The organism is Rhodococcus sp. 14-2470-1b (assembly GCF_002259415.1).
Taxonomy (GTDB): domain Bacteria; phylum Actinomycetota; class Actinomycetes; order Mycobacteriales; family Mycobacteriaceae; genus Rhodococcoides.
In genome coordinates this window covers 112,980-170,650 of record NZ_NPFY01000011.1, presented here as the reverse complement: position 1 = coordinate 170,650, position 57,671 = coordinate 112,980, and the positions used below count along the sequence as shown (strand labels likewise).

General features: G+C 64.2%; 56 protein-coding genes (2 of these 56 cut by a window edge). 30 read left to right on the top strand and 26 right to left on the bottom strand.

Annotated elements, in window-relative coordinates; all coding sequences use genetic code 11:
• From CH293_RS07860 to CH293_RS07830, 8 genes are all read left to right on the top strand, one after another.
• Window positions 1-966, top strand: the 3' portion of a protein-coding gene (locus tag CH293_RS07860) for a CYTH and CHAD domain-containing protein (protein ID WP_037111942.1). 483 nt of this gene lie to the left of the window's left edge; 966 of the gene's 1,449 nt are visible here — the last part of the coding sequence; its start codon lies beyond the left edge, outside the window; its stop codon occupies window positions 964-966.
• Between the two features lie 110 nt (window positions 967-1,076).
• The gene (locus tag CH293_RS07855; RefSeq protein WP_094719891.1) at window positions 1,077-2,042 is read left to right on the top strand and encodes a hypothetical protein; all 966 of its coding nucleotides are present in this window, start codon (window positions 1,077-1,079) and stop codon (window positions 2,040-2,042) included.
• Between the two features lie 308 nt (window positions 2,043-2,350).
• Window positions 2,351-2,593, top strand: coding sequence for an ANTAR domain-containing protein (locus tag CH293_RS07850; protein WP_037111938.1), 243 nt, complete (start codon window positions 2,351-2,353; stop codon window positions 2,591-2,593).
• Between the two features lie 141 nt (window positions 2,594-2,734).
• A complete protein-coding gene (locus tag CH293_RS07845) occupies window positions 2,735-3,691 on the top strand; it encodes an Hsp70 family protein (RefSeq protein ID WP_094719890.1) in 957 nt (318 codons plus the stop codon).
• 104 nt (window positions 3,692-3,795) lie between these two features.
• Window positions 3,796-4,872 (top strand): fused (3R)-hydroxyacyl-ACP dehydratase subunits HadA/HadB, encoded by a 1,077-nt coding sequence (locus CH293_RS07840; protein ID WP_094719889.1) that lies wholly within the window; start codon window positions 3,796-3,798, stop codon window positions 4,870-4,872.
• A gap of 107 nt (window positions 4,873-4,979) precedes the next feature.
• Window positions 4,980-5,198, top strand: coding sequence for an MFS transporter (locus CH293_RS28150; protein ID WP_052059432.1), 219 nt, complete (start codon window positions 4,980-4,982; stop codon window positions 5,196-5,198).
• The gene (locus CH293_RS28145; RefSeq protein ID WP_176459942.1) at window positions 5,195-5,494 is read left to right on the top strand and encodes a hypothetical protein; all 300 of its coding nucleotides are present in this window, start codon (window positions 5,195-5,197) and stop codon (window positions 5,492-5,494) included. Before CH293_RS28150 ends, CH293_RS28145 begins: the two co-directional genes overlap by 4 nt.
• Before the next feature lie 19 nt (window positions 5,495-5,513).
• Window positions 5,514-6,266 (top strand): hypothetical protein, encoded by a 753-nt coding sequence (locus tag CH293_RS07830; protein WP_094719888.1) that lies wholly within the window; start codon window positions 5,514-5,516, stop codon window positions 6,264-6,266.
• Here CH293_RS07830 and CH293_RS07825 read toward each other — a convergent pair.
• The 10 genes from CH293_RS07825 to CH293_RS07780 form a co-directional block, all read right to left on the bottom strand.
• Window positions 6,226-7,254 carry a beta-galactosidase gene (locus tag CH293_RS07825; RefSeq protein ID WP_094719887.1) on the bottom strand — a complete coding sequence of 343 codons (1,029 nt, stop codon included), beginning with the start codon at window positions 7,252-7,254 and terminating at the stop codon, window positions 6,226-6,228. The two genes, CH293_RS07830 and CH293_RS07825, sit on opposite strands and share 41 nt — an antisense overlap.
• Window positions 7,251-8,381, bottom strand: coding sequence for a glycosyltransferase (locus CH293_RS07820; protein ID WP_094719886.1), 1,131 nt, complete (start codon window positions 8,379-8,381; stop codon window positions 7,251-7,253). Before CH293_RS07820 ends, CH293_RS07825 begins: the two co-directional genes overlap by 4 nt.
• On the bottom strand, window positions 8,378-9,523 hold the full coding sequence (locus CH293_RS07815) for a lipopolysaccharide biosynthesis protein (RefSeq protein WP_094719885.1): 1,146 nt from the start codon (window positions 9,521-9,523) through the stop codon (window positions 8,378-8,380). The genes CH293_RS07820 and CH293_RS07815 overlap by 4 nt, the downstream gene beginning before the upstream one ends.
• Entirely contained in the window at window positions 9,520-10,617 is a 1,098-nt protein-coding gene (locus CH293_RS07810; protein WP_094719884.1) for a glycosyltransferase, read from the bottom strand. Before CH293_RS07810 ends, CH293_RS07815 begins: the two co-directional genes overlap by 4 nt.
• A 74-nt stretch (window positions 10,618-10,691) precedes the next feature.
• Window positions 10,692-11,315, bottom strand: a complete 624-nt coding sequence (locus tag CH293_RS07805; RefSeq protein ID WP_037111919.1) for an acyltransferase — start codon at window positions 11,313-11,315, stop codon at window positions 10,692-10,694.
• Window positions 11,312-12,313, bottom strand: coding sequence for a GDP-mannose 4,6-dehydratase (locus CH293_RS07800; RefSeq protein WP_094719883.1), 1,002 nt, complete (start codon window positions 12,311-12,313; stop codon window positions 11,312-11,314). The genes CH293_RS07805 and CH293_RS07800 overlap by 4 nt, the downstream gene beginning before the upstream one ends.
• On the bottom strand, window positions 12,310-13,305 hold the full coding sequence (locus CH293_RS07795; RefSeq protein WP_019665629.1) for a GDP-mannose 4,6-dehydratase: 996 nt from the start codon (window positions 13,303-13,305) through the stop codon (window positions 12,310-12,312). Before CH293_RS07795 ends, CH293_RS07800 begins: the two co-directional genes overlap by 4 nt.
• Entirely contained in the window at window positions 13,302-14,444 is a 1,143-nt protein-coding gene (locus CH293_RS07790) for a glycosyltransferase (RefSeq protein WP_094719882.1), read from the bottom strand. The genes CH293_RS07795 and CH293_RS07790 overlap by 4 nt, the downstream gene beginning before the upstream one ends.
• 595 nt (window positions 14,445-15,039) lie before the next feature.
• A complete protein-coding gene (locus CH293_RS07785; RefSeq protein WP_094719881.1) occupies window positions 15,040-16,557 on the bottom strand; it encodes a cellulase family glycosylhydrolase in 1,518 nt (505 codons plus the stop codon).
• Window positions 16,558-16,684: 127 nt separating this feature from the next.
• The gene (locus tag CH293_RS07780) at window positions 16,685-18,088 is read right to left on the bottom strand and encodes an O-antigen ligase (protein WP_094719880.1); all 1,404 of its coding nucleotides are present in this window, start codon (window positions 18,086-18,088) and stop codon (window positions 16,685-16,687) included.
• A 110-nt stretch (window positions 18,089-18,198) separates the two neighbouring features.
• Here CH293_RS07780 and CH293_RS07775 point away from each other — a divergent pair, with 110 nt between their 5' ends.
• From CH293_RS07775 to CH293_RS07735, 9 genes are all read left to right on the top strand, one after another.
• A complete protein-coding gene (locus CH293_RS07775) occupies window positions 18,199-19,593 on the top strand; it encodes a polysaccharide biosynthesis tyrosine autokinase (protein ID WP_094719879.1) in 1,395 nt (464 codons plus the stop codon).
• A 92-nt stretch (window positions 19,594-19,685) separates the two neighbouring features.
• Window positions 19,686-20,906: a lipase family protein gene (locus tag CH293_RS07770; protein WP_094719878.1), complete on the top strand. Its 1,221-nt coding sequence runs from the start codon at window positions 19,686-19,688 to the stop codon at window positions 20,904-20,906.
• Window positions 20,903-21,601 (top strand): YveK family protein, encoded by a 699-nt coding sequence (locus CH293_RS07765; RefSeq protein WP_094719877.1) that lies wholly within the window; start codon window positions 20,903-20,905, stop codon window positions 21,599-21,601. The genes CH293_RS07770 and CH293_RS07765 overlap by 4 nt, the downstream gene beginning before the upstream one ends.
• A complete protein-coding gene (locus CH293_RS07760; protein ID WP_241483866.1) occupies window positions 21,598-22,809 on the top strand; it encodes a lipase family protein in 1,212 nt (403 codons plus the stop codon). The genes CH293_RS07765 and CH293_RS07760 overlap by 4 nt, the downstream gene beginning before the upstream one ends.
• A 15-nt stretch (window positions 22,810-22,824) precedes the next feature.
• Window positions 22,825-24,120 carry an acyltransferase gene (locus tag CH293_RS07755; RefSeq protein WP_094719876.1) on the top strand — a complete coding sequence of 432 codons (1,296 nt, stop codon included), beginning with the start codon at window positions 22,825-22,827 and terminating at the stop codon, window positions 24,118-24,120.
• Window positions 24,120-25,679, top strand: a complete 1,560-nt coding sequence (locus CH293_RS07750) for a cellulase family glycosylhydrolase (RefSeq protein WP_094719875.1) — start codon at window positions 24,120-24,122, stop codon at window positions 25,677-25,679. Before CH293_RS07755 ends, CH293_RS07750 begins: the two co-directional genes overlap by 1 nt.
• Window positions 25,676-26,899 carry a lipase family protein gene (locus tag CH293_RS07745; protein WP_255122758.1) on the top strand — a complete coding sequence of 408 codons (1,224 nt, stop codon included), beginning with the start codon at window positions 25,676-25,678 and terminating at the stop codon, window positions 26,897-26,899. Before CH293_RS07750 ends, CH293_RS07745 begins: the two co-directional genes overlap by 4 nt.
• Before the next feature lie 10 nt (window positions 26,900-26,909).
• Window positions 26,910-27,728 carry a sialate O-acetylesterase gene (locus tag CH293_RS07740; protein ID WP_094720085.1) on the top strand — a complete coding sequence of 273 codons (819 nt, stop codon included), beginning with the start codon at window positions 26,910-26,912 and terminating at the stop codon, window positions 27,726-27,728.
• A gap of 113 nt (window positions 27,729-27,841) precedes the next feature.
• On the top strand, window positions 27,842-28,561 hold the full coding sequence (locus CH293_RS07735) for a hypothetical protein (protein ID WP_141217157.1): 720 nt from the start codon (window positions 27,842-27,844) through the stop codon (window positions 28,559-28,561).
• A gap of 53 nt (window positions 28,562-28,614) precedes the next feature.
• Here CH293_RS07735 and CH293_RS07730 read toward each other — a convergent pair whose 3' ends face one another.
• The 7 genes from CH293_RS07730 to CH293_RS07705 form a co-directional block, all read right to left on the bottom strand.
• Entirely contained in the window at window positions 28,615-29,313 is a 699-nt protein-coding gene (locus CH293_RS07730; protein ID WP_176459941.1) for a phosphotransferase, read from the bottom strand.
• Window positions 29,310-30,359, bottom strand: coding sequence for an ABC transporter permease (locus CH293_RS28140; protein WP_176459940.1), 1,050 nt, complete (start codon window positions 30,357-30,359; stop codon window positions 29,310-29,312). Before CH293_RS28140 ends, CH293_RS07730 begins: the two co-directional genes overlap by 4 nt.
• Window positions 30,359-31,189, bottom strand: coding sequence for an ABC transporter ATP-binding protein (locus tag CH293_RS07725; protein WP_094719871.1), 831 nt, complete (start codon window positions 31,187-31,189; stop codon window positions 30,359-30,361). The genes CH293_RS28140 and CH293_RS07725 overlap by 1 nt, the downstream gene beginning before the upstream one ends.
• Window positions 31,186-31,587, bottom strand: coding sequence for a GntR family transcriptional regulator (locus CH293_RS07720; RefSeq protein ID WP_094720084.1), 402 nt, complete (start codon window positions 31,585-31,587; stop codon window positions 31,186-31,188). Before CH293_RS07720 ends, CH293_RS07725 begins: the two co-directional genes overlap by 4 nt.
• A 75-nt stretch (window positions 31,588-31,662) precedes the next feature.
• Window positions 31,663-33,201, bottom strand: a complete 1,539-nt coding sequence (locus tag CH293_RS07715) for an ABC transporter substrate-binding protein (protein WP_094719870.1) — start codon at window positions 33,199-33,201, stop codon at window positions 31,663-31,665.
• A gap of 31 nt (window positions 33,202-33,232) precedes the next feature.
• Window positions 33,233-35,512 carry an arylsulfatase gene (locus CH293_RS07710; RefSeq protein WP_094719869.1) on the bottom strand — a complete coding sequence of 760 codons (2,280 nt, stop codon included), beginning with the start codon at window positions 35,510-35,512 and terminating at the stop codon, window positions 33,233-33,235.
• Complete coding sequence (locus CH293_RS07705; RefSeq protein ID WP_176459939.1) at window positions 35,512-36,447, bottom strand: TauD/TfdA family dioxygenase; 936 nt, start codon at window positions 36,445-36,447, stop codon at window positions 35,512-35,514. Before CH293_RS07705 ends, CH293_RS07710 begins: the two co-directional genes overlap by 1 nt.
• Window positions 36,448-36,657: 210 nt before the next feature.
• Between CH293_RS07705 and CH293_RS07700 the strand changes: the two genes are divergently transcribed.
• Genes CH293_RS07700 through CH293_RS07685 form a run of 4 tightly spaced genes read left to right on the top strand, consistent with a single transcriptional unit; the run spans window position 36,658 to window position 41,598 of the window.
• Complete coding sequence (locus CH293_RS07700; RefSeq protein ID WP_094719868.1) at window positions 36,658-38,223, top strand: ABC transporter substrate-binding protein; 1,566 nt, start codon at window positions 36,658-36,660, stop codon at window positions 38,221-38,223.
• Entirely contained in the window at window positions 38,220-39,179 is a 960-nt protein-coding gene (locus CH293_RS07695; protein ID WP_019665654.1) for an ABC transporter permease, read from the top strand. Before CH293_RS07700 ends, CH293_RS07695 begins: the two co-directional genes overlap by 4 nt.
• Window positions 39,176-40,015: an ABC transporter permease gene (locus tag CH293_RS07690; RefSeq protein WP_094719867.1), complete on the top strand. Its 840-nt coding sequence runs from the start codon at window positions 39,176-39,178 to the stop codon at window positions 40,013-40,015. Before CH293_RS07695 ends, CH293_RS07690 begins: the two co-directional genes overlap by 4 nt.
• Entirely contained in the window at window positions 40,012-41,598 is a 1,587-nt protein-coding gene (locus tag CH293_RS07685) for an ABC transporter ATP-binding protein (RefSeq protein WP_094719866.1), read from the top strand. Before CH293_RS07690 ends, CH293_RS07685 begins: the two co-directional genes overlap by 4 nt.
• Before the next feature lie 30 nt (window positions 41,599-41,628).
• On the opposite strand, the gene CH293_RS07680 is transcribed toward CH293_RS07685, so the two are convergent.
• Complete coding sequence (locus CH293_RS07680; protein WP_094719865.1) at window positions 41,629-42,681, bottom strand: ABC transporter substrate-binding protein; 1,053 nt, start codon at window positions 42,679-42,681, stop codon at window positions 41,629-41,631.
• A gap of 209 nt (window positions 42,682-42,890) precedes the next feature.
• Between CH293_RS07680 and CH293_RS07675 the strand changes: the two genes are divergently transcribed.
• Complete coding sequence (locus tag CH293_RS07675; RefSeq protein WP_037199516.1) at window positions 42,891-43,079, top strand: three-helix bundle dimerization domain-containing protein; 189 nt, start codon at window positions 42,891-42,893, stop codon at window positions 43,077-43,079.
• A gap of 4 nt (window positions 43,080-43,083) precedes the next feature.
• On the opposite strand, the gene CH293_RS07670 is transcribed toward CH293_RS07675, so the two are convergent.
• Both CH293_RS07670 and CH293_RS07665 read right to left on the bottom strand, forming a co-directional pair.
• Window positions 43,084-43,887, bottom strand: coding sequence for a DNA-formamidopyrimidine glycosylase family protein (locus CH293_RS07670; protein WP_094719863.1), 804 nt, complete (start codon window positions 43,885-43,887; stop codon window positions 43,084-43,086).
• A 9-nt stretch (window positions 43,888-43,896) separates the two neighbouring features.
• Window positions 43,897-46,089: an EAL domain-containing protein gene (locus CH293_RS07665; protein ID WP_094719862.1), complete on the bottom strand. Its 2,193-nt coding sequence runs from the start codon at window positions 46,087-46,089 to the stop codon at window positions 43,897-43,899.
• Between the two features lie 174 nt (window positions 46,090-46,263).
• Here CH293_RS07665 and CH293_RS28505 point away from each other — a divergent pair, with 174 nt between their 5' ends.
• The 7 genes from CH293_RS28505 (at window position 46,264) to CH293_RS07635 (ending at window position 54,409) form a co-directional block, all read left to right on the top strand.
• Window positions 46,264-46,386, top strand: coding sequence for a hypothetical protein (locus CH293_RS28505; RefSeq protein WP_255032813.1), 123 nt, complete (start codon window positions 46,264-46,266; stop codon window positions 46,384-46,386).
• Between the two features lie 159 nt (window positions 46,387-46,545).
• On the top strand, window positions 46,546-47,253 hold the full coding sequence (locus CH293_RS07660) for a GAF and ANTAR domain-containing protein (RefSeq protein ID WP_037111892.1): 708 nt from the start codon (window positions 46,546-46,548) through the stop codon (window positions 47,251-47,253).
• Window positions 47,254-47,289: 36 nt separating this feature from the next.
• Entirely contained in the window at window positions 47,290-48,741 is a 1,452-nt protein-coding gene (locus CH293_RS07655) for a YdiU family protein (RefSeq protein ID WP_094719861.1), read from the top strand.
• An 84-nt stretch (window positions 48,742-48,825) separates the two neighbouring features.
• Complete coding sequence (locus CH293_RS07650) at window positions 48,826-50,112, top strand: lipase family protein (RefSeq protein WP_094719860.1); 1,287 nt, start codon at window positions 48,826-48,828, stop codon at window positions 50,110-50,112.
• 416 nt (window positions 50,113-50,528) lie between these two features.
• The gene (locus CH293_RS07645; protein ID WP_094719859.1) at window positions 50,529-50,954 is read left to right on the top strand and encodes a Fur family transcriptional regulator; all 426 of its coding nucleotides are present in this window, start codon (window positions 50,529-50,531) and stop codon (window positions 50,952-50,954) included.
• 56 nt (window positions 50,955-51,010) lie between these two features.
• The gene (gene katG / locus CH293_RS07640; protein ID WP_094719858.1) at window positions 51,011-53,230 is read left to right on the top strand and encodes a catalase/peroxidase HPI; all 2,220 of its coding nucleotides are present in this window, start codon (window positions 51,011-51,013) and stop codon (window positions 53,228-53,230) included.
• Window positions 53,231-53,347: 117 nt separating this feature from the next.
• Complete coding sequence (locus CH293_RS07635) at window positions 53,348-54,409, top strand: NAD-dependent epimerase/dehydratase family protein (RefSeq protein WP_037111881.1); 1,062 nt, start codon at window positions 53,348-53,350, stop codon at window positions 54,407-54,409.
• A gap of 10 nt (window positions 54,410-54,419) precedes the next feature.
• Here the strand turns inward: CH293_RS07635 and CH293_RS07630 are convergent, their stop codons facing one another.
• Window positions 54,420-54,854, bottom strand: a complete 435-nt coding sequence (locus CH293_RS07630) for an SRPBCC family protein (protein WP_037111880.1) — start codon at window positions 54,852-54,854, stop codon at window positions 54,420-54,422.
• Between the two features lie 55 nt (window positions 54,855-54,909).
• Window positions 54,910-55,140, bottom strand: a complete 231-nt coding sequence (locus CH293_RS07625) for a hypothetical protein (protein ID WP_037112226.1) — start codon at window positions 55,138-55,140, stop codon at window positions 54,910-54,912.
• A 196-nt stretch (window positions 55,141-55,336) separates the two neighbouring features.
• Between CH293_RS07625 and CH293_RS07620 the strand changes: the two genes are divergently transcribed.
• Complete coding sequence (locus CH293_RS07620) at window positions 55,337-55,711, top strand: Lsr2 family protein (RefSeq protein ID WP_037111878.1); 375 nt, start codon at window positions 55,337-55,339, stop codon at window positions 55,709-55,711.
• Between the two features lie 9 nt (window positions 55,712-55,720).
• Here CH293_RS07620 and CH293_RS07615 read toward each other — a convergent pair whose 3' ends face one another.
• The 4 genes from CH293_RS07615 to CH293_RS07600 form a co-directional block, all read right to left on the bottom strand.
• Entirely contained in the window at window positions 55,721-56,293 is a 573-nt protein-coding gene (locus CH293_RS07615; protein WP_037111876.1) for a hypothetical protein, read from the bottom strand.
• Window positions 56,294-56,326: 33 nt separating this feature from the next.
• Window positions 56,327-56,941: a LysE family translocator gene (locus tag CH293_RS07610; RefSeq protein ID WP_094719857.1), complete on the bottom strand. Its 615-nt coding sequence runs from the start codon at window positions 56,939-56,941 to the stop codon at window positions 56,327-56,329.
• A complete protein-coding gene (locus CH293_RS07605; RefSeq protein ID WP_094719856.1) occupies window positions 56,938-57,507 on the bottom strand; it encodes a class I SAM-dependent methyltransferase in 570 nt (189 codons plus the stop codon). The genes CH293_RS07610 and CH293_RS07605 overlap by 4 nt, the downstream gene beginning before the upstream one ends.
• 65 nt (window positions 57,508-57,572) lie before the next feature.
• Window positions 57,573-57,671, bottom strand: the end of a protein-coding gene (locus CH293_RS07600; protein ID WP_094719855.1) for a helix-turn-helix domain-containing protein. 768 nt of this gene lie beyond the right edge of the window; only the last 99 of its 867 coding nucleotides appear in the window; its start codon lies beyond the right edge, outside the window; it ends in the stop codon at window positions 57,573-57,575.

The window sequence follows — 57,671 nt, the reverse complement described above, 5'->3', positions numbered from 1 at the left end:
CTCGGACCCGACGGCTCGGAGTCGGATCTGAAGCAGGTGGGCAAGAAGCTGAAGGCGGCAGGTGCGCGTCCTGGCGCGCATCCGTCCAAATTCCATCGCGCGGTGCGTTCTTCGGCCGAGCCGGTCCACACGGGAACCGTCGGCGTCGTCGCGGACTACCTCGATCAGCAGGCCCAGGCGATCTTCGCGGGCGACGTGTACTTGCGCCGCGGTATGGATCCGATTCATTCGACGAGGGTGGCGATTCGCCGCTACCGCAGCACGCTCCGCGTCTTCGCCGACGTGTTCGACGACGACAGGGCAGCGTTCTTGGAAGCGGAATTGTCTTGGTACGCCGGGCTTCTGGGTGAGGTGCGGGATCGTCAGGTGCAGCGCGCCCGCTTTGCGGAATCCCTGGGCGAGCTCCCGGATCACCTGGTGCTCGGGCCCGTTGCCGCACGAATCGAGAACGATCTGCTTGCCGAGCAGCTTCGCTTCCGTGCCGTGGTGACCGCCGAACTGGATGGCGAGCGGTACCTCGCCCTGCTGACCGAACTGGCGCAGTGGACGCGCGGCTTACCGCTGGCGAAGAGCGCGCACAAGATCGACGACGACGATCTCGACGTCCTCGCGCGTAAGGCGGGCAAGAAAGCATCCAAGCGTGTGGCTGCTGCGGCCGAGGCCGGCGACGACGAGGCGCTGCATCGAGCACGAAAGGCAGGAAAGCGGGCGCGTTACGCCGCCGAGTTGGTCAAGCCGATCGTCGGGAAGAAGGAGTCGAAGGCGAGGATCGCCCGCTACAAGAACGTCCAGGAGATCCTCGGGGAGCACCAGGACGCCGTGGTTGCCGCGGCTACTCTGCTCGAGTTGGGCCGGAAGGCGGGTGTGACGCCGGGTGAGAACGGGTTCACGTTCGGGTTGCTGTACGCGCAGGAACTCGCCGCGGCGGCGGCGTCCCGAGCGGAGATAACAGAGCCCGGAATCTGAATGCGACGATTGTCCGGTACCCGGGTAGTCTGATTGCCGATCAAACCAACCGATCGCCCGGATTGACGTCGGGTAATCGGTCACGGCACTACACGGGGGGTACGAGCGGCATGCACATCGCGCTTGGCGTGCACGTCAGCACGTACGAGGTCACGGCGTCGCTGGTGGACACAACCCTCCCTGAGCTCGGCCCAGTCGCGACCCGCACGGTCACCGTCGCCGCAACTCCCGGCGGAATCGCCGGGGCCGTGTCCACCGCGCTCGGCTTCATGCGCGTCCAGGCCATGCAACACGACCTGAACGTCGCCGGTGCAGCGGTGGTGTGCGAGAACGCGCTTCAACGGGAAATCGTTGCCGATGCCCTGGCGGCCACCGAATCCGAGCCGACTCCCGTCGTCGACATCTTCGACGATCGCTTGTCCGACGCCTACACCCCGGACGTCGGCGCCGCACTTCTCGTCGGCTCGCTCGCGCCGGCGACCGCAGCTCCCGACTCGGCGCGGGAGCCACACCGCGGAGTCTGGCCGATTGCCGCCGTCGGCGCCTGCGTTCTCGCCGCTCTGGGAGGCGTCACCGCGTGGGCTATGACGGCCGGGCCGTCGCAGGCCGGCGGTTCGGTCCCGTCGGAGATGGTCTATCCGTCGGATGTCCCAGCCTCGGATGCGTCGCCGACGCGGCCTGCATCCATCCCGGTCGGTGCGACGACGACCGCTGTTCCGGAGGCGCCGATCGACGGCGTGCCAGGCGCCGACGCGCTTCCGGTCGATCCCGGTGCTGTCGTCGTCGTCGTACCCCTCGCGCCCGTCGGTGAGGATGCGCCGCAGCCGGAAGACCGGCAACCCGAGTCCGCCGGTCCGGGCGCAGCAGCCCCGCCGGTCCGACCGGTCCCGACAGAACCAGGCCCGCCGCGGCCGGGTTCGACCAAGCCGAGCAACGGTGGGGCGACGACGACGGACGTGCAGAGCCCCGAGCCTGAGACTACGACGTCGTCTGCCTCCGAGCCCACGTCTTCTGAGACCACCCCGGAGCCGACCGACACTTCCGATGACCAGACCGGCGGGAGTGGAGACTCGTAGCTCCATCGTCGTCTGCGTTCGGTACCGCTCCCGAAGCCTCATGAGTACATGACGATTCGGTCGTGTGAACCGCGTGTGAATTATCCGCGGAGTAGTGAATTGTCATCGAACATCGGTGGCAGTCGGCGGGAATTCCGGGCTACCATCGGTCCATGATTTTCAGCGGCCTCTCGCCTCGGCTACGAGCCGGCTCGACGCCGCGTGTGTGTTGTATGCGCTGTCCGTAACTCGTGCATCGTTGTCTGGCGCATTCTCGAAGTTGTTGTTACCGACGCATATTCACATCTCACGGATTGTAGGTTGGCTCGATGGACGATTCTCGGACCAGTATCGATTGGGCTGTCGGAGTTCTCATTGCGTTGCGGGGATATTCCCCGGAGCAGGCATTCGAAGAATTGGTGACACACAGTTTCACGTTCGATGTCAGCTTGTTGCAATCGGCTCGTTCGCTCGTCGCGGCTGCACGCGAGACAGCGACGAATGCAGCGCCTGTCGGTGCTGCCACGCAGGAGTGGGGAGATCTGTTGGCGCAGCGTCGGCGGGTCGCATGAGCGGCGTTGTGCGTGGTCACTGCTCGGGAGTGAAAACAAACTGAAAGATTGAAAAGAGCGCCCTAGGCCTACCCAGCGAAGGATTTCCTGGCTACCATCCGTGCAGGAGTCGGACGTGACGGGGCAGAAGTCGAGGGAACCATGAGAACGGTGCTCGGAGTGTCGGTGGGCTCTGCCACTGCTCGCGCGACGGCGCTGGATTCCGCCGACGACTCGGTGCGGTCCGCCAACGTTGTCCGGTCGTTCGAGGCGAAGGGGCACGTTGCCGCAGCGCTGGAGCTGCTCGAGTCCATGGCTGAGGCGCAGCAGGTCGACCGCGAGGACGCCGTTCTCGCTGTTCCGGACGACCCGGCGTCGCGCACCCGCAATTCCGCGTACTCGGTGCACCGGTCGGACAGGTACAACCTCGTGTCGGAACTCGGCGCGCAGCTGCGGTTTCTCCGCGGATCCGGCCAGCTGGACGGGCTGCGCACCGTCGCGGTGTGCGACGTCGGTGCATCCGGCACGACGGTGTCCGTCGTCGATCCGGCGAGTGGCCGCGTGTACTGCGCGGAGCGAACCAGTGCGTTCGGTGGAACCGTGTGCGACGAGGCAGTGCGGGATTACCTGCTCGCCACCTACGGTGCGGACGAGCTGATCACCAGTTCTGGAATCGACAGTCTGATGGTGGCCATTGCGTACGCGCGTGAGCAGCTGTCCAGCCTCCGCGTCGCGGAGGTGCCAGGTCCGTTCGTCGCTGGCCCGATCCGGCTGTGGCGCAGCTCTTTCGACGAGATCGTCGAGCGGGCCGTGTATTCCATCGAGGACTGGACCGCCAGTGTGATCGTCGAGTCCCCGCGGGCAGTGAACGCACTCGTCATGGTCGGAGGTTGCGCGCACCTACCGCTGCTCCGTCGGGTCTTCAGGCGGGATCTCCGCCTGCCGGTGTTCGTGCCGTCGGCGCCGGAATCGTTGACCGCTCATGGTGCCGCTCTTCTCGCTGCCGACGAGGTTCGGCAGCGCACCAGTCGTCCGCTGGCGGCGGTCACGACCATCAGGGCACATGAGGCATTCGGTGCCACGGCGTACCAGGCGATGCCGAGGCATCGGTCGGCGTGAGGATGTTCGTGTGGTGAACGGCGTAAGCCCGATGGGCCTATGACGTGCCACAAGCTGCGCGCCGCGCGTGTACTGGCGGCGCTCTTGCCGGTATGTTGCGTCCAATGAGTGAGAATGCGACAGTCGCCGAGACCTTCGACCCTGCCGAGACCTTCGACCCTGCCGAACATGTGCGAGCGATGGTAGGGCGGCATTACCGCACTGCCGACTACTACGACGTCGGACGCGAGAAGGTTCGCGAATACTCACGTGCAGTCCAGGACTTCAACCCCGTCCACTGGGAGGGTGACGCGGCCGAGGCTCTCGGTTATTCGAGTGTCGTCGCGCCGTTGACGTTCATGTCGCTGGTCGGCACGCTGGCCCAGAAGCGCCTGCTGCAGAAGATCGCCGTCGGGTTCGACTTGAGTCAGATGCTTCAGACCGATCAGGTCCTCCAGTTCCATCAGCCGATCGTTGCCGGCGATCACCTGTACTGCGACGTCTCGCTCGACTCCTACAAGGAGGTCATGGGCAAGGACATGATGGTCACCAAGAACATCGTCTCCAATCAGCGGGGTGAGCTGGTGCAGACCACGTACACGACGCTGCTCATCGGGCGCGACGGTGACGTGGACAAGGGGATCGTCGAGGCTGCGGAGAATCTCGTCATGCAGGGCGCGACGACTCTCGCGGCGCGCGCGGGTGCAGCTGATCACGACGAGGACGAGGATCAGGTGGAGCACCCGCCGCTGACCGCCGTCGACGTGCCGTCGTCGGCGTCGGTGAACTTCGACGACGTCTCTGTCGGAGACGAGTTGCCCGGCAAGTCGTTTCGTCTCACTCGGGGCGATCTGGTCAACTATGCCGGAGTTGCGGGCGACGCCAACCCGATTCACTGGAGCGAGGGTTTCGCCAAGCTCATCGACCTCGAGAACGTGCTGGCCCACGGCATGCTCACCATGGGCCTCGGCGGTGGCTACCTCACCGAGTGGATCGGTGACCCGGGTGCGGTGAAGGACTACACCGTTCGTTTCACCGCGCCGATTCCCGTGGACAGTCACCGCGCCGCCGAGATTCAGTTCGGTGGAAAGATCAAGTCCCTCGACCCGGAGACGCGTACCGCGGTCGTGGCACTCAACGCCACCTTCGAGGGCAAGCGAATCTTCGGCCACCGCGCTACGGCGACGGTCCGGCTCGCCTGACACGTAAGTGGAAATGTAGGCCCTGCGGAGCGACCCGATGGTCCTACATTTCCACTCACAATAGGGGGAGTCGTTTTGTATGGACAGATCGATACGCTATTGCTAGCGTGCCCGTCGTTGTGAAGTTCGTGCCTACCGTGGATGCGGTTGCGCCACCGAAGATCCGGGCGCAGTTGTCCGAGTTGAGGAACGGGGGATTGTGGCTGGCCTACGCGACCAGTGGGCTGCTCATCGGCGCGGTGTTCGCGATCTTCAGCTACTTCTCACCGATTCTGACCGACCGTGCGGGCTTCGATCAGAGCTTGCCCTGGGACTCGCCGGGGTGAGCCTCAACCCTGCCTTCGCTGTGCGGGTGATGCGCGTCGGCGGGGTGTCGTTCGTGGTCAACACCGTGCATACATCGATCATCTGCTTCGGCATCTTTCTCGGCGGATCACTGGGTGGTGTAATCATCGATGCCTCCGGTTCGGTGCACTCGGTCTACTACCTGACGCTGGCCTTTGCCGCCGCGGGATTTGTGGTGCTCCTGCCCATGACGAGGCGTGCGAGAAACGAGTTTTCCGGGCGCTTGCTCGTTCGAGGGTCGGGAGAACCACACCCCACCCGTTTGTCGACGTCCTGAACGGGGCATTCTCCGGCCCATGAAAGTCGGGATACTCGTCAGTGCGATCGTGGCCGTGGTGGGCTCGTTCATCGGTTCGGGGGCGTGGGTGGGCACGCCCATCGCGGAGGCTGCGGGCGGTGCGCTCAGTGCGACGTCGACGCTGGTGGCGCCGTCGGGACCAGCGTTTTCGATCTGGTCGGTCATCTACGTGGGGTTCGCGGCGTATGCGATCTGGCAATTCTTCGCGGGACCGAGGCAGGAGACGCTTCGCGGGCCGATCGCCCTGTCGATGATTCTGAACGCGGTGTGGATTCTGTCGATCCAGCTCGATCAGCTGTGGCTGAGTGTGCCGATCATCGTGCTACTGCTCGTGGTGCTCGTTCGTGTGTTCGTCTCGACGCAGGCGATCAGGCCGGAGAGCAGGCTCGACGCGGTCGTCACCGACGGCACGATGGGTTTGTATCTCGGGTGGGTGTGCGTCGCGACGATCGCGAATGTGACCGCCTTTCTCGTCGACCTCGGCATCGAGGGCTGGGCGACGATGTGGGCCGTGGTGGTTCTCGTCGTCGCCGCCGTCGTGGGCGTCGGGCTGGCGACCTACTCCCGGGGCGCGATCGGCCCGGCGCTCGGCATCGTGTGGGGCCTTATGTGGATCGCGCAGGGCAGGCTGGCGGGCGACCTGGACAACGCGACGGTGGGGTGGACGGCTGTCGCCGCTGCGTTGGTGGTCGGGGTGTACACCGCAGTCGTCAGGACCCCTGCACGACGGCGAACGACGGTTTCCGGCTGAAGTCGGCTCGCAGCAGTCCGTAGTTCTGCTCGGAGTCGAAGGCGTCGGTTCCGGCGTCGCGCAACGCATGTACGAACACCGGTCCGACGTAGGGGAGCCGTGACGCCTGCGCCAGGCTGCTGCCGATGATCGCGGCTTGGGCTTCCTCGGTGACGGCCATCGGGCCGTTGCCGGTGGGAGCGCCCAGTTCGGTGATCCAGATCTTCTTGCCACCGTCACCGTTGGCTGCCATCGTTCCGTACGCCTGGTCGACCTGTGCCCACTGTCCGTTGGGGTCGTTCTCCACGGTGAAGGGGAACGTGTAGGGGTGCAGCGCAACGGCATCCATGAAGCCGCCGGCTCCGGCAGCGTACATCTGCTGAAGGAACGTCACGGGCGCGACGGTCCACGCTCCGATGTCGATCGTCGTCGCGAGGCCCGCACTCAGCACCGTCGCACCGGGGTCCGCGGTGTGAATGGCGGGGTAGGCGGCACGCAACAGCCCGACGTAGCGTGCGGCGTCGACGGGTGCGAAGAACGACGGGATGTTGGGTTCGTTCCAGACCTCGTAGGAGTCGACGCGGTTGCCCAGGTGCGCCGCCGCGGCACCGGCGAAGGCGCCGTAGGTGTTGGGGTCGACCGGAACTGCTCCGGGAAGAAGGCTGGGAATGGGTCCCTGTGCCCATGCGGGAGTTCCGGCCAGAACCGCGAGCACCGAGTACCCCTGCGCGCGTGCAGCATCGACGACGCGATCGGTGTTGCCCCAGTCGAACACGCCTGGCGCCGTCTCGATCTGAGCCCAGTTGACCACGACGCGCACCCAGGATGCGCCGACTTCCCGTCCGGCCACGAGCTCGTTGTTCAGGGTCGCGTTGTCGAGGCGCAGGAACGGTGCACCGCTGGAGAATCCGAGTCCCGACGGCGGGGCGGCCTGCGCGGCCGGTGCCGTCACACCCAGTGCGAGCGCCACGGCGGCGGCGACGGTGATCAGGCGGGCTCTGAGCGTCATGACGATGATCCTAAGGTGCCGGGGAGGGACGCGCCCACCAGTGATGCGACCGAGGTGTGCGGAGCGCGTTGTTCCCACCGTTCGGCGTTGAGGTCGTACAGTCGCTCCCCGGCTTTGACGGCCGTGTTGCGGTCCAGCAGGTACCGCCTGCATTCCGCGATGAACTGTTCCGGGTCGTCGAAGGTGGGCAGTTCGAAGATCGAGCCGAGAGATCCGACGGCGGCCGATGTTCCGACGACGGGCAGGCCCTTGCTGGCTGCGTCGAGAATTTTCACGCGCACGCCGCCACCGGTGGCGACCGGCGCGATGAGTGCGCGGCAGGTGCCCAGAAACTCCTGGAGGTCGTCGACGAACCCCAGGTCGCGGACACCGTCGGGATAGTCGGGGTCGGTGGCGCCGTCTGCTTTGGCGCCGATGATGCACAGTTCGGCGCCGTCGATACCGTCGGAGATCTGCGGCCAGTACTGCAGCGCGATCTTGAAGGCCTCCTGGTTGGGCGGCCATCCGCGAGTGCCCATGAACACCAGTCGCTTTGCGGTCTCGCTCAGATCGAGCCTCGGTGCGGGTTCGAGGGTCAGATCGATCCAGCGAGCGTCACCGACGCCGTTGGCGCGGTACATCTCGGCTTCCTCGGCGTCGTAGGTGCCGACGGCGTCGGCCTTCCTGGCCACCCTGATCTCGTCGCGCAGGATGCGTGGCGCTTCGATTCGTCCGGTGAGTCCGCGCGTCACCTTCCACACCTGCGACTCGGTGTTGACGGTGTTGATGACGAACGGTGATCCGAACTTCGCCGACCGAATGAACGGTTCGGCCATGTAACTGTGTTCTGCTACATAGACGTCGGATTCGGACGCGTCGATTGCGTCGACGAACGCGTCGACGTCGTAGCGCCCGTGCACCACACTTCGATCGAGCCGCAGCGATTTCAGCAGGAGCCTGGCATCGACGGTGGGCTTCGCGACACGCGTGACATCCGGGTCCGGTGACGGCTCGGTCTCCTGGGACAGGCACAGCGACCTGACCTCGAAGGCTTCGCGAGCCAGTTGCATCATCAAGCGCGACAATGCGATATCGCCACCGTGTTCGGTCAGGGGGTCCTTGGACAGCAGGAATGTCGCTCGTCTCACGACAGCACCTCTTCTTCGACGGGGACGCGGTAGAGCGCTCGGGTGAACCACAGAAGCAGCACTGCGTCGGTGATCACCGACGCGATCGCCGCACCGACAGCGCCGAGCGGGAACAGACACAGGATCAGCACCATCTTCAGCGGTGCGAGCGTGGCGGCGGCGAGGACGCGAGTCCGATCGCGGTGTTGCAGATAGAGAACCGTCGTGAACACGTAGTTCACGACGCGCATGACGACGAAGACGCTCATGACGGCCAGGGCGCCGGCGACCTCGGACGGCGCGGGGGTGAAGAACAATACGACGCCCGCGACGAGGAGCAGCGAACCTGCCGCCGACGCGAGCAGGACCGTGTGTTTCAGGGCGGGTCCCGCGGAGACGAGTCCACCTGCTTCACGGAGTTTTTCGTGGAACGTGTGGCCGAACGACTGGCCGACGAAGGCCACGGCCCACGCCGTCACCGACGCGACCGAGTAGTACCCGGCGATGGTGCTGTCGGTGAGGTATCCGAGCAGCAGTACATCGCCTTGGATGTAGACGGCGTTGGCCAGATTCTCCGAGAACAGCAGCGACATCTCACGCCGTGACCCGGGAGCTCGTGGCCGCGAGGTCCTGGACTGTGCGAGTGCAAGAACGGCGATGAGAAGGTACGGGCTGACATAGAGCAGGCTGGCGACGAACAGGGTCGGCTCGGCGACGAGGAACAGGTACGCGGTCGCGAGTGCGATACTCGCAGCTTGACGCGCGGTGTCCATCCGCTGGGTGATGTTCGGGTGCCCGTCACGCAGCGCCCGGCTCTTGAACGCATTGAACGTCATCTCGCCGCCGGCGACAACCAGCGCGAACCACGCGATGTAGTTGACCTCGATCATGCACAGACCGACGACGATCAGCCCGACGCCGATCAAGGATCGAGTGGTGCGCTCACCCAGATAATCGTCCTCGGTGACTCGGATGGAGCGGACACCGAACGGGTGATCGAGGGGTGCGGCGACGATCGCGGCGAGTGCGAACGCCATGGCGTAGTGGCCGTAGTCGGCGATTCCGAGCTGGGCGATGAGCGCCACCGTCCACAGCAGACCGATCCCGCGCCCGCCGTACGTCCACAGTGCCGCGACACCTGCTTTGATCAGATTGCTGTTCACTGCGCACCCGACCTGCTGGCGCCGGCGCCGACGGCCTTGTTCCACTCGGACAGGAAGTCCTGGACGACGAACTCCGGGGTGTTCGTCCGGCGCAGTGCCTCGACCTCGCGTCGGAGCTTGCCGAGCGCGATCTTGTCGGTGACGACTGCCGCGGTGGCGTCGGCGACGTCGGTGATGTCACCGTCGACGACCACTGCGCCGCCGTCGGATTCGGCCAGTGCCCCGTACTTCATGCACACGATCGGTGTCTGGTAGGCGATCGCCCTGGTCACGACGGACGAGGCGGGGAAGGCGTCGCCGTAGATGGTCCGTCGGCCGTATGGAACCACGAGCGCGCGGATGGAGGCGAAGAAGGCATCCTCGTCGGGACCGTTCACTTCGCCGACGATCTCGACACCGTCGACAGGGGGAAGCTGCTCGGTGCCTCGACCGGCGACGCGGATGGCGATCTCGCGAGGAAGTCGATCGCGCAGATGTTGGATCTGATCGAAGCCTTTGCCGCGGTACACGAGACCGAACAACCCCACGGCGAGGGGACGGTCTTCGGCGGGGGTGAGATCGGCGCGTTCGGGGACGAACAGCGTGCTCGCTGCGGCAGTGGCCCTGGGATATTCGCGTGCCAGTGAATCCGCGCCTGCCGCGGTGAGAGCGAAGAACGTACGCTCGCCCGCCACCGCTGTCTCGAGCCTTCGCCACAACGCACGCAGCGGGTAGTGCAACCCGTGGTTGAGCACCTTCTGTCCGGCGAGGAACTTGGTGCGTGCAGGCCACCAGACCAAACCGGGAGGATCGTGCACAGTCGCCGTCGCGACCGGATCACCGTCGAGCTTCCACGTCGCCCAGAAGGGCACCACGGATCCACCGCTCAGTTCGCAGTGCACGATGGTGCGTTCCGGGTCGTCGACTAGTCCTTCGATTGCCCTGCGGTGACGGAGGATATCGCGTACCGAGTCGTGTCCTGGGCCGTCGTGGCGATGCTCCACGACATCCCGGAAGTGAGGACGCACGGCGTCGACGAAGTCGTCGGCGTAGTCGCCCACGCCGCCCACCCCGGATCGGGGGGCGACGTAGACGAGGCGGTAGTCGCTCAGCATCAACGGCGGGTGCTCCTTCGGAGCCTTGTGCGTGGAAATGTGGTCTGTGGCCTACGTTTCCACTCACAAGGGGGTCAGTAGAACAGTGGACGATATTTCGGGCGGTACTGCAGAGCGTCGGGATCGCGGGTGCCGCGGACCTGCGCGGGAACCCCGGCCACGACTTCGAGCTCGCCGACGTCCTTGCGCACCATCGAGCAGCCACCGACGACGGCGCCACGTCCGATGGTCACCCCGCTGAGCACCGTGCTGCGGCTGGCGATCCACACGTAATCGCCGATCACACACGGTTCGAGAATCGGCTTGAACGTGGGATCGTTGTGATCGTGGTAGCCGCCGATGATGTGGGTGTCGCTGGCGATGACGACGTTGTCGCCGATGGTGATTCCGCCGCGAGCGTCGAACATGCACCGGAAGCCGATGGAGCACGCCTCACCGATGACGAGGTTCTCGATGTCGAGGATCGTCGTTCCACGGAAGATCGAGGTGTCCTTGCCGATCGTCGCGCCGAAGGCCCGAAGGAAGTTCTGGCGAACGAAGTGCGACGGAATGTAGGTCACGATCATGTTGAAACCCAACGTGCCGATCCGATTTCGGATCTTGCGCGTCAGCGAGATGTCCTGCATCTTGTAGTCCGAGACATGGTGAACCTCACCCTGCACCTCACCCTGGACCTGGGGCTTTTCTACCGCTGTCATGCTGCCAACTCCTCGCTCATGTCGAATTGGACCATGGCTTCGACGATTTGCTCGAAGTTCATGGTCGGCCCCCACCCCAGAATCTCGCGTGCCTTGGACGCGTCGCCGACCATTCTCGCCGAATCGGCCGGCCTCAGCATGTCGGGATCTCCGCGTACGTAGCTCTGCCAGTCCGTGATTCCGACGGTCGACAGTGCAGCGGCGACGAAGTCCGCGACGGAGTGAGCTCGTCCCGTCGCCACGACGAAGTCGTCTCCCTTGGCGTATTCCGCCATCTTGACCAGGGCTGCCACGTAATCCGGCGCCCAACCCCAGTCGCGCTGTGCGGACGTGCTGCCGAGTTCGATGACGCTCTGCGTTCCTCGTGCGATCGCTGCCGCTGCTTTGGTGATCTTGCGGGTGACGAACGTCTCCGGCCGACGCGGCGACTCGTGGTTGTACAGAATTGCGTTGGTGGCTTCCAGCCCGCGCGCGCGATAGACCTGGACCATGTTGTGACTGAGTGCTTTCGATGCGCCGTACGGTGAGGTGGGAGCGATCGGTGTTTCCTCGTTCTGCATCGCGATTCCCGAGCCTGCGAAGATCTCTGCGCTGGACGCGTTGATCACCATCACACGCTTGCCCGACGCCTCCTGATGCGAGAAGCAGGCATCCAGGAGCGACGCTGCCGAGACACCGTTGACACGGGTGGTCAGCACAGGATCGTTCCACGACCTCCAGACCGAGGAGATGCCCGCCAGGTGGAAGACGTAGTCCGGGTCCACCGCGCGTACGAGCGTCGAGGCCGCCCCCGGCTCACCGAGGTCGGTCGCGTGCATCGTGACATCGTCGACGACCTCCGTCGACCCTGGCTTGGCCACACCGTGTACGGCCCAGCCCATCTCGACGAGAGCCTCCGACAGGTAACTACCGTCCTGTCCCGCGACCCCAGTAACCAGAGCCGTCGGTGCCCCTGCCCTGGATCCTCCCTGCAGGCTTCTCTCCTGCCCTTCGGTCACGCGATCTTGATGGCGTGAGGCGACTGCTCCGCCAGGTCGTTCTGCACCATCATCTTCACGAGCTCTTCGAACGTGACCTTGGGCTTCCAGCCGAGCTGTGCGTGCGCCTTGGTGGAATCGCCGACGAGGAGGTCGACCTCGGCGGGGCGGAAGAACCGCGGGTCGATGCGCACGTACTGTGACCAGTCCTTGATGTCCACGGCCGCGAACGCGTGATCGAGCAGTTCGCGGATCGAGTGGGTCTCGCCGGTGGAGATGACGTAGTCGTCGGCTTCGTCCTGCTGGAGCATCGCGTACATCGCTTCGACGTAGTCGCCGGCGAATCCCCAGTCTCGCTTGGCGTCGAGGTTGCCGAGTGCGATCTCGCTCTGCAAGCCCAGGGCGATCCTGGCGACGGACTGGGTGACCTTGCGGGTGACGAATTCGATGCCGCGACGCGGGGATTCGTGGTTGAACAGGATGCCGGAGCTCGCGTGCATACCGTAGGACTCACGGTAGTTGATGGTCATGTAGTGGCCGTAGACCTTGGCGACACCGTACGGCGACCGGGGCCACAGCAGGGTCTCCTCGCGCTGCGGAACCTCCTGGACCTTGCCGAACATCTCCGAGCTCGAGGCCTGGTAGAAGCGGACCTGCTTGCCTGCGACATCCTGGTAGAGGCGGGTGGATTCGAGCATGTTCAGCACTCCGCCGCCGGTGACATCGGTGGTCAGGCGTGCGTTCTCCCACGAGTACGCGACGAAGGAGACTGCGCCGAGGTTGTAGACCTCGTCCGGGTCGGCGACTGCGAAGGCACGCATCAGGCTGGAGAGGTCGAGCAGGTCACCGGTGAGGACCTCTACCTGAGGGAGGACTCGGTCCAGCATTGCTGCCTTCGGATTGTTCTGTCCGCGAAGCAATCCGAAAACTTTGTATCCCTTGCTCAGTAGCAGTTCGGCAAGGTAGAGGCCGTCTTGTCCGGTGATTCCTGTGATCAATGCCCGCTTCGTCATCGCGACAAAGTCCTCTCGATTGTGTGTTCGTGTATGTCGGTGACTGCCGAAATCAGTTCTGCCGCGAAGCGTTCCTCGCTGAACTGCTCCACGTGAGCCTGGATCTTGGGTGGCACCCAGGTCGTTGCTTCGAGTGCGTCTACTGCGGCTCGAATCGATTCGGGATCGGGCTGGTCGAAATAGACTCCGGTGACACCTTCCTCGACGGTGTCGAGGAATCCGCCCCAGCGAAGAACGACGGACGGTTTGCCGTGGTAGCCGGCTTCGATGGGGGTGAGTCCGTAATCTTCATAGCTCGCGGCGACGACGGCGTTACAGCGGCGGTACAACCAGGTCATCTGGCCGGCGGACAGGTCGCTGAGCATGAGGACGTTGTCGGACTTGATCTTTCGCAGGCGATCGGCCTCCGGTCCTCGGCCGACGACGACGAGCTTACGAGATCCGTCGGCGAATGCACCGATCACCTTGTCCACGTTCTTGTACGGAAGCAGACGCGAGATGCACAGGTAGAAGGAATCCTCGCCGAGCCAGGCTTGCGCGTCGGCGATCGGTTCCTCGGGTGCACTGTCGACGGTGAACGGCGCAGGCAGGACCGTGGAGGAGAACCCGTATGCATCGGTGATCCGCTTCTGCACGACGGTGGAGATGGCCAGATATCGGTCCGCGGACTTCGCTGCCCGTCTGTCCCAGCGTCGCAGCGGAGATGTGAGAACTTTCAACATGATTCGCTTCGCAAGGCTGCTCGACTCGCCCAGGTACATCTCGGCTTCGTAGAGCCAACGTGCAGGTGAATAGCAGTAGACGAGTTTGCGACCGGGCGTCCTGAAGCCGTGTGCCCACCCGCTGGTGCTGGTGAGCACGACGTCGGCGTCGATGGTGATGGACTCCGACGCGAACGGTAGGAGCGGAAGGGCAGCGCGGTGGTTCTTGCGCAGGAATCCGATGTTGTTGAGCCGTGACGGCCGCACATCCAGGTCGGCGAACTCGGGGAACGTCGTCGACGGCTCGAACAGTGTGGTGTAGATGGGGCTGTCCGGAAAAGCGCGAGCCATGGCCAGTACTACTTTCTCGGCGCCGCCTCGCTGTGTCAGGTAGTCATGGGCGATCGCGACGCGAATCGTGGTCTCTGCCTCGGTCATTCGCGTTCCTTCCCGGTATCCGCGAAATGGGCGGAGCAATGCCGTGGAGCGATTGTTGCTAATTGCATCTTCAACCCGTCGTGTCGAGCCGTGCACAAAACAGTGGTCGAGCCCCCAGAAGAACGTGAATCAGTCAGCGGTGCTTGAACTTTGCAGTGCTGGTTAATCCAGAAACGCCACACCAACATTGGTGCGGCGATCCTTCGTGCATCCCCCGACTGGGATGGAACAGTAGTCGACGGAAGAAATTCCGTGTCATTCGTTCGCTCTATAAGTATCCGTTAAGTGCCGTAATTGGTAGCGCTAAGTGAGGTGGTTCACAGTGCGAATTCGGGACAACGCATGTATGGATACTCGTCATTCGTCCAGATTTAACATCGGCGAAATATTTGCTCCGAGCGGGCCGGTTCATGATGCTCGGCACGGGTGATGCGAAGGGAAACCGACCGGCATTGTTCGATTTTCATGTCCAATGACGAATGGGTGGGCAGTTCGAGGAAAGCGTACCGAGTATCAGGCTCTCGGTCGAGTATTCAGACGGTGAAACATTCGTTGGGAATGTTTTTCTTCGCGCTCGAAATTCCAGCGGTGGAAATCAGCGAGTGACTGTTGTGCCTGCGCCGGGAATCCAGGTGATGTTGCCGTACTGGAAGTTCACGCGAACGCCGCCGCCTGGGAGTGGTGTTTCGTCGGAGGTGGCGGGGCCGAGGGTGGGGTCCCAGGCAGCGACGATGCCGCCGCCGATGAGCCGGGTTCCACCGAGCTGCGTCGAGAAGACGCGAAGCCCGAAGGGGCTGTCGAAGTCCTGGTAGGTGCCGTTGAAGCTGGTGGTGGGGAGGAATCCGCTGTAGCGCACGGCGTCGGCGACGGCTCTCGGGGAGGTGACGAATCCGCCGGGCATCTCGAAGACCACGGCGTTCTGGCGAATCTGTGCCCAGGTGTCGCGGACGAGGAACACCGGTGAGAGGGCGGCGCCCGACGAGGCGGGAACGCTCTGGAAGCGGGTGTGCTCGGCCGACGTCGGGAATCCGTTCATGATCTGCGACATGACGGCCCACAGTGCCGGCTTGCCGCTCCAGTCGGTACGCAGGAGGCCGAACGTCATTTCCGGGTCACTGCTGCCGGTCTGCTGGTCGCGGAGCTGGTACAGGTGAATCGGCCCGGCGTAGGGCAGTTCTCGCCACTTCGTGATGAAGTTCGTGATCATGTCGCTCTGGGCGGTCTCCGACGCGTACGCCGTCGGGACGCCGTACTCGGTGGCCCAGATCTTCTTGTTGCCGTCGCCGTTCGCGACCATGGCCGCGTGGATGTCCATGGCCTGACGGGCAGGTGAGTGGTCGACGTACACACCGTCGCCGAATTTCAACGAGTACTGATACGGGTGGTAGGAGAAGGCGTCGAAGTAGCCGGCCGCGCCCGCCGAGTACATCTGGTTCACGAATGTGACGGGGTTGACCATCCCCGGTCCGTCCTCGACCGCCCCCAGAACACCGCCGATGACTGTCGCCGACGCGTCGGCTGCCTTGATCGCCGGGTAGGCGGCCTTCAGGAGTTGGGTGTAGCCCGCGGCGTCGGGTGACGGTCCGTAGAACATGGCCCCGTTGGGCTCGTTCCAGATCTCGTAGGCACTGATCTTACCGGCGTATCGCGCGGCGACCTTGCCGGCGAACTGCCCGAACGTCGCTGGTGACGCCGGTCGGGTGTTGAGCGGCTGACCGGCGGGTGAGGTTGCCCACGGGGGTGTGTAGGCGATGATTCCGAGGATCGAGATCCCGCGTGCGTGGACGGCGTTCACGACGCGGTCGACGGAGGACCAGTCGAGCTGGTTCCGGGTGTATTCGACGTTGAACCAGGGGATGGACAGTCGAATGGAGCTGATCCCTGCTGCGGAGAGCATGGACAGGGTGGTGTTCAGTTCGGCGTCGGACGACCAGAGAAGTGCGCCGCTGTCGGAGACTCCGAGTGGAGGCTGCGTTGTCTGCGCGTGCGCGACCCCAGGTCCGACGGATGCCTCGGGCGATGCGAGCAGCGACGGTCCACTCCACGTCAGAGTGGCAGTGACCAGAACGACGGTCGCGGCAGAAATCAGCGCGCCGATTCGAGTCCTTCTCATGATGGTGAATCTCTCCGCAAGGGGCTCGTCGGAGGGGAGTCGCGAGCCGATTGTGGGAAATCATTGCACCCGACAGGGAGTTTTGTACAAACGAAAACAATCACGGTTGACGGGACGAAACTGCTGGTCAAGCTGTCTTTGCTGTATCCGGTCTTCGGGATGAGAATGCGGGCATTTCCCCGTCGTCGGGCAGGTTATCCGTTGCTTTTTCGCGCGCCAGGATGAGAAAAACGATCAGTACGGAAAAGGCCATCGTCGTGGCCGGAATGGTGACGACGGGGAAATCCAACTGCAGCGCGACGACGGAGAATCCGATGAATCCGCCGCCGATGAATCCGTGTTCCCAGTTGCGCGAGCGCAGACAGCGATAACCCAGATAGGCCCCGACGACGATGATGGCCAGGAATGCGAGTCCGGTGAAGATTCCGCCGCGGTAGACCGACAGCAGGGGAGCATTCGCGACGTAGTTGACGTCGAACGCGGTGCCGGGATCCTTGAATTCCTCGCGCCCCCAGCCCAGCCCGAAGAGCCAATGCCCTGCCATGTGACCTGGGAAATCGACGAGCGCATCGCCACGGGCCGAGGATCCGGCGTCGCCGCTGCCGAAGGACGAGAACACGCGGTTGCGGACGGTGGGGACGGCAAGTGCGCCGACGAACGCGAGGGCGAAACCACCGATGATGGCCACGCGTTCCCGGGTGCGCAGGTTCTGGAAGAGCAGCATCAGAAGCACGCCGAAGACCACGGAGAAGAGCGCCGCACGGGACAGCGTCAGCACGATGGACCCGAAGAGCAGCAGCGCCAACGCGATCCGCAGACGCCCGCGGATCAGCAGAACGCACAGCATGAGGGCCACGAACAGGCCGACGCCTGCGGCGTTCGGGTCGATATAGGTACCGGCGAGTCGAACCGTCGCGGCACCGTCGGTGTAGACGAAGCGGGTGCTTTCCTCCTCGGTGCCGTATCCGAACGGCGACAGATACCGAATCAATCTGCCCGACGGGTCGGCGACGAGGATGACGAGTGCGAACGCGGCTGCTGCCGACGCGGAATAGACGTAGATCCGCCCGAACAGTTCCAATTCTTCGCGGGGGAGTCGGAGAAGTGACACTGCAACAAGTGTGGAAACGAGCCATTTACCGAATTCTGCATAATCCACTGTCGTGCCGGCCGTAGCGAAGACGGAAATCGCCGAAGTGACGATCAGTGCGATGACGGCCATTTCACCGACTGTGATGCGAGTCACGGCTGTGCGGTGAATCACCGATGCGAGGATGACTGCCGCGCCCAAGGTGAACACCAGGGGAGCGTGCACCCCCGGAACGTAACCGAATGGCAATGCGCCCAACGAAAATGCAAGAGCACGAGTCAAATAGAGTGGGTGGCGCAGGCCGATGTACGCTCCAACGGTCAGTCCGACGAGTGCGAACGCGCCCAGTTTTCCGGGTGTTCCGCCGAGAATCATCAAGAATGTAACGATCACCGGGACGACGACGATGACCGCCGCGTCGACTCGTTTCGAGATGCTCATGGGCACTGATGTTGTCACGCTTTCACACCTCTGCAACTGCTAAGTGATGCCGAATCGATGACGGCACTTTATTCTCATCGGCGAACCAGGATTTTTCGATTGGAGCATTCGTGGAGATTCGAGAGTACGGACGGATTCTCCGTGCGGGTTGGTGGATCGTCGCGGTGGTGACGGTGCTCGGCATCGTCGGGGGGTGGGCCTACTCGTTCTTCTCGACGCCTCAGTATCAGGCGTGCGCCCGGTTGTTCGTGACCACCGAGGGTGGCAGTTCCGTGGGCGAGGCCTATCAGAACAACCTCTTCTCTCAGGAACGTGTCACGTCCTACGCGGGACTGGCCACCAGTACCCAGGTGGCACAGCGTGCTGTCGATCAGCTTCAATTGCCGTTGTCCGCGAACGATTTGCGTGCCATGATCACCGCAACACCGATCGAGAGCACAGTTCTGCTCGACCTGTGCGGCACCGATTCCGACCCCGACGTCGCACGTGCGTTGACCAATGCGGTCGCCGGTCAGCTGACGCAGTTGGTTCAGGAACTCGAGACGTCGCAGCGCGGCGGTAGCCCGGCTGCCGGAGCCACCATCGTCGATCAGGCCGACGTGCCGACGTCGCCGCTCGGCGCGGGCCTGGTGACGCTTCTCGGGCTGGGCGCAGTGGCAGGTCTTGCTCTCGGTGTCGTGATCGCTCTCGCTCGCGGGCTCGTCGACCGTTCGATTCGTGACCGCCCCAAGGCGGAGGAGATCTCCGGCAACGCAGTCCTCGGCGGACTCCCGATCGACGCCGAGCGCCCGAAGACTCCGGTGGCGTCGTTCTCCAAGATGGGTGAGCCGCTCCGCACCTTGCGGACCAACATTCGTTTCCTCGGCGGCGGATCTCCGCCGCGGGTGCTCACCGTCACCAGCGCCGAGTCGGGTGAAGGCCGCACCTCCACGGCCATCGACCTGGCAGCCGTCCTCGCCGAGGCCGGTCACAAGGTTCTGCTCGTCGACGGTGACATCAGAACGGCCGCCTTGGCCGAGCGTTTGGACATCACGCAGGAGCGCGGCCTCAGCACGGTTCTGTCCGGTGAACACCGACTGGACGACGCCGTTCAGCGCGACGTCGTCGACGGGGTCGACGTTCTCCCCGCCGGTCCCGTGCCGCCGAACCCGAGCGAGCTCCTCGGTTCCGATCGCGCTCAGATCCTGCTGGAAGCAGTCCGCGGGGACTACCGCTACGTCGTCGTCGACACTCCGCCGCTCCTGTCGGTCTCCGACGGGGCAATTCTCACAGCTCTTGCGGACGGAAGTCTTGTGCTCGCCCGTGTCGGCAGCACGACGCGGGATCAACTGCGCAAGGCGATCAAGACGCTGGGCGGAGTCGGCGGGAAGGTTCTGGGTGTCGTCACGACATTCGAGCCACATCGTCGTCGACGGACCAACCCGGGTTCTGCTGGGCCGGTGGCGAAGCCGAAGATCGAGGTCGAGGGGCGAGAGTCCTCGGCGGCCACCGTCGGTAGAGGCTAGGGGCGGGAGTGGAGCCTGCGGAACGACCGGGTGGGGCGGGAGTGGAGCCTGCGGAACGACCGGGTTCGGGGCTTCGGACGTGGTCGGTGCGGGTGGGTGCAGTATGCGCGGCTGCAGTGATGCTCGTCGGCTGCGCCCAGGGGCAGGAACTGGTGCTCCCTCCTGATGCTCCGACGACGCCTGTGACGGCGTCGGTGACGCCTCCGGAGCCGAGCCCGGCTCCGATTCTCGGTGGGACGGCGCCCGGCTCGTTGATCTCGGCCGAACCGATCGAGGACATCGCGGTGGACATCACCGAATTAGGCGCTGCAGCAACCCGTGTGGTGTATCGGTCGACGTCGGGTGTCACGGGTGAGCCGACGGATGTGTCGGGCACCGTCGTGATTCCGGGCGGTGTTGCCCCGGAGGGTGGATGGCCGGTCGTGTCCTTCGGTCACGGTACGACGGGGGTTCTGAACAACTGCGGTCCGTCGGAGTACGTCAACCTGCTCGGGAGTGCTCCTATCGTCGCGGCTCTGGTGTTGAACGGTTACGCCGTGACGATGACGGACTATCAGGGTCTCGGCCTGGACGGCAACTACCACCCGTATCTGGATTCGAAGACGTTCGGCTACAACATGATCGATGCCGTACGCGCTGCCCGTAACTTCCTTCCCACGCTGAGCACCCGGTGGGCTGCGTACGGCGTCTCGCTCGGTGGGATGGCCGCGTGGGCAGCCAGCGATCGCAACGCCGAGTACGGCGGTGGCCTCGAACTGGTGGGGACGGCAGCCATCGTGCCGGTGTCGGACATGGCCGGGCTGGCCGACGCGGCGGCGTCGGGAACCCTGACGCGCGCCCAGTATCCGTTGCTGATGTACGCGCTGCACGGACTGGCGATCACGCACCCGGAGATGAACTTGGACGACTATCGTTCCGGTCTGGCGCGGGAACGCTGGGACGATTTCATGCAGTGCGTTCCTCCTGGGTCGGATCAGGTTCCCGAGCTCGTGGCTCGGCTGCAGGCGTCGGATCTGCGTCCGGTCGATCAGCAGGCCACCGATCGGCTGCGAGGGTGGTTGGCGGACATGGCTCTTCCGACGCAGAAGTCAACGTCACCGCTTCTCGTCATGTACGGGTCGGAGGACGACCTGATTCTCGAGTCGTGGACGGAGAAGGCACTCTCCCGGGCATGCGACGCGGGAGATGTGGTGGAGTACGAGCTGCACAGCGGCGAGGGCCACGGAGATCTCGACAGTTCTCGGTCGGTGCCGTGGGTGAAGGCTCGGTTCGCCGGGCAGCGCGCGGTGAACACGTGTGAGCAGGTCGAATGATCACTCCTGTCGGTGTTCCCACGTTGCGCGACTACGGCAGGATGCTGGTCCGCGGGTGGGCCTTGATTCTCGCGGCCACCGTACTCTCGGTCGCTGCCGCGTGGATCGCTGATTCCTTTGTCGCAGAGAAGTACACGGCGACGTCGCGCGTGTTCCTGACTGCGCCCGGTCCGTCGTCACCTCGTGCGGCGATGGAGGGAAACCGCAGTTCGCTGGTACGGGTGGAGAGCTACGTGGGGCTGGCCACGTCCGAGCAAGTCCTGAGGCGCACCATCGTCGACGTGGGTCTGCCGGTCTCTCCCGACGACTTGAAAGCCGATCTGCTCGTCGTGTCGACCCCCGGGTCCGCATTGATCGACATCAGTGCAACGCAGGACGATCCGACGCGTGCGCGTGACGTGGCCAATTCCGTTGCGCTGAACTTGATCCAGCTCGCCGAGGAGATCGACCTCGGAGCGAACGGGCCCGTGTCCGAGGTGACGCTCATCGACGCCGCGGGCGTGCCGTCGCCGCCGTCGACGTTGATGTCTGCTCTGATGCTCGGTGGGGCTATGGGCGCTACTGTTGCCGCAGTGCTGGTCGTCGGGGCGGGGGTGCGACGCGATTCGATCACCTCGCGGCGACAGGTCACCGACCTTCTAGCCGAGGAACGTGTGGCCGAAAAGCTCGATTACACAGGGGGAGCTAGTCGATGAGGAAGACAGTGGGGACTGTTGCAGTGGTGTCGATTCTCTTGGCCTCCGGGTGCGGGGGTCAGGACACGTCGCCGGAAGCGAATTCGGTGGCCTTCGGGGGAACGATCGAGGCGGACTTCACCGACGCAGGTCCTGGCAGTCTGAAGAGTGCAGAGGAACTGCTCACCATCGACAGGCGAGTCAGCGCGATCTCCTCGCTGGCAGCCAGGGTCGTCTACACCTCGACGTCCGGCGTCGACGGATCCCCGACGGAGGTGTCCGGGACCGTCTTCGCACCGCAGGGCTCCGCGCCGGACGGCGGATGGCCGATCATCGCCTACGGACACGGAACCACGGGAGTGTTGCCGGACTGCGGGCCGTCGACCGATCCCGAACTGTTGGGCAGCTCCCCCATCGTCACGGCGCTGGTGAGGTCCGGGTACGTGGTTGCGGTATCGGACTACCAGGGCCTGGGGATCGAAGGGAACTACCACCCGTACCTCGATGCGCGGACAGCAGGCAACAACCTGATCGACTCGGTGCGTGCTGCACAGAAGTTGGTGCCGGACACGTCCGATCGATGGGCCTCGTTCGGGGGTTCGCAGGGTGGCCAGGCGGCCTGGGCAGCGAACGAACTCGCGAACACGTACGGTTCGGGACTCGACATGGTCGGATCGGTGAGTCTCGTTCCTGCCGCCGACATCTCGGGTCTCGCCCGCGCGGCGGCGGCGGGAACGCTGACCGCCGATCAGAAGCCGCTGCTGCAATGGGTGCTCGTCGGGCTCGCGCAGTCCCATCCCGAGATCGACCTGGCCGACTACCGGCGTGGCATCGTCGAGGAACGATGGGACGAACTGTCCGCCTGTGGCGGACCCCTGGCGGCCGACCGCACGGAGCTGGCCGCGCAGATCGACGACGAGGATCTCGAGCCGTCGACCCCGGAAGCCGAACGCGCACTGGAAGGCTACCTACGGGAGATGAGTCTTCCGCAGACACGCGCTGCCGCACCGATGCTGGTGCTCTACGGTGGCAAGGACACACTCGTATCGCAGGCGTGGACGGACGGCGCTGTCGCAGCCGGCTGCGCGAGCGGTGACTCCATCCAGTCGGTACTCCAGCCGGAGGCCGGCCACGCAGACATCGACGGTGCTGCTGCGTTTCCGTGGCTGAACGACAGATTCGCGGGGCAACCTGCCGTCAGCTACTGCCCTCCGCCCGCCGCACCCTGATGTGAAGGCCCAACCATGACAGCAACCCCGGACAGCACCGCTGCCGCAGCGACGGCACCGAGTTCGACTGCACCGAGTTCGACTGCACCGAGTTCGACGTCCGGAACGAAGAGACCGGCCAGGATCCTCGGTTTGGACGGCCCGCGGGGCTTCGCCTGCCTGTGCGTCCTCGCCGTGCACGTGGGAGGTCACAACAGCCCCGTGACGGTGGCCAACTACAAACTCGGCCTGCTCGGGCAAGGTCTGATCTTCTTCTTCGCGCTGTCCGGCTTCCTCATCTTTCTGCCGATGGTCCGACGGCTCTTCGCCGGTAAACCCATGCCGGACAACAAAAGCTATGCAGTACACCGCATTCTGCGGGTGTTTCCGGCGTACATCGTGATCTTCCTGTTCGCGAACTTCGTGATGCGGGCGGTGTTCACCGAGAACGCGGCGGTGGCCGAGGAACACTTCACCGATGCCGGGCTCGGCATGATCACGGACCCGGTGACGTTGCTCGGCAACCTCACGTTGGTTCACTCCTATGTGCCGTCGATGCTGCAGACCGGTATCAATCCATCGTGGTCGCTGACGCTGGAGCTGATGTTCTACATCGCATTGCCGCTGTTGACCGGCATCGCGTTCTATCTCGCACGCCGGACCAGCATCAGTGCCTCCGTACTCGTGCTGATCCCCGTCGTGGTGATGTTCGCTATCGGAGTCGCGGGCAAGCTCTACACCGCGAGCCGGGTCGAGCCGTCGGGAATCACCGATCCTCTGCTGTTGGACTGGGGACCGAACGAGGTTGCAGTCCTCAGCCGTAGCTTCTTCTCCCTTGCGGACAACTTCACCTTCGGCATGGCAGCTGCTGTCATTTTCGTCGCCGTCGACACCGGGGTGTTGAAAGGCTGGACCGCGAAGAACATGCGGTGGTGGACGGGCCTGGCGATGCTGCCCGTTGCGGCCATCTCGCTGAAGCTCATCGACGACAACTCGCGCTGGCAGACCACGTTCGTCTCGCTCGGATCCGCACTGTTGATCCTGTTCATCATCGCTCCCCTTGCGCGAGGCGAGAGGTCGAAGCTCGCCGAACGTGCGGACTGGAAGCCGCTCGAATACGTCGGCACCATTTCGCTGAGTGTCTATCTGTGGCACTTTCCGGTCCTGATCATGGTGGGACGCTTCGGCTGGATGGCCGGGGACAGTCCGGTGGGGATGCTGTGGAACTTCGTCGTCGTGACGGCGGTGAGCGTCCTGTTCGGCACCATCACGTACCGGCTCGTCGAGAAGCCTGCGTTGATGTTGGCGCGTAAGTACAAGTCCGGTAAGTAGTGCCGAGATCGTGGGCGGCGCTGTCCGCTGCGGTGCTACTGCTCACCGGCTGCGGTGCACCGGACGTGGCAGGGTCGCGGCCGGTGGACATCTCCCTCGTCGGCGGTTTCGTGCAGGGCCCGGATCCTGCGTCCCTCGATCCACTTCCGCTGCGTCCCATTGGTTTCACCGGAGGTGCGCCACTGCTGTGGGCGAGCGACGAGGACCTCGCTCGTAGTCTGGACGCCGTTGCGGCCTCCGGTTCGACGCGCCTACGGCTCGATGTGGCGTGGCCACTCCTGGAACCCGAACGGGGACTCGAAGTCTGGGAGCCGACGGATCGGGTGGTGAACGCTGCACTCGACCGGGGTATCGACGTCCTGGCCATTCTCGATTACTCACCGGACTGGGCCGCGGCGGACCCGGCCCTCGGGTTGACGAGCAAGCCGGCGTCGGCGGAGGAATACGGCCGATACGCAGGCAGTGTTGCAGCGCACTTCGCTGGCCGGGTCACGGCGTACGAGATCTGGAACGAGCCGAACGGATCGGTGTTCTTCGCTCCGTGGGCCGATCCGGAGCTGTACGCGGAGATGCTTCGTGAGGCGTTCGGCGCTATTCGTGCCGCCGATCCCGATGCGTTGGTGATCGGGGGTGCGATCGGTGCCGTGGGCGACAACCACAACACCATGAACGGTCTCACGTTTCTCAGGCGCATGTACGGCGCAGGGGCCCATGGGTATTTCGACGCCCTGTCGGTGCATCCGTACTCGTACCCGGGGACGCTCGTCGGGACCGAGCAGTTTCCGGACGGCGCTCTGCACATGATCGCGGACATGCGGCGGGAGATGATCGCGCGGGGCGACGACGACAAGGAGCTGTGGGCAACGGAATTCGGCTCGCCGACCGACGAGGGTGCCGGAATCGACGAAGCTCGCCAGGGTGAGTTGATGACGGCGTTCGTGCACGAGTGGAGTCAGTTGCCGTTCGCCGGACCGATGTACGTGCACGAAATTCGTGATCGGCTGGCGGGATCGACAAATCCCGAGGACAATTTCGGTGTGCTGCACCGTGATTTCACTGCGAAGCCTGCGTACGAGGCGTTGGTGGCAGCCATCGAGGTGGGGTTCAGCTCGGACCCGGAACATCTGGCGATGCTTGAAGTGTCGAAGGAGTTCGACTACCTCGGTGAAGCACTGACGCCGGTGTATCCGGCACACGACGGCATCGGACGAAAGTACCTCGCGCAGCAGTTCGCCGGTGGCGTTCTCTTCGGCACCGAACAGGGTTACGTGGCATCGCCGTCGGCCGTGTCCACTGCGGTACTCGCATCCGGGTATCTTCCTGCGGGCCCGTACGTGCAAGGGATGCAGCAACTGGACGTCGACGGTGGGGCACGAGTGTTCCACAGCGACCGAGCCGGAACGTTCGTCGTACGCGGAGCGATTCTGGAAGCGTGGACTCCCGAGTTCGGTTTCCCGGTGAGCGATGAGTACCAGGACGGCGACATGCTCGTGTCGGATTTCGAATTCGGCACCATCCGTTGGTCTCCCGAATCCGGTGCGACGGTGGAGTCGCGATGAGGCTTGCACGTTTTCACGCGGCGTGGACAGCGGGGGTACTCGGGATCGTCCTGCTGACGGGTTGTTCGTCGGCGGTACCGCTGGTGACGAGCATGCCCGCGATCTTCGCGGAATCGCAGAAGCTTCGGCCCGCAGAGCCGATCGCTGTTGCCGACCCCGGTACCGGAGCCGGGTCGGTGATCAGTGCGGAGACCATGCCCAATCTTCCGTCGGCGGTGCAGCGTGGTTCCGAGGCAGCCCGCGTGGTGTATCGGTCCATCCAATCCGGTGACGGCGGCGCCACCGAGGTCTCGGCGAGCGTATTCGTGCCCGACGGAGATGCACCCGAGGGCGGTTGGCCCGTCATCTCGTTCGGTCACGGCACCACGGGAATCGAGAATGCGTGCGGGCCGTCGCTGTCACGGGATCTGCTCGGAAGTGCCGCATTGGCAGCTGGATTCACCTCGGCGGGGTTCGCCGTGGCCATCACCGACTATCAAGGTCTCGGCCATGAGGGTGTCCACCACTATCTGGACAACCCGACTGCCGGTTACAACATGATCGATGCCGTTCGGGCACTGCGGCATACGTTCCCCGACGTGTCCAACCGGTGGGTCGCGTTCGGCGGATCCCAGGGCGGCGGTGCAGCGTGGGCAGCGAACGAACAATCCGGATACGCACCGGAACTCGAACTGTTGGGATCGGTCAGCCTGGCGCCGGCTGCGAACATGGTGGGCCTGGTGGACAAGGCGATACAGGGCACTCTGACCGACGACCAAGCGCCGTTGATGCAGTGGGTGATCGAATCTCTGGCCAGGAGGTTCCCCGGCTTCGATCGTGATCAGTACCGTAGCGGATCGGCGGCCGAGGACTGGGCTGCGTTGAGCGGCTGCACCCCGGCGCAGGCGTCGGCACGTGCGGACGCGGCGGAACGGATCGGTGCTCGTGACTTCGCGCCGAAGACGCCTGACGCGGAATCCTTGTTGCGGTACTACCTCGAACAGATGGCTGTGCCGCAGCAGAAGGCGTCGGCGCCCATGCTGGTGGTGTACGGAGACGCGGACACCTACATCGACGCCGAATGGACGGATGCGGCGCTCGCCAAGGCATGTTCCCTGGGGGACGTGATCACCATCGACCGTCAACCAGGCAAAGGACACGGCGACGTCGACGGCGGCGCAGTGAACGACTGGATAGGTGAACGGTTCGCCGGCACTCCCGCCGTCGACGACTGCAACTGAAGGTGGAGCCGTGGGACGTCTGAAGAACCTCGAAGTGCGTGCCAAAGACGTGATCAAGCGGCGACTGGGAACCGGTCTGCCCGTCACGGTGTTCGACGAGCCGTACCTGGTCGTCGCCGTCCTGGGGCAGTCCAACGCGCATGGCGCCGGGGTGGGATTGGACATGAGCGGACTCGACGCGCCGCATCCGAGAGTCCACCAGTGGGCTGCGTCGGGGAAGTCGAAGAACACCATCGTCGCAGGATGTGACCCCCTGTTCCACGAAGTGCCCTCCAAAGCAGTCGGATTCGCACCCGTCTTCGCCAGGGAACTCGCGGACTCGACGGGCCGGCCCGTGCTGTTGGTCCCGTACGCACGGGGCGACTCGGCATTCGCGCGCGTCAACGGAGTGACCTGGGACCCCGCCGACCGCGCCGCCCGACTCAACCTGTTCTGGAACGGCATGGAGCGCATCCGATCCGCCCTCGCCCTGCACCCCGGCAACGAACTGGCCGCAGTGCTGTGGCACCAAGGCGAATCCGACGTGCCGCTGACACCCGGGCCCGTGTACGCACAGAAACTGGACAGCGTGATCGACACCGTCCGAGAGGAATTCGGCGACATACCCTTCGTCATCGGCCAAATGGTTCCCGACGAAATAGCGTCGGGACACCAGGACTATCCCGTCATCGATGCCGTGCACCGAGACACCCCCCACCGTCGGCCCCGCGTCGCCTTCGTCCCCGGCCCGGAGGGCCTCTACAACAGCGAAACCGAGAAAATCCACTACAACGCCGCGGGGCAGCGTGACCTGGGCTCACGCATGTGGGCGGCATTCAGCTCCATCTGAACCCGGTGTCGCTCGAATGGACCATCGAAGCTGTTTGGTCGGAGAAAATGTAACTTTCGAGCGATTATTCCCGGCCAGTAACGAGAGGCCAGCGGGGACCGACGATGAAGTCGATGAAGAACAAATTCGGGTTGTCCGATGCTGCCGTGATCGTGGCCATAGTGGTGGTGGGGATTGTGGCGGGCTGGGTGACGAACGATCCAGTGGACCCCGCATCCGGTTACGTTGCCGAGCCGGTGGAGTATCCCGTCGACATTCCGGGGTGCGACTCGGTCGAACCGCCTGAAGAAGGGGTGTCGTATGGCATCGGCTTCTCGGGACCGTTGGGTTACGACCACCCGGACTACCCGTGGTTGACGTCGGAGAAGGCCAATGCCATGTCACGTGCTGCTCAGGAGGCGGTACCCGACGACGTGGTGATCGTGTCCGGTTCGCGCGGGCCGTTCTACGGCAAACAGTTCGTGTTCCAGCCCGTGCCGGGGGTGACGGACGAGTACGACGCGGGTACATCGGCGGAGGCGACGGTGCTCCGCGGCGACGTCGAGGGTGAGGTGCACGTGAACATCACCCGCTCGTTCGACGGACCGGAACCGTGCCGAGCGGGGTGGCTCGATGCTCGCGAGACCCTGATCGGTGGAACCGTTGTCGATACCCAGAACACGTGGATGCAGTGGGACGGGGTGCGGTCCTACAGCAACATCGTGCGTGTCTACGCACCGGACGGAACGAACGTCGTGGCGTCGTCGTCGGGCAGTGACGGTATTCCGTTGTCTCTCGACGAGTTGCGGTACCTGGCGCTGGACCCTGAACTGCTGTGGTCGGGCGTTGTGTGACAGTTGCGTCGATCTCAGCCGGGAAACCGTCTGTAATCGACGCAATTGTTACATCACTCCCGCGTCCGAAGCCTGGAGGCAAGTCGACGAGCGTAGTCGGGCTCGGTACCCCAGCACGTAGCGACCTCCCACGCCAGCGCTGCCCGCTTTTCGAACGGGCCTGAGGGTAGGTCGAAGAATGTGTGGTCCACACGCGCTTCGTCCCAATCGATCAGTACGCATCGGCCGCGAGCATCGATGATGGCGTTGGAGGGTCCGGCATCACCGTGGACGACACTGGTGACCCCGGACCCCGCCTGCGACCACGCATTGCGAATTGTCGCCACCAGTTCCGTTGGCATCGAACCGAAGTCGATGTCGCCGCCTCGATCGCCGAGGTGCAGGTCCACGCTTGATGCAGACCCAGGTCGTTGCGGCCATGAGGTGGTGGCGGCGTGTACCGCTGCCAGGGCAGCCGCCTGTCGGGGGTCATCCTGGTCGGGGTGTTCTCCGGTGACGAAGGGGTAGACATGCCAACCGTCGTGATCGAGCCGGCCGTCGGCCGTGCGAACGAGGTGCGGGACGCCGATGCCTTGCTGCACGAGATGGTTCAGCAACGTCCATTCCCAGAGGCGAGATTCCGGCGATCGTGTCGACTTCCGTACGACCACGCGGGACCCGGCGTAGAAACCGGTCCACGCCTCGGTTCGTGATCCGCCTGCGAGGCGGGAATCGAGAGTGATTCCCGGCCAGCTGGTATCGAGGGACGTCACGGCCTCAGGCGACGGACGAGCAGGGTCGACACGCCGAGGACAAGCGCGGAAAGCGTCAGCAACAAGGCAGCTTCCGTCGCCTGGAATCTCCAGAACTGGCTGTCGACGTGGTATTCGACCTCGAATCGGTCAGCGCCCTGGGCGGCCAGGCAGTCGGCGCGGCGAGCGATCTGTTGCCGGTTCAGTTCGTCCGTCCGAGCCTCGTACGCGGCGTACGTTTCGTCGGGATCTTGGTCGAATTGTTCGTAGAACGATTGGTCTTCGTTGCACGCGTTGTAGTCGATGGTCAGCTTGTTGCCCTGTGCGTCCACATAGTTGGAGTCCACTGTCCACCGCGACGAGGAGCCGTAGCCGAGGTATTCACCGGTGGTGACAACATCGACCAGTGGCCTGGCCTCGACGAGCGGGGTGGCGTAGTGCGGGCGCAAGCCTGCCGTCAACAACACCAGCAGCCCGACGGTGGTGATCAACGTGAGCACCATCGCTCCGACGCTGTGCCGCAGGAGAAGTGCGAACGCACTGCCGATCAGGAGAGCTGCCAGGGTGTAGGCGGCGGGTGCAAGGGCTGACGTCTCGAAGATCGGAAACACGAAGCGTGAGTGCTCGAACCCCGAGAAACTCGACCACACGTTGTTCGTGGCGCGCACCCTGAGGAACAGGATTCCCAGCACCAACATCGCGAGAACGACGGGAACGAACACGATCAGTACTCGGCAGAAGTACCAGCGGAGCCGGCCGACTGACTGAGACAGCGACAGTACGTGAGTGCCGCGCTCGATGTCACGGGAGAACGTTGCCCCTCCGACGAAGAGTCCGATGAGGAACGGTAGCGCGGCAGTGAGCAACGTGGTTGCAGTCAGAGTTGTCTGGGCAACACACGCGGTAGATCCGGTGCCGTAGCAGAGGTCGAGCTGACCGAACGAACTGCCGAAGGCATAGTTTCGAAGGCTGAGCGACGCCAGAAGTGACAGGGCGCCCACGAGTGCGATGACGCCGAGCGTGCCGAGCAGAGTAGCGCGAAACTGGCGATACGTGACCCAGAACATCAGCTCACCTCGCCGAGGTACGCAAGCACGACATCGTCGAGCGTGGCGGGGGAGGTACGCACATCGGTCGGACGCGGACCTCGCACTACATGGGTGGTCGACGTCGATCCGATTGTCGAGCCGACGATGTCGCCGGTCGGAGGCTGGTCCGGATCGATGTGCACATAGTGTTCGTTCACGATGTTCTCGGTCTCTCCGTCCAGCTGCATCGAACCTCCGCGCAGCAACAGCAGTCGGTCGGCCACGTCGACCAGTTCGGCCAGCACATGCGAGGACAGCACGATGGTGGTTCCTCGTTCCGCGGCGTCGCGCATCAGGGTTTGCGCAACTGCGCGTCGGGCAGCCGGGTCCAGATCGGCGAGTGGTTCGTCGAGCAGGACGATCTCCGGAAGCCTGCCCAGGACTAGGGCGACGGCGACGCGAGTCCTCTGGCCCGGCGACAATGTCCTGATTCTGCTGGTGGTTGCGATGCCCGCCTCGTCGACGATCCTCGATGCGTAGGCGTCGTCCCACATGTCGTTGGTGGCGCGGCCGAATCGCAGTATTTCGGCGACAGTGAACCGGGCGAACAGAGGTTTGTGTTGTGCGAGGTAGGACAATCCGGGTGCAATTCCTCGATCTCCGACGGTGTTGCCGAGGACGGTGACCGACCCGGAGTCGGGGCTCAGAAGTCCGACAATGACCGACATCAGGGTTGTCTTGCCTGCACCGTTGGATCCGACGAGGGCGGTGATCGATCCTCGTTGCAGTTCGAAGGAGCACGAGTCCAGGACGGTGGTGCCGCGGAAGGATTTGCTCACCTCCGACACCTCGAGCACTGATTCGGTCACGTCGGTCGTCCTTCCGGTTCGGGGAATTCGCGGTCGAGTGCAGCCTCGAAGAGCGCTTGGAGATCGGAGCGGTCGAGTCCGGCGCTCGCGCCGTGGCTCACCCAGGTGTCGAGTTCACCTGCGAGGGCGTTCTTTTCGGCCATCCCGGCTTTCGCCAGCGATCCGACGACGAACGTACCCAGGCCTGGCCTGCCCTCGACGAGACCGTCGTGTTCGAGCTCCTTGTACGCCTTGAGCACCGTGTTGGGATTGATCGCGAGGGTGGACACGACGTCCTTGGCTGTGGGCAGTTTGTCGCCGAGGGCGAGGTCGCCGCGTCGTAGAGCGTGTCTGACCTGCAGGGCGAGCTGCACGTACGTCGGGATTCCCGACTTCCGATCAATCCTGAACTCGATCACCAACACCCTTTCACTAATGTTGTAGTTAATTAGTGACAGACCTCGGCGCCGATGTCAACCATCGGCGCCGAGTTCCTAGACCGTTGCGCGGTTCAGAATCAAATTTTTGTATCGATTCCATTCGATGCCCGAGACGCCGGCGGAGTAGACGTTGGTGTTCGTGGTGATGGCGAGGTCGATGACGAACTGCTCGTCGAGCAGAAGATTCGAGAACTCCGTGTACGACGCTGTGGCCGTGTCGCTTTCCGGGTCGGCTTGCGTCCAGAGGCGGTCGACGATGGCAGTGTATTCGGGTGAGGTGTAGCCCGACAGGTTCTTTGCAGGCTTGAACGGTGCAGCGCCGGTGGCGAGGGTCGACGGGTTGAGTTGGGCGAAGCCGTGTGGGTTGATCCACAGTTGGTGTTGGCCGCTGTTCAGGAACGGTGACAGTGTCGCTTGTTCGCGTGGGTCGAGGGTGACGGTGAATCCGATGTCGGCGAGATTGTTCTCGATGATCGCGGCGATGTTCCGTGCCGGTGCGAGACCGGTTCCGTAGGAGAGCAATACGGGTTGTGACGGTGGGCCTCCTGCGTCGGCGAGTAGCTGGCGTGCCTTGTCGAGGTCGCGGGAGTAGAAGTCGCGGGTGGCCTCGTCGTAGGCAGGCGAGGACTCCGGCCAGGGGGCGCTGGAGGCGATACCGACGCCGCCGAGTACCTCGTCGAGGATTCGCTCGCGGTCGACTGCGTAGGAGATTGCTTGTCGGATTCGTTTGTCGGCCAACGCCGGGTCCACGACGTTCGCCCCGACGTAGTACGCCACGTCGAACACGTCTTCGTTCTCGACCTGGTATCCGTCGCCCGAGAAGGGCCTGGCGTCCTGGGCGGATACACCGATGACGGCGTTGGTCTGACCGGAGCGCACCGAGGACAGGAGTGCGGAGTTGTCGGGTACCACTCGGATGGTGACCTTGTCCAGCAATGCGGGGGTGTCCCAGTAGCTCCCGTTGCGACTCCAATCCGACTGCCGGCCGCGCTGCCAGGAATCGAAGACGAAGGGGCCGGTGCCCACGAACTGTTCGCCTGCGAGCAGTGCGGCTTCGGTGTCGGAGTCGGTGAGGAGGGTGAACTCGAGGAGGTCGTGGAGGTTGACCAGGGGATGCGTCAAGGTCAGTACGGCGACGTGGTCGTCGGAGGTGTCCACCGCCTCGATCGTGCGCGCGGCTGCCTGCAATTGCGAACCGGCAGTGTCCTTCGCGAGGTTCGTGAACGCGTACTCGACGTCCTTGGACGTGAAGGGTCGACCCGAATGGAATGTGACGTCCTCGCGGAGCTGCAGGGTCACGGTGAGGCCGTCGTCGGAAACCTCCCATGAGGTGGCGACGCGCGGAGTCGGTTCGAGCGTATCGGGGTCGAGGCGGACGAGTGTGTCGAAGACGAGTCCGCCGATGGTCATGGAGGTCAGTGACTGGGAGAAGATGGTCGCGGGGTTGAGGTCGCTGAGTGTTCCGATCACCAGTGTGCCGCCTGTCTCTCCCGATCCGCTCTTCGCTTCCTCGACCGCCGACGAGCACGCGGCGAGGAGCAATGCCGTTGCTCCTCCCGCTGTGCCGGTCAGGAATCCTCTGCGGGAAATCATGTGAGCCTTTCTGTTCGGAGCCGTGAATGTCCTAGTCCGCGAGAATCTCTGCCTCGGTCTCGATGCGGTCGACTGTCACCGGGGGAACCCGTACCGGTCCTGGGCGGTAGGTGACCGACTGCAGTGCACCGGTGTATCGGAAGACTCCTCGGCGTTCGCGCAGGTCCCAGGACACCGGTCCTCTCGAGTCGACTCCGACGGAGATGCCGGTCCACGGTGCCATCGCGACCAGTTGGACTTGGTTCGGGAGTGCTGCTACGTGCACAGCGTCGACCGATACGGCGAAGTCCCATCGCAATCCCGGTGCCACCACGGCGTCGAGGGTGACGAGGGAGGCATCCGGTGGCAGTGACGCGCTCACCGATCTGTAGTGTCCAAAACTGTTCAAGCCGAACACGATCTGTCCGTCCTCCACGTAGAGGATGTACCCGCCCTGCGGATCGCCGTGCGCCACGAGTACCCCGTCGGCGACACTTCCGAGAGCAACGTCGATCGAGAAGTCTCGGTAGGCGATCAGCTTCGACGACCGGTAGCGCTCCAGGGTGGGCGTTCCAGGAAGGAGCGTGACAGGGTGGGACAGCTGCGCTTCTTCGGGCCTGCGCCGTGCGAGGTCGGCGCGCGTGACCAACGGGAATACCGTGTTCTCCCACGCAGCGCGCTCCCAAGCAGTTGCGAGTTCGGCGACCTTGTCCGGAAAGTCCGTGGATACGTCGTGTAGTTCGGTCGGGTCGGTATGCACGTCGAACAGTTGCCACTGCGGGGCGCCGACGTCCTCTCCCGCGAGGGCGAGTAGCTTCCAGCCGTCTCGGTAGAAGCCGCGATGTCCGGTGATCTCGGAATACTGTTCGAGGTGTCGCGACGGGTCGTTGGAACGTAGTACTTCGGCGAACGACACACCGTCGAACGTCAGGGCAGGACGACCTTGCCGTTCGGCGGGCACGTTCAGTCCTGCGAGGTCGAGTAGTGTCGGCGCCAGGTCGGTTACGTACGCGTACTGATGGCGGATTTCTCCGCGCGCGGGTAGCCCTGCCGGCCACGACAGCACGAAGGGCACGCGCACACCGCCGGCGAATGTCTGACCCTTGTAGAACCGGAACGGCGTATTGGATGTCTGGCCCCACCCACGCGGATAGTGCACTCCCAACCGTGCTGTCCCGATGAGATCTTCGTCGTGGGGCACGTCGCCGACCCAGTCCGGATCCTTCACGCCTGCGAACTCCGCGAAGTAACTCCGTGTCCCTTCCGGCCCGCCTTCCGCTGTCCCTCCGTTGTCCGAGGTGAACACCACGATGGTGTTGTCGAGTTCACCGAGGTCCTCGATGACCTGCAGTACACGTCCGATGCTCTGGTCGATGCTGTCGACCATGCCTGCATAGACTTCCATGTAGCGCGCGAAGCGTCGTTGCTGATCCTCGGTGAGCGAGTCCCATGGTTCGACGTCGTATCCGGGTTCGCTGTTCCGCGGTGCTTGCCGTGTTCCCTCGGGGAAGAGTCCGTCCGCGAGTTGCCGGGCAAATCGACTTTCGCGCAGCCTGTCCCACCCGGCGGCGTACTTGCCCCGGTACTTCGCACGATCTGCTTGCTTGGCCTGTAGTGGGCCGTGCATCGCCACGTGCGCGAAGTACAGAAAGAACGGCTTCGGCGAGTGTGCTCGTAGATCCTTGATGTAGCCGACGGCGTGATCGGTCAGATCGTCCGTGAGGTAATAGTTCTCGGGGTATTCCTCGGTTTCGACCGCGCCGTTGTCGGAGGTCAACTGATTGGGGTGGAAGAACGAGTTCAGCCCTTCGAGCGACCCGTAGTAGCGGTCGAATCCGCGCTGCGTCGGCCACGAATCCTTTGTTCGGCCAGGGCCCATGTTCGCATCGCGGACGAGGTGCCATTTTCCGACGGCATAGGTGGCATACCCGTTGTCACGCAACATCTCCGGTAGTGTCAGCGCGTCGTCCGCGAGCTCGAGACGTAAACCCGGAAAACCGGGGTCGGCGTTGGATACGTAACCGTAGCCCGCGCGGTGAGCGTTGATGCCGGTCAGAAGTGACGCGCGGGACGGTGAACACAGCGGAGTCGTATGATAATTGGTGAAACGCACACCCGACGCGGCCAGCCGGTCGAGGTGTGGAGTGTCGATCTCCGAGCCGTAAGGACCGGTGTCACTGAAGCCCATGTCGTCGATCAGAATGACGACGATGTTGGGGGCACCAGGGGGTGCGGACGGAGGATAGGCCCAGGCCGGGGTCGAGTCGGCAGCCGTTCTGCCGACTCGACCCTCGAATCCGTCGTACCCCCGCGCGTAGGGCGGGATCGACATCAGAGAGAGATGAGGACTGGCTCGTCGATGACCGAGTAGTGCTCCGCGTCGCCGGCGACGACGCGGCTCTTCTGCCCGTTCGGGTGGACCGGGACATCACCGGCGAGGGTGATGCGCTCGAGTCGTCGGTACTGGTCGTCCCAGTCGGCCACGGCGTAGTGCTGGGTGGCGCGGTTGTCCCAGATCGCGACGTCGCCGAGTGACCACGTCCACCGAACGGTGTTCTCCAGTTTGGTCACCCGGTCCTGGAGAAGGTTGAACAGCACCTGTGATTCCTTGGTCGGCAGGCCGATGAATCCCTTGATGAAGTGGCCGAGAACGAGGGTCTTCTCACCGGTTTCGGGGTGGACGCGCACCACAGGGTGCTCGGTCTCGAAGTACGTGGACTGGAATTCCTTTCGATACTCCGCCGACTTCTCGTTCTGGATCCTCTCTGCGGACGTCGCGGAATAGTCGTAGGCGTTCGAGTGCGTCGCCCACAGATTGTCGACGAGAGCCTTCAGCGAGTCCGGGAGGCTCTCGTAGGCTGCGACCTGCGATGCCCAGGTGGTGTTTCCGCCGTATTCCGGGAGCTGCACGGCGCGAAGAATCGAAGCCTTGGGGATGCGGTCGACGAACGTGACGTCCGAGTGCCAGCTGTTGGCCTTGCCGTACTCGGAGTCGATGGCAAGGGTCTTCGTGCCCCGCGACGTCACGGTGGGGTGCGGCGTCGTCGGAGAACCGAGAAGCTCGGCGAACGCGTACTGACTTTCGTCGTCGAGGTGGTCCTGTCCGCTGAAGAAGATGACCTTGTGTTCGAGCAGTGCGCGCCGGATGAAGTCGACGGTCTCCGTGTCCAGGTCACCGCCCAGGCGGACACCCTCGATACGCGCGCCGATCTTGCCGCCGACCTTCACTGCCCGAAGGGTTGTCGCGGGAACGGTGTCTACTGACATGGAGCGAGCCTTTCCGTCGGAGGTGCACTGCGCGAAAAACTGAGGCGCAGTGCGGGATTGAATCACCGCACCATAGAACCGTCGAGCAATCCACAGTTTGGATCACGAAGATTGCAAGTGCCTCGAAACGTTGTGGTTCCGGAGGTGCCGGTGCTAGCTTCGCTGCACACTTGCGTCTCTCCTTGAAAGCGAATCCTCTTGAGTACAAACATGTCTTTCGACCGGCGCACTCTGCTGCGCGGTGCGGGCCTGAGCGCGCTGGCCATCTTCGGTGCGGCCGCATGCTCGTCCGCGGTGGGTGAGCAGCAGGACGCAGGCTCGTCCGACGCGACCCCGGTGCGCGGCGGGACGCTGAAAACTGCGGTGACGCAGGACGTAGTGCCGGCGAACTTCCTGACCAACACTGCGGGTGCGACAACGGTCATCGGCCTCGTCTACGAAAGCTTGATCCGGTATCCGCACGACGAGGTATCGCCGACGCCTTTGCTTGCAGAGTCGTGGACACTCGCCGACGACGGCCTGTCGCTCACGCTCGAACTGCGAGACGATGTCACGTTCCATTCCGGGAGGCCGTTCACCTCGACGGATGCCGAGTTCTCGATTCGCACCTATGCGGACCCCACGTGGACGGCGCAGTTGCGCAGTACCGCGGCGGCGATCACGGCCTTCGACACCACCGATCCGCACCGGCTCGTACTGACTTTCGCGCACCCCCTGGGCAACATCTTCGATCTCCTCGACACCGTCCCGATCCTGGACAGCGAATCGATCGACCAGCTGAGGACGGGTGAGAAGTTCGTCGGTACCGGTCCTTTCGTTCTCACCGAACGCACGCCGAACCAGTCGCTCACCTTCGTCCGCAACGACAGTTACCGGGTGCCGGAGCGCCCGTATCTGGACCGCGTGGAAGTGTCGATCATCCCCGACGCCCAGGCGTTGACGAACGCCATCAGGTCGGGTCAGGTGCAGGCGGTCACCAACATCAACTACCGCGACGCGGAGACGCTCGCGAACGGCGGAGCACACACGAGCAACAACCTCGAAGGTGCCGAGCTGCAGATCTACGTCGGCACCAACGTGCAGAACCCGGCACTGTCCGACGTCCGGCTGCGTCGGGCGATCGCGTTCGCGCTGGACCGTGACCGGATCATCACCGAGGTATTCCGGGGTGCCGGATACCCGATCAATGTTCCGTGGCCGAAGACGTCACCCGCGTACGACGAGGACCTCAACGCGACCTTCACTCTCGATACGGACCGCGCGAAAGCGTTGGTCGCCGAGGTCGGAAACATTCCCGCCCTGCCGCTGACCTATCAGGCGGGAAACCCGTACTACGAGGCGACCGCGCAGATCGTGCAGGCGAACCTGGCCGAGATCGGCGTCACGGTCGAACTCGATCCGGTCGAGAGTGCCGCGTTCGTGAAACAGCTGATCGGGCAACAGTTCCCCGCGCTGTGGGTGACGTTCCATTCCTGGGCGCAGTACACGCCGTCGACGCTGACGGTCAGCGCGTATCCGTTCAATGCACTGAAGAACGCGTCACGGTACGAGTCGCCCTCGTATCAGGCTGCTGCCGACGCGGCGTGGCAAGTGGCCGACGGCACCGGCGACGAGGCGAAGGAGAAGTACTCGGCGGTCAGCCTGGAGTTGCTCGAAAGCCTGTTCCTGATCGAGATCGGCGTGACGTTCAACCAGGTTGTCACCGCCAACAGCGTGCACGGTCTCGATTGGACGAAGCGATCGGAAGTCCTGCTGACGGATGTCTTTCTGTCATGACGCGCTACCTGCTGCACAAGATTCCGTCGGCACTGCTCGTACTGTTCCTCGCGTCCGTCGTCATCTTCCTGGTGCTTCGCCTGGTACCGGGTGACGCCGCGACGACGTTGGCCGGGCCCGACGCGTCCGAGGAATCCATCGCCGCGATCAGAGCGCAACTGGGACTGGACAAATCGATCCCGGTGCAGTACTCGACCTGGCTCTGGGGCGTGGTCACGTTCGACCTCGGGCGCTCGTACGTCATCGGCGGAACCATTGCGGACCTGGTGTTCGACGGCCTGCTCAACACCGTCGTGCTGTCGGTGACGGCGCTGCTGCTGGCGGTCGTGGTGTCGGTCGGGCTTTCGGTTGCGTCCGTGGCGTGGCCGAGACGCTGGCTCACCGCGCTGGTCAACGGTGCCAACACCGTTGCCGTGGCGTTGCCGCCGTTCGTGTCCGGTGTGCTGCTCGTTCTGTTTTTCGCTGTGTTGCTGCCGGTACTGCCGGCGGGCGGGGTACCGCCCGACGGGTTCCTCGCTCGTCCCGACATCACCGTGCAGTATCTGCTTCTCCCCGCCGTGTGCCTGGCATTACCGGTGGCGGCCGCTCTGACGCGGTTTCTGACGGAGTCCCTGCGCACCGAACTGAAACAGCCTTACATCACCACAGCTCGGTCCCTGGGAGTGTCGCAGTGGAATCTGGTGTCGCGCTCGGCGCTGCGAAACGCACTGCCCACGATGGTCACCGCGTTGGGTCTGCAGACCGGGCAGTTGCTCGGGGGTGCTGTTCTGGTCGAGGCGATCTTCGCGTGGCCAGGTATCGGTCAGTTGATCGAGCAGGGCATCAGCCGGCGTGATTACCCCGTCGTGCAGGTCTTGCTGCTGTTGTCCGTGACGGTGTTCGTCGCAGTCCAGCTCCTGACCGATGTGGTGCACGCCTACCTCGACCCCCGGATTCGCATCGGAGCACCGTCATGACCGTCCTCGACGAACCAGTAGGGACGCGGACCAGGTGGAGTGGCCTGACGAGTGGTCAGGGGCTGGTGGGAGTGATCATCGTCGGTGTCATTGCGCTGGCCGGTATCTTCGCTCCGCTGTTGGCTCCGTACGATCCGCTGGAACAGATCTCCGGCGCAAACTTGCTGGCGCCCAACGCGGATCATTGGCTGGGAACCGACCAGGTCAACCGCGACGTGCTCTCGCGAGTGCTGTACGGCATCAGAATCGATCTCGAGATCGCATTTGTCGCGGTGCCGATCGGTGCGATCATCGGTGGTCTCGTCGGGTTGGTGTCGACGCTGCATCCGGCGGCCGACACTGCCGCACAACGAATCTTCGACGTCGTGCTGGCCTTCCCCGCCTTGATCCTCGCCATCACGCTCGCCGCCATCATCGGTCCTGGTGCGTTCACCGTCGGCGTGGTGATCGTCCTGGCCGAGCTGCCGATTTTCGGTCGGTTGATCAGAACATCGGTGCTGAAGGTGCGGGAACAACCGTACGTCGAAGCGGCCGAGGTCATCGGAGCGGGCAAACTGTTCGTCCTGCGCACGCACGTGCTGCCGAACTCGCTGGAGCCCATCGGAGTTCAGGTAGCGCTGTCGCTCTCCCTCGCCGTGTTCGTCGAGAGTGCGATGAGTTTCATCGGTATCGGCGTCCGGCCGCCGGAACCGTCGCTCGGGTCGATCATCTCCGACTCCATCCCGAATCTGGACATCAACGCGGCGTTCGCTGTCGGACCGCTCGTCGTCGTCGCACTGCTCGTCCTCGGCTTTCTCCTCATCGCCCAGGGCATCGGACGGGAGCGCCGGTCATGACCTTACTGAAGATCGAAGATCTCACCATCGCGTTCGGGACGGCTGCACCGGTCGTCGACGGAGTGAGCATCGGCGTCGACGACGGTGAGATAGTCGCACTGGTGGGTGAGTCCGGTTCCGGTAAGTCGCTCACGGCCCGAACGATTCTCGGGTTGCTACCCGACGGTGCCGACGCGACCGGCTCGGTGACTCTCGGAGACACACAGTTGATCGGCGCGAACGAGGCTCTGCTCGGGTCCGTCCGAGGCGTCCGGGCAGCGATGATCTTCCAGGAGCCGCAGACCGCTCTCAACCCGGTCCAGAAGATCGGGTGGCAGATCACGCAAGCTCTGCAGGCACACGGCAGGATATCCAAGTCCGAGGCTCGCTGCCGGGCAATCGAACTGCTGGAACTGGTGGAGATTCCCGACGCCGCATCCCGGGTCGATTGGTATCCGCATCAGCTGTCCGGGGGTCAGAAGCAGCGTGTCGTCATCGCCCTCGCACTGTCCGGTGAACCTGACCTTCTGATCGCCGACGAGCCGACCACAGCGCTGGACGTCACCGTGCAGGCCGAGATACTCGACCTGTTGCAGCGGCTGCGTAAGACTCGTGGCACAGCCATTCTGTTGATCACCCACAACATGGGGGTCGTCGCGGAGATCGCCGATTCGGTCGTGGTGATGCGCGAGGGCCGAGTGCTCGAGAGGCAGCCGGTGGACCGGTTGTTCTCCGATCCGTCGCACCCTTACACCCGCGATCTACTCGACGCGGTTCCACGACTGCACGAGGTCCGTGATCGGGTGCACGAGAAAAGATCCGCCGAGGTCCTCCGTCTGAGCGACGTTTCCGTCGTGTATCCGGGTCGCTTCGGTGCGGCGTCCTTCACCGCGATCGAGGGCGTCGACCTGACGCTCTCGGCCGGCGAAGTTCTCGGGTTGGTCGGTGAATCCGGTTCGGGCAAAACGACTCTCGGTCGACTGGCCCTGGGGTTGGTGCCTGCGACCACCGGCCGAGTCGAGCTACTCGGGGCGACGGTCGGACACTTGCGTGCGTCGGAATTGCGGGCGCTTCGGCGAGGCGTCGCCCTGGTGCATCAGGATCCTGCGGCCTCGCTGGACCCGCGCCGAAGCGTCGGGCAGAGCATCGGTGAGCCTCTGGTGGTGCACAAAGTGGCCACCGGCGCCGAGGTGCGGTCGAGGACGAAGCAACTGCTCGAATCGGTCCGTTTACCAGCGGACTTCGTGGACCGCAGACCGTCGGAGCTCTCGGGTGGGCAGCGTCAGCGCGTCGCACTGGCTCGGGCTCTCGCGCTGTCGCCGAAGCTGCTGGTAGCGGACGAGCCGACGAGCGCGCTCGATGTGTCGGTGCAAGCTCACGTACTGGAGTTGTTCGCCGAGTTGCGGGAAGAATTCGGCTTCGCCTGCCTCTTCGTCAGCCATGACCTGGCTGTGGTGGACAGCGTCGCCGATCGGGTCGTCGTACTTCGGCGCGGGACAGTGGTGGAGGAGGGGCTCGCCGCTGAGGTGTTCCGGAACCCACAACACGAGTACACCCGACATCTGATCGAGAGTGCACCCACTGCACCCGTGCGGGCCGGATGAGGCGGTTCGGCGCGCACGGGTGACGGAGGGTTACTTCACGACATCGGCGAGCCAGATGTCGGAGATGGTGTCCGCGGCCCAGGGGAGGCTGAGGGCGCTGGCGCCGCGGCGGAGGACCCAGGTGGCCTGTGATCCCGAGTTCGGCTGGGCGTCGTTGACGGCGTGGTAGCGGCCGTCGACGACGGGCGGGAGGCGCTGGAAGAGCCCGGAGGACTCCCTGGCCTGCTGGGTGGCGTCGTCGAAGTACGAGACGATCAGGATGTCGCCGTCCAGTTTCTCGAGTGCTTCGTCGGCGACGGCGGGATCGTCGGTGAATTCGGCGGCGATGGGATTGGGAGTGAATCCCAGATCAGTCATGAAGGATTCGGCGGTGCCGCCTGCGACGGAGTAGTAGTCGATGCCGCTGCCGGCGTAATCCGTTGCGATCGTGACGGTTTTGCCCTCGTACTCGGGATGTGCGGCGGCGACGTCGGCGATTCTGCGGTCGGCCTCGTCGATGACGGCTTCCGCAGCAGTCTGAAGATCGAGAACCTCGCCGACGACGCGCTGGCCCTCGCGCCAGTCCGCTTTGTCACCCGGGACGGTGGACAGGTCGACGTAGGGTGCGATGTCGGTGAGGCGATCCACGTCCGTCTGTTCGAGTCCGTAGTTCAGCGAGATGATGACGTCGGGGTTGGTGTTGGCGATGTTCTCGAAGTTCACCGGGTCGCTGCGGGTCGCTCCGTCGACGAATTCGATCTGCGAGAAGTAGTCGGTGTCTCGCCATTCCCAGACCGGATCCTCTGTCAGCGCGTACACCGGCGTGACGTCGAGTGCTTGGAGGGCGTCCAGGCCGGTGTTGAAGCCGATCACGGCAACGCGTTCGGGGCGCTCTTCGATGACGAAATCGCCCGCCCATGTGTCCACGGTGAGGGGGTACTGCGTGGTGCCCTCGGCGTCGGGCAGGAGGCCGGCAGTCGGGGAATCGGTACCGCCTTCCTCCGGGTTCTCGGACGACGAGCATCCGACGAGCGCCAGCGCGGCCGTCGCGGCGACTACGGGTATCAGGCGCGACCAGCGACGCTTCGCAGTGGTGGAGTGCATGGACAGGCCCCTTCGAAGTAGACAATTCGGACGAGAGGTTAGGCTACGCTACTCTATTTCGCATGGGATGTGGGAGATGCTGGCCTGTCGCGCCGAACGTGACGTTCACCGCATCGCTGCAGCGCACAGCGCCGCTGAGCTGAACGAATATCAAGTTAGTGCACGGATGTCCTTTGAAAACCGAGCGTCGCACGGGCATCATCTGTGGCATGCAGCAGACCATCACCACAGAAGAACAGCGCGCCCTCGACGAGATCCGTTCGAGGCTTGCTGCCCGGTTCCCCGAGGCAGATGTCGACGCGGCCGTCGCGGAAGCGCATCGCAAGTTCGACGGTGGGTCGATCCGTGATTTCGTGCCGCTGTTCGTGGAGAAGGACGCGGTCGCGCGCCTGTCCTGATGCCCTAACCCGATGCTGCCGGCTGGCAGGAGGGGCACCACCAGGTTCGGCGTCGCGCGGGATCACCGGGGACTTCGGCAGTGACTGCAATGATGGTCCCGCAGCGAAGGCAGGGCTTGCCTGCTCGGCCGGCGACCCAGTGCTGCCGTCCTTTTCGTCGGTCACCCGTGGTGATCTGATGGACTCCGTCGACTGTTGCGGAATGTGTCATCGCGCGGTGCAGTAACGCGACGAGCGCGGGTGCATCCACCGAGTCGGCTGGTCGCTGCGGGTGCAGTCCACGCAAGAAGCAGAGTTCGTTGGCCCAGAGGTTTCCGGGCCCGGCTATGACGCGTTGATCGAGCAAGGCCGAGATGATCGGCACGCCGCCTTGCGCCCTGACGTTCGATGTGGCCAACGCGGCATCGAAATCGTCGTGCAGCGGGTCGGGCCCGAGGTGCGCGAGAAGTCGGTTCATGTCGGATCGGGAGCCGTAGTCGACGACGGGAAGCGTCAGACCATAGGCGGTGGGTCCGTCCGTGCAGGACAGGTGAACTCGGACGTCGGGGGTCAAGCGTGCGGGTAGTCGGCGGCCGGGACGCGTGACGGTCCAGGATCCGGTCATCTTCAGGTGGGTGTGCAGCGCGGTCCCGTCGTCGAAGTCGGTGAACAGATGTTTGCCATGGGTGCGGTGCCCGGTGATCACCCGCCCGGCGAGGTCGACGGTCGCGTGCGCCGGGACATTCAACCTGCCGATGCGCAGTGTTCGCCCGTCCAGCGCCGCTCTCAGGCGTCGGGCGAGGCGGTAAACGGAGTCACCTTCGGGCACGCGGTGTGCTCACGCTTGTCGCAGTAGCGCCGTCGTGCGTTCCGCATCGACGGGTCGACCCAGGTGGAAGCCCTGGGCCAGATGGCATCCGGCGGCCACGAGGGCGTCGTACTGCGCCTGGTTCTCGACGCCTTCGCCGACGACGGTGACGTCGAATGCAGTGGCGAGCATGACGATCGCGGAGACGACCGCTTCGGCACGTTCCCCGGGCAGTTCGGCGATGTAGGACCTGTCGATCTTGAGGCACTCGAACGTCGGGTAGCGGTCGAGGTAGGCGATGGAGCCGTACCCTTTGCCCAGGTCGTCGAGCAGCAGTGCAACGCCCATCGCGCCGAGGGCTTCCAGGGTCGCGGAGACGCGGGCGGTGTCGGAGACCCATACCGTTTCGGTGATTTCGAGGCCGAGGGCCTCCGGAGGTAACCCGGTGTCGCGTAGCACGGCGGCGACGTCGTCGGGAAAAGCGCTGTTACGCAGTTGAAGAGCGCTTACGTTCACACGGATGGTGATGTCCGAGAACGTTCTCCACTGGACCGCCTGCGCGCACGCGGTGCGGAGCGCCCACGAGCCCAGGGCGGTGGCCAGGCCGGTCCTTTCTGCGACGGCGACGAACTCGGTCGGTTCGATCGGTCCTCGCTCCGGATGGTTCCAGCGTGCCAGTGCCTCGACTGCAACGATCCTGCCGGTGGAGATCTGTATCAGCGGTTGATAATGCAGTCTGAGATCCCCTGCGGCCAGGGCGTTCCGTAGGTCGATCGACAACGATCGGACGCGGTCCGCGTCGTACAGGTCGTCGCGGTCGAAAAGTGCGTACCCGCCGTCGCCGCTGTCCTTGGCGCGGTACATTGCCAGGTCGGCTCGGTGAATGAGATCGCGCCGGGTCATCGACGGCTCCGACAGGGCGATGCCGATGCTGACGCTCATCGGGATGGGGCCGTCACCCGGGCGCAGAGGCGCGCCCAGCATCGAAATGATGTGGCGGGCAAACTCTTCTGCCTCGTCAGGTCCCTGGATGTTCTGGTACATGACGAGGAACTCGTCGCCCCCGAGTCGGGCTACGGTGCCTCGTTCTCCCACGGCGTCGGTGAGGCGCTCGCTGAATCGGACGAGTGCACGGTCCCCGCTCTCGTGTCCGAGGCTGTCGTTGATGATCTTGAAGTCGTCGATGTCGAGGAGCAAGAGCGTAACGTGACTGCATTCCGAGTGGTTGCGCATGAGCGCATCGTCGACGAACTCGTACGCCAGCGTCCGATTGGGGAGTGACGTCAGGGCGTCGTGCATGCTCTTGAGCCACAGCTGTCGGTCCAGCTCCACGCGTTTGAGCGCTGACGTCACGACACTCGCGACGGCGGCGAGGAAGCTCATCTCGTCGGCACTGTACATCCGTGGCTCGTGTCCGTACACCGCCAGTGCACCCCAGTGCTCCGATGAGGCGAAAGGCACCGGTACCGCTGCCCCGCTGCGCATCTCGAGTCCTGCCATTGTCGAGGTGTCGAAGCGATCCTCGGTGGCGATGTCCGGGCAGATAACCGGGATGTTGTGCTGCAGTGCGTAACCGGCCATCGAATGGTTGCCGGCCGGAATGGACGTGCGCGGGGAGAGGGTCCGGCTTGCAGCGAGAACGTTCAGGGTGCTGTCCCCGGCATGCGTCTGATGGACGACGGCTGCGGATTCGACGCCCAGAAGCGTCGCAGCGGCCAGAGCTGCGGCCGACATCAACTGCGCGAGGTCTGCGTGCACGGCTAGTCGGCTGAGTTCGGCGAGCGCTTGTTGCTCGGCTGCGTGCTGTCTGGCCGTCGCGGCCACGGCCTGCAATTCTTCGTCGCGGTGGTGCCCGGCCGTCCTGTCCCGAATGATCGTGGCGATCTTGCCGGGGAAGCCGTCGTGGCTCTCGAGGACGTAAGCCGAGACTGCGACGGGGATGGCGACGTCCGTGCGGTGATGGCGAAGTTCGCTCAATCCCCGCCACTGACCGGTATGCCTCAGACTCGCCTCGACCTCGTCGGCCACCAGGAGGCCGCGAACGGTGAAAAACATGTCGGTTGTCAGGCCCTCGTCGTCCGGCAGGGAATCGAGGCCGACGAGCGCGCGTCCGGCCGGATTGACGTACAGCACTTCACCCGAGAATTCCGACAATGCGATCAGATCGGGCGACAGGTCCAGTAACGCCTGCAGTACGGCCAGGTCATCGGTCGGATCCGGCATAGCCGTCCTTTCAGGCCAACTGACAGTCGACAACACATGGTATGGCCTGGTCCAGTCGATAAGTACTGAATCCACGGGAGCGCACAAGAGCCGTCGAATACCCAACGATGGCGGACTCGAACCACTTCGTCCTTTCGCCCGACAAACCTGCTCGTTTCCCTGCACACTGGCGAAATGTGGTGGTGGATTCTGGGCATCGTGGCGCTGTGGATCGTGATAGCGCTCATCTTCGCTCTGCGCATCAGCCGTGGACTCGGATCGATCGGCAACTGGGACGACGAAGACGAGGATCTCTAGAACGCCGGATATGATGTGCGTCGTCGATCGCAGTTCGTGGTCGAACCGGAGGGGCATCCGTCGAGCAGCGGCGTCGTCACCCGGAGCAGGTGCACGCCATGGTTCCGCGCTGCTACCTGCATCAACGTTGATTGCATGCAGCTCGGACTGAGGTGAACGATGGCTGAACCCACCGCGCGAGCGTCGGACAATTCGCCGACGTTGTCGGGACTCGCGGACTTCGCGCGTGACCTGCGCAAGGGCAACCGCACGGTCGAGGAGACCGTTCAGCAGATCCTGGCGCTGTCGATCGACCTGATCGGCAATGTCCACCACGGATGCGTCACAACCCTGGAGAAGGGGAAACGCACCGTGGTCGCCTCGACGGATTCCGTCGCCGAGGAGATGTGCCGCCTGCAGTACGAGTTGGACGAAGGTCCCATCGACAACGAACTCCGGCACCTCGACACCGTCGTGTCCGGGGAGCTCGACGGTGAGCAGAGGTGGCCGCAGTTCGCGAAGATCGCGGTGGCGGAAGGGGTGCGATCCCTGGCTGCGTTCCGGCTGTACTCCGGTGACGGCGACCTCGGCGCCCTGGTCTTCTACAGCAAATGCACCGACGCGTTCGACGAGGACGATCTGGTCGTCGGGGAAGCCGTCGCGACCCACGCAGCGCTGGCCCTTCTGGCCGCGCGCGAGCGGGACCAACTGAAGTCGGCGCTCGCACGACGGGACATCATCGGCCAGGCCAAGGGAATGCTGATGGAGCGGTACTCCATCGACGCCCTCCGCGCCTTCGACCTGCTGGTCAAGCTGTCGCAAGAACGTAACCAGCGACTCCACGACGTTGCCGCGGAACTCGTGGCCGCCGAATCGGTGTCGCAGTAGTCGGAAGTCGACCGTGCTCGAGGTTACTGTCGAAGTATGACGTTCGAGAGCACCTACGCCGATCGATTGGATGCGCTCGTGCTGCCCTGGCAGGGCGCCGACGCACCGAGTCCGCAGTTGCTGGTGTTCAACGACGCCCTCGCCGGCGAGTTGGGGATCCCCGACGTCGGTGTCGACGTTCTGGCGGGCGCCAGCGCTCCCTCCGGGGCCAGCCCGGTGGCCATGGCCTACGCGGGTCACCAGTTCGGCGGTTACGCACCGCTTCTCGGCGATGGACGCGCACTGCTGCTCGGGGAAGTGCCCGTCGGCGACGGGCGGGTGGACGTTCATCTCAAAGGATCCGGCCCGACGCCGTTCTCCCGCGGAGGCGACGGATTTGCCGTCGTCGGCCCGATGTTGCGCGAGTACCTGATCAGCGAGGCCATGCACGCGTTGGCGATTCCCACGACGCGTTCGCTGGCCGTGACGGCCACCGGGCGGGATGTGTACCGAAACGGGCCGGAGCCGGGTGCGGTGCTGACGCGCGTCGCGGCCAGCCACATCCGGGTGGGAACGTTCGAGTTCGCCGTTCGTCGGGACGGCCTCGTTCAACCGTTGGCGGACTACGCGATCGAGCGTCACTACCCCGCCGCGACGGGCGATTACCTGGCGTTCTTCGAGGCTGTGGTCGATGCACAGGCATCGTTGGTGGCCAAGTGGATGCTCGCCGGGTTCGTGCACGGCGTCATGAACACCGACAACACCACCATCTCAGGCCAGACCATCGACTACGGACCGTGTGCGTTCATCGACGGGTACGACCCGGCTGCCGTCTTCAGCTCCATCGACCAGGGCGGGCGGTACGCGTTCGGCAACCAGCCCGCGGTGCTGAAGTGGAATCTCGCGCGGTTCGGCGAGACCCTGCTGCGGCTGATCAGTGAGGTGCCCGACGACGCTATCGCCCAGGTCACCGCAGTACTGGAAAGTTTCGACACGCGGTACGACGGCTACTTCACGGCTGGAATGGCCTCGAAGCTCGGCCTGGCCTCACCGGACAGGAGTCTGATCGACGACTTCCTGGCGGTCCTGCAGGCCGAGGGTGCGGACTGGACAGGGACGTTCCGCATGCTGGCGAACTCGTTGAGGGCAGGAGTGGAGCCGGCAGGAACGACCGTGGGGGCAGGAGTGGAGCCGGCAGGAACGACCGTGGGGGCTGGATTTTTCGTTCCCTCGTGGCTGGCGGGGTGGGAGTCGCGGTGGCGTTCAGCGTTGGTCGGCGATCCCGCGGCCGTGGCCGATGCGATGGATCGTGTGAACCCGGTGTACATCCCGCGAAATCACCTCGTCGACGCGGCCCTCGTGGCTGCGACGGGCGGGGATATGAGCCAGTTCACGACGCTTCTCGAGGTTGTCACTCATCCGTTCGAGGTTCGTCCCGAGTGGGCGGAGTTCGCCGGACCGGCGCCTGCGGTCTTCGCGAGTGGGTTCCAGACGTTCTGCGGAACTTGACACTCGCCGCCGATTCTGTCTAGGTTTAGCCCACTTCGCGTGTGATCCAAGCCACCCGCGACTGGGTCATCCTTGGGGGATACGGTGAATCTGCGCGTCGTCACGGTCGTACTGTCTTTAGCTGCCGCGGTGTTGATTCCGGCGGCGACGGCATCGGCCGACCCGGCCCCGGACTTCTATTCTCCACCCGCAGAATTCGATTCGACTCCGGGCTCGCTCGTCCGCACCGAGCCGATCCCTCTCCTCGCGTCGTTTCCCGGCGCCGACGGCACCTGGCCCGGCAAGGCCCAGCGGGTCATGTATTCCTCACGGTTGCAGGACGATTCGCCGGTCGCCGTCACCGGGACGTACATCGAGGCAAGCCAGCCCTGGCGCGGCACCGGGGAGCGCCCCACGATCATCGTGGCACCCGGAACCGTCGGGCAGGGGGATCAGTGTGCACCGTCGAAGGCGTTCCAGACGGGACTGAATGCCACACTCGATCCGGTCTCGTTCTCGGCCAACCAGGAACAGCTCGCGGCGTCCGTCTGGATCGCACGCGGTGCGCGGGTGTTCGTCACCGACTACGTCGGTCTCGGCACGCCCGGTGTGCACACGTACGTCAACCGCATCGAAGAAGCACATGCAGTGCTCGACGCAGCCCGCGTCGCGAACGTCCTCAGTGGTACCGGAACGTCGACTCCGCTTGCGCTCTGGGGCTATTCGCAAGGCGGTGGCGCCGTCGCCGCGGCCGCGGAGATGCAGCCGACGTATGCACCGGAACTGAACGTCAAGGGCACCTGGGCGGGTGCACCGCCGGCGGACCTGTTGGCGACACTCGGGCAGGTCGACGGAACGCTCATCGGTGGTGTCATCGGATTCGCGGTCAACGGATTCGTTGCTCGCAGGCCCGAGTTGCTGGATCCCTTCAATGCCCGCCTCACCCCCGAGGGTAAAGCCGTCATGGCCGAGTTGAGCGACGCCTGCATCGGTGACGTCATCCTCCGCCGACCTTTCCTGCGGACCGAGACGTTCACCGCCGACCGACAGCCCCTGCTGGCCAATCTGCGCACGATTCCGGAAGCAGCACCGATCTTCGACGAACAGCGCATCGGCACCCTGACTCCGGCCACCCCCGTGCTGGTCACCAGCGGACGCAACGACGACACCGTCCCCTACGAGCAGGCCAGACAGCTCGCCGTCGACTGGTGCGACAACGGTGCCACCGTCGACTTCGTCAGCAACGACCTGCCGCCGATCCTCCCCGGCGCCGTCCTGCCCAACCACTTCGGCCCGGACCTCATCGACGGCTACGGCACCGGACTGGCACTGAACTACATCACCGACCGGCTCAACGACGTCCCCCTTGCCGGCGGTTGCCGCATCGGCTGACAGCCCGAGCCCCGTCCAACGGAGCGCTCCACTCGGAGCGCAACCCTCGTCGGAGCGAAAGTGGGGTTCGGTCCGTCTGACTGACCAGAGTCCGCTTTCGGTCCGGGGGGGAGGGGCTGACCCAGTCGGAGCGCTCCCCCTCGTCGGAGCGAAAGTGGGGTTCGGTCCGTCTGACTGACCAGAGTCCGCTTTCGGTCCGGGGGGAGGGGCTGACCCAGTCGGAGCGCTCCCCCTCGTCGGAGCGAAAGTGGGGTTCGGTCCGTCTGACTGACCAGAGGTCGCTTTCGGTCCGGGGGCGGGAGGGGATACGCAACCTCCCTGCTCAGCCGATGAGGCGTCTGCAACCCCGCGATGAAATTTTGACTAATTCCAGAAAACACGAGATTTTTGGGTCGGATCTGGTTATCGTCGGTGTCATGACGACGGACCTGAGCAATGCGGATCGGCTACGTGCAGCCGGTCTACGGGTCACGCAGCCTCGCATTGTCGTCATGGACGTTGTGCACAGTCATCCACACGTCGACACGGATACTGTTTTCACGCTGGCTCGTACAGTCCTGCCAGCGGTGTCCCGTCAGGCCATCTACGACGTTCTCGATGCGGTGACGGCCGTCGGTCTCATGCGTCGTATCCAACCGGCGGGTCATGTGGCCCGTTACGAGATGCGCGTCGGCGACAATCATCACCATGTCGTGTGTCGCAGTTGTGGTCTCATCTCCGACGCGGATTGTGCGCTCGGTGAGGCTCCGTGCCTGACGCCGTCCCACAGCCATGGTTTCGTCGTCGACGAGGCCGAGGTCACGTTCTGGGGCTTCTGTCCCGATTGCGCGACCAGATCTTGATCATCGCCAGGCGTTGATCACAGCCCGAAAATGCAGCCCACCGGAAAGGACCACGCGTGACCTCCGACGCCCGCCCACCCCACTCCGACACGAAGACCGACAGCACCAGCGAGAGCGAAAATCCGGTCATCGAGTCGCCGAAGCCCAAGAGCGGCGCTCCGCTGACCAACAAGGACTGGTGGCCCAACCAGATCGACCTGTCGATCCTGCATGCGCATACGTCCAAGTCGACGCCGCTGGGTGAAAAGTTCGATTACAAGGCAGAATTCGCGAAGCTGGACGTAGACGAGTTGAAGGCCGACGTCACGGCTGTGCTCACCGATTCGAAGGATTGGTGGCCTGCGGATTACGGCAACTACGGTGGTCTGTTCATTCGATTGAGCTGGCACGCGGCCGGTACGTACCGCGTGTTCGACGGCCGCGGTGGTGGCGGTCAGGGCGCGCAGCGTTTCGCACCGCTCAACAGCTGGCCGGACAACGCCAACCTGGACAAGGCTCGCCGCTTGCTGTGGCCGGTCAAGCAGAAGCACGGCAACAAGATCTCGTGGGCCGACCTGCTGGTGTTCGCCGGCAACGTTGCGCTGGATGCCATGGGATTCAAGACGTTCGGCTTCGCGTTCGGTCGTGAGGACATCTGGGAGCCCGAGGAAGTTTTCTACGGTCCCGAGGACAGCTGGCTGGGTACCGACAAGCGTTACACCGGCGAGCGTGAGCTCGCGAAGCCGCTCGGCGCGACCACGATGGGTCTGATCTACGTCAATCCCGAAGGGCCCGAGGGCGAGCCGGATCCGGTGAAGGCCGCGCACGACATCCGCGAGACGTTCGGCCGTATGGCCATGAACGACGAGGAGACGGCTGCGCTGATCGTCGGTGGTCACAGCTTCGGCAAGACGCACGGCGCCCGTCCCGCGGACAAGATCGGACCCGAGCCCGAGGGCGCACCGATCGAGCAGCAGGGTCTCGGCTGGAAGAACGGCCACGGCACCGGCAAGGGCGAGGATCAGGTCACCAGTGGTCTCGAGGTCGTGTGGACCAAGACGCCGACCAAGTGGGGCAACGGCTACCTCGAGAACCTGTACGGCTACGAGTGGGAGCTGCAGAAGAGCCCGGCGGGCGCATGGCAGTTCGTCGCCAAGGACGGCGCGGGCGCCGGTGAGATCCCGGACCCGTTCGGCGGTCCCGGACGCGCACCGACCATGCTCGTCACCGACATCTCGCTGCGTGAGGATCCGGTCTACGCCGAGATCACCCGTCGCTGGCTCGACCACCCGGAGGAGCTGTCCGACGCCTTTGCCAAGGCCTGGTACAAGCTTCTGCACCGCGACCTCGGCCCCATCTCTCGCTACCTCGGTCCGTGGGTTCCCGAGGAGCAGCTGTGGCAGGATCCGGTTCCGGCGGCGACGTCCGAGCCGATCGACGACGCCGATATCGCTTCGCTCAAGTCGAAGATCCTCGACTCGGGACTGACGGTGCAGCAGCTCGTGTCGGTCGCGTGGTCGTCGGCAAGCACGTTCCGCCACACGGACTTCCGTGGCGGCGCCAACGGCGCACGTGTTCGGCTCGAACCGCAGAAGAGCTGGGAGGCATCCGAGCCTGCCGTGCTCGCGGAGGTGCTGCCGAAGCTCGAGCAGATCCAGCACGATTTCAACGGTGCTGACGGACATCAGGTTTCGCTCGCGGACCTGATCGTTCTGGCCGGATCCGCGGCGATCGAGAAGGCTGCCAAGGATGCCGGGCACGAGGTGACCGTTCCGTTCACGCCGGGTCGCACGGACGCCTCGCAGGAGCAGACGGACGTCGAGTCGTTCGGATACCTCGAGCCCCGCGCCGACGGTTTCCGCAACTTCTACAAGAGCGACGAGGAGACGCCGGAGGAAGTTCTGTGGCTCGATCGCGCGTACCTGCTGAACCTGACCGCGCCCGAGGCAACGGTTCTGGTCGGCGGACTGCGTGCATTGGGCGCCAACCACAATGGCAGCAAGCTCGGCGTGTTCACGGACCGTCCGGGTGCGTTGACCAACGACTTCTTCGTCAACTTGCTGGATTCGGACACCGAGTGGAGCAAGGCCGACGACGGGTCCTACGTCGGGAAGACACGCAAGACCGGTGAGCAGCGGTGGACGGCCAGTGCCATCGATCTGAACTTCGGTTCGCACTCGCAGTTGCGGGCCATCTCCGAGGTCTACGCGCAGGCAGACAACGGTAAGAAGTTCGTCGACGATTTCGTCGCGGCCTGGGTCAAGGTCGCGGACAACGATCGGTTCGACGTCCGCTAGTCCCTTCCTCTAGTCCACGTCCGTGAGTGGAGGTACATCGATGTATCTCCACTCACGGAGTTTGGGTTCTTCCAACCCGGGAATTCCACGCTGTGTGAAGGCAATACGAGGACCGCAGTGCGCATCGCGGTGACCGGTGCGAGCGGAAACGTGGGCACCGCTGTTCTGCGGGCTCTTCAAAATGCGTACCCGGATGCGCAGGTCGTCGGGTTGTCTCGACGGCGCCCGCCCCAGGAGTCGCCCTTCGACGGCGTCACCTGGGTTCAGGTCGATCTTGCATCCGAGGACTCCGAGAAAACCCTGCTCGACGCCTTCAGTGGGGTCGACGCGGTGGTTCATCTCGCCATTGCATTCCAGCCCATGCGGGATCGTCGATATCTGCGGCGGGTCAATGTCGACGGCACCGCACGTGTGGCGCGGGCTTGTGAGGCTGCAGGCGTCGGACAGCTGGTTCATCTGTCGTCCGGTGGCATCTATGCGCCGGGGGCCTACGGCGTCGAGGTCGACGAATCCTGGCCCAGGACAGGGGTCGAGGCGTCCACGTACAGCATGGACAAGGCTGCTGCCGAGGACGTCCTGGACGGTCTGTCCACTCGAATGCGTGTTGCTCGTCTTCGTCCCGGGCTGATCAGTCAGTATTCGTTCGGCAGTGCGTTGTTGCGTTATGCGCTACCGGATCTCGTACCGTCCTCCGTCGTGGACGTCGTTCCGTTCCTACCCATCGACAGATCCTTCGTCGTTCCCGCAGTGCACAGCGACGACGTCGCCGACGCGGTGGTCAAGGTACTGCAGCGTCGTGCGTCGGGTCCGTTCAATCTTGCTGCCCCGACGCCGGTTCGGGCCGAGACGGTCGCGGATGCATTCGGTGTTCGAATCGTTCCGACCCCGAAGAGGGTGCTGTCGAGCGCTGTCCGGATAGGTTTCACGGCACACGTCCTGCCGATTCACCACGGTTGGGTGGAGCTGGCCTTCGCGACGCCTTTGTTGAACGCCACCCGTGCCCGCGACGAATTGGGTTGGCAAGCAAGAAAAGACGGTCCGGCAGTGTTGAGGGAGACGGTGCGCGGAATGCAGGACCGCGCGTTCGGCGACGGTCCGCCGATGCGGAAGAGGACCGTGTCGGACACGGCGCGGTCCTTCGTTCGCCGTGGATTCGTTTCCCGTGGGCGGCCGTCCTGAAGAAGCGTTCTCAGCCGTTTCTTTTCTCGGCGAGCAGGGCGAGACGTCGCAATGCCTCGGAATTGCGTGGATGCACCAACAGGTGCTGTACCGAATCGGGAACGATGCTGGCCGGCATGGACGACGCATGTTCGATCATTTCGATTGTGCAGCCCGACGCCTGAGGATGAAGACGCAGTGTGATGTGGGCTTTTCCGAATGGTAATGCGCGGGCTTCGAGCTGTAATTCACGTCCCTCGTGCATTCCGACAGCCCGAGTCTCGTCGCTCAACACTGCTGGCCAGACTCCGACGGAGTGGTGAATTTTCGATCCCTCGGCGGGCCATTTCTCGTCGACTGCGCGGATGCGGCTCGCCCCGACCACCCACGTGGCGTACGTCCACCCGTCGGCGAGCACTTCCCACACGTCGTCGCAGCTGGCGGTGGTCTCACGTGAGGTGGGCATGGGGAACGTCCTTCGCTGGGTAGATGTGCCCTGTACTACCCGCCGGCGACCTGTTTCACACTTCGTCGGGCACACGCCGCCGCAGGAGCCGTGAGGCTACGACGAGCGCCCCGACCATCGCGGTGACCAGGACCCCGTCGGACACGTCGAGAGCGAGTGCGATGGCGGTGAACAGCGTCGTCGCGCCGACGATGTCGAGCACTATCTTCGTCGGGAGGGCGTCGAGAAGTATCGACTCCTCGGATTGGTTGCTGTCGTCAGCGTGTGCAGCGCGGTCGAGCGTCATCGGTGAAAGTCCCTTCTTGTCCGCGACCACTGTTACCCGTTTCGGGTGGAATCAATCCTTCGCATTCGCGTACTCGCGTACCGAACGGTCGCCACGGCGGACTTTCGTCGATAACGATTCGTGGCCCGATTCTGCTTTTCCATTCGCTGTTGGATAGCCTTGAAGACAAATCCCTCGATACGAAAGGCCTCGCACCGTGGCGAAGCAGGTTATCTACGAATTGATCGATGACATCGATGGCACGTCGATCGACGAGGGTCAAGGGGAATCCATCGAATTCTCGCTCGACGGTGTCGACTACGTGATCGACCTGAAGAACAAGAACGCCAACGAGTTTCGCAAGAAGATCGAATTCTACGTCGAATACGCCACACGTGTCGGTGGGCGCAAGCGCAAGGCTGCACCGGCCGGTGCAGCACAGAGCGCGCCTGCTGTGTCCGCCCCGACCACGAAGCGTGATCCGGCACAGACTCGTGCGATCCGGCAGTGGGCCGCGGACAGCGGTTACGAAATCAACGACCGCGGCCGTATTCCCGCGGAAATCGTCGAGGCGTACGAAGCCGCCAACTGACAGCTGTTCTCAGCTTCTCGTGACGTCGATCGAGTTGTGCACCGCCACTGTCATTGCGCGATCGATTCCAATTTCTGGGTAAGAAATAGTAATTTCGAGATCGATCGCCGGCAGCGGGCTGAGAAAATACCGAGTACGTGCGTTGTGTGTTTTCCCACGGTGCAACCATGGTGTGCGACGGTCGCCGTCCTCGGGGGCGTAGTACAGCGAGCTCGTTCGGTTGGACACCACGGTGCCGTCGTCCAGGACGATGCCGAGGTACATCCCGTCACCGGCCTGCGAGACGACGTCGAACACCAGACCCGTGGGATGCACCCCGATGTTCTCGAGGTGGATGCGATGCGGCGACGAGGGAGGCGCGGGGAAAGTCTTCGGCGGGAGTGTTCGGAGTGCCCGAGTCCGCGGTGGCTTCCGGAAACTCGGAACGGTCGTGCGCGATCGGCGCGCCGATTCACGTTCGTTGCGGCGCTCGGCCAATCGCTCGATGTGCGCCAGTAGCTCTGGGTCGTCGTCGGGGACGAAGGCGTAGTTGATCCGCCGCACACCGGGGTCGTCGGGGTCGAGGTCTTCGACGAAGGTCACGGGAGCTCGGTGCTCATAGAACCCACAGCGCAGTCAGGGGCGGGAGGTGAAGGCGAGCGCTCCACCCAGGCCGCAGAGGGCGATACCTGCGGTGCCGTCGATGGCCATCCGGGCGCGCCTGCGTCGGAGAAGGCCCTGTAAATGCACGGTGATGACGACGAACAGCAGCCACCACAGTGCACCGAGGGCAATGTCCACCACCCCGAGCACGACGATCTGCAGGGTCACGGCCGCGGACGGGTCGATGAACTGTGGCAGTACGGCAACGAAGAACAGTGCGGCTTTCGGATTGAGGACGTTGGCGAGGAATGCCTGAGCCCAGATCCGCCCGGATCGGTCGGTGGTGTCCGGCGCGGGTCTGCCGCGTACGGCGTCGCGCAGAGATTGGACACCGAGGAACACGAGATACGCGGCCCCGAGGAGCTTGACGACGGTGAACGCCTGAGAGCTCGCGAGCAGTACCGCGGACAGCCCGAGTGCCGCCACGGTCATGTGGACCATCAGCCCGCTCTGGACGCCCAACGCGGCGCGCAGACCGTCGGCTCGTGATCGCGACGAGTGTCTGAGCACCACGAACCAGTCGGGCCCTGGAATGACGTACGCCAGCGCCGCGGCGATCGCGAAACCCCACAACATGTGTGTGTTCACGACTTCACCGTAGCGAAAATCGCCCCGTGTGGTCGACAGCCGACGCCCGTTCGAGTGTGTGTTTCGACGACGTCGAACGCTCCCAGCCGGTCCGTCAGCGCAGGTACGGGCCACCGATAGGCCGTCGTGACCGCGTGATCGAACGGGCCCAGTTCGGGCGCTTCGAAGAATCCGATCAGCAGGCTTCCACCTGGTCGCAGCACCCGTGCGAATTCTTCGAGCGGCGCGGCGATCTCGTCCGGTGTGTGGTGGATGAGGGAGTACCAGGCCAGGATCCCGCCGACGGGTCCCTGCAGTTTCTCGGCGACCCCGACGTCGAACCGTCGCCCTGGATACCTGCGAGACGCATGTTCGACGAACTCAGGCGTCGGATCGATCCCTCGAATATCGTGGCCGAGGGACGCGAGATGGTCCGTCCAGTGGCCAGGGCCGCAGCCGACGTCGACGATGGGCCCCGACACCGACGTCGCCCACTCGGTGACCAACTGCCGATCCGACGGATGCACCGCGCCCATCGAGTCCAGCAGGTGTACGTATTCGGCGACACGATCGGAGTAGGCGGTCACCGAGCAACGGTAGCCTTTCCGGCATGCGGAGCTGGGCGGTACCGAGCTCCGCGCCACTCCCATACTCAGCGTCGCTCGACGGGAATCCAGAGCTCGCCGCGTCCCGAAGTCCAGTCGGCGCTCTTCTCGGTGACGGTCAGCAGTTCCGGCCCCGGGACCACTTG

What these genes read in the sequence shown, in the direction of transcription:
- CH293_RS07855 (WP_094719891.1), top strand. Translation starts at nt 1,077, where the DNA reads ATGCACATCGCGCTTGGCGTGCACGTCAGCACGTACGAGGTCACGGCG.
- CH293_RS07850 (WP_037111938.1), top strand. Translation starts at nt 2,351, where the DNA reads ATGGACGATTCTCGGACCAGTATCGATTGGGCTGTCGGAGTTCTCATT.
- CH293_RS07845 (WP_094719890.1), top strand. Translation starts at nt 2,735, where the DNA reads ATGAGAACGGTGCTCGGAGTGTCGGTGGGCTCTGCCACTGCTCGCGCG.
- CH293_RS07840 (WP_094719889.1), top strand. Translation starts at nt 3,796, where the DNA reads ATGAGTGAGAATGCGACAGTCGCCGAGACCTTCGACCCTGCCGAGACC.
- CH293_RS07830 (WP_094719888.1), top strand. Translation starts at nt 5,514, where the DNA reads ATGAAAGTCGGGATACTCGTCAGTGCGATCGTGGCCGTGGTGGGCTCG.
- CH293_RS07825 (WP_094719887.1), bottom strand. Translation starts at nt 7,254, where the DNA reads ATGACGCTCAGAGCCCGCCTGATCACCGTCGCCGCCGCCGTGGCGCTC.
- CH293_RS07810 (WP_094719884.1), bottom strand. Translation starts at nt 10,617, where the DNA reads ATGCTGAGCGACTACCGCCTCGTCTACGTCGCCCCCCGATCCGGGGTG.
- CH293_RS07805 (WP_037111919.1), bottom strand. Translation starts at nt 11,315, where the DNA reads ATGACAGCGGTAGAAAAGCCCCAGGTCCAGGGTGAGGTGCAGGGTGAG.
- CH293_RS07795 (WP_019665629.1), bottom strand. Translation starts at nt 13,305, where the DNA reads ATGACGAAGCGGGCATTGATCACAGGAATCACCGGACAAGACGGCCTC.
- CH293_RS07790 (WP_094719882.1), bottom strand. Translation starts at nt 14,444, where the DNA reads ATGACCGAGGCAGAGACCACGATTCGCGTCGCGATCGCCCATGACTAC.
- CH293_RS07785 (WP_094719881.1), bottom strand. Translation starts at nt 16,557, where the DNA reads ATGAGAAGGACTCGAATCGGCGCGCTGATTTCTGCCGCGACCGTCGTT.
- CH293_RS07780 (WP_094719880.1), bottom strand. Translation starts at nt 18,088, where the DNA reads ATGAGCATCTCGAAACGAGTCGACGCGGCGGTCATCGTCGTCGTCCCG.
- CH293_RS07765 (WP_094719877.1), top strand. Translation starts at nt 20,903, where the DNA reads ATGATCACTCCTGTCGGTGTTCCCACGTTGCGCGACTACGGCAGGATG.
- CH293_RS07760 (WP_241483866.1), top strand. Translation starts at nt 21,598, where the DNA reads ATGAGGAAGACAGTGGGGACTGTTGCAGTGGTGTCGATTCTCTTGGCC.
- CH293_RS07755 (WP_094719876.1), top strand. Translation starts at nt 22,825, where the DNA reads ATGACAGCAACCCCGGACAGCACCGCTGCCGCAGCGACGGCACCGAGT.
- CH293_RS07745 (WP_255122758.1), top strand. Translation starts at nt 25,676, where the DNA reads ATGAGGCTTGCACGTTTTCACGCGGCGTGGACAGCGGGGGTACTCGGG.
- CH293_RS07735 (WP_141217157.1), top strand. Translation starts at nt 27,842, where the DNA reads ATGAAGAACAAATTCGGGTTGTCCGATGCTGCCGTGATCGTGGCCATA.
- CH293_RS28140 (WP_176459940.1), bottom strand. Translation starts at nt 30,359, where the DNA reads ATGTTCTGGGTCACGTATCGCCAGTTTCGCGCTACTCTGCTCGGCACG.
- CH293_RS07715 (WP_094719870.1), bottom strand. Translation starts at nt 33,201, where the DNA reads ATGATTTCCCGCAGAGGATTCCTGACCGGCACAGCGGGAGGAGCAACG.
- CH293_RS07710 (WP_094719869.1), bottom strand. Translation starts at nt 35,512, where the DNA reads ATGTCGATCCCGCCCTACGCGCGGGGGTACGACGGATTCGAGGGTCGA.
- CH293_RS07705 (WP_176459939.1), bottom strand. Translation starts at nt 36,447, where the DNA reads ATGTCAGTAGACACCGTTCCCGCGACAACCCTTCGGGCAGTGAAGGTC.
- CH293_RS07700 (WP_094719868.1), top strand. Translation starts at nt 36,658, where the DNA reads ATGTCTTTCGACCGGCGCACTCTGCTGCGCGGTGCGGGCCTGAGCGCG.
- CH293_RS07695 (WP_019665654.1), top strand. Translation starts at nt 38,220, where the DNA reads ATGACGCGCTACCTGCTGCACAAGATTCCGTCGGCACTGCTCGTACTG.
- CH293_RS07690 (WP_094719867.1), top strand. Translation starts at nt 39,176, where the DNA reads ATGACCGTCCTCGACGAACCAGTAGGGACGCGGACCAGGTGGAGTGGC.
- CH293_RS07685 (WP_094719866.1), top strand. Translation starts at nt 40,012, where the DNA reads ATGACCTTACTGAAGATCGAAGATCTCACCATCGCGTTCGGGACGGCT.
- CH293_RS07680 (WP_094719865.1), bottom strand. Translation starts at nt 42,681, where the DNA reads ATGCACTCCACCACTGCGAAGCGTCGCTGGTCGCGCCTGATACCCGTA.
- CH293_RS07675 (WP_037199516.1), top strand. Translation starts at nt 42,891, where the DNA reads ATGCAGCAGACCATCACCACAGAAGAACAGCGCGCCCTCGACGAGATC.
- CH293_RS07665 (WP_094719862.1), bottom strand. Translation starts at nt 46,089, where the DNA reads ATGCCGGATCCGACCGATGACCTGGCCGTACTGCAGGCGTTACTGGAC.
- CH293_RS28505 (WP_255032813.1), top strand. Translation starts at nt 46,264, where the DNA reads ATGTGGTGGTGGATTCTGGGCATCGTGGCGCTGTGGATCGTGATAGCG.
- CH293_RS07660 (WP_037111892.1), top strand. Translation starts at nt 46,546, where the DNA reads ATGGCTGAACCCACCGCGCGAGCGTCGGACAATTCGCCGACGTTGTCG.
- CH293_RS07655 (WP_094719861.1), top strand. Translation starts at nt 47,290, where the DNA reads ATGACGTTCGAGAGCACCTACGCCGATCGATTGGATGCGCTCGTGCTG.
- CH293_RS07645 (WP_094719859.1), top strand. Translation starts at nt 50,529, where the DNA reads ATGACGACGGACCTGAGCAATGCGGATCGGCTACGTGCAGCCGGTCTA.
- CH293_RS07630 (WP_037111880.1), bottom strand. Translation starts at nt 54,854, where the DNA reads ATGCCCACCTCACGTGAGACCACCGCCAGCTGCGACGACGTGTGGGAA.
- CH293_RS07625 (WP_037112226.1), bottom strand. Translation starts at nt 55,140, where the DNA reads ATGACGCTCGACCGCGCTGCACACGCTGACGACAGCAACCAATCCGAG.